This is a genomic window from Microcoleus sp. B3-A4 (genome assembly GCF_036705385.1).
Classification (GTDB): Bacteria; Cyanobacteriota; Cyanobacteriia; order Cyanobacteriales; family Microcoleaceae; genus Microcoleus.
Genome location: NZ_JAUBUI010000018.1, coordinates 38,687 through 88,372 on the forward strand (window position 1 = coordinate 38,687; position 49,686 = coordinate 88,372).

29 protein-coding genes are annotated in these 49,686 nt (G+C 47.4%); 17 read left to right on the forward strand and 12 right to left on the reverse strand.

From position 1 onward, the window contains the following. A partial coding sequence (locus tag QUB33_RS10495) for a two-partner secretion domain-containing protein (RefSeq protein ID WP_333350153.1) occupies positions 1-2,007 on the reverse strand: 2,007 nt, incomplete at its 3' end. 565 nt (positions 2,008-2,572) lie between these two features. Between QUB33_RS10495 and QUB33_RS10500 the strand changes: the two genes are divergently transcribed. The 4 genes from QUB33_RS10500 (at position 2,573) to QUB33_RS10515 (ending at position 12,384) form a co-directional block, all read left to right on the forward strand. Continuing rightward, complete coding sequence (locus QUB33_RS10500) at positions 2,573-8,311, forward strand: AAA family ATPase (RefSeq protein ID WP_333350110.1); 5,739 nt, start codon at positions 2,573-2,575, stop codon at positions 8,309-8,311. Between the two features lie 461 nt (positions 8,312-8,772). Continuing rightward, complete coding sequence (locus QUB33_RS10505; RefSeq protein WP_333350112.1) at positions 8,773-9,405, forward strand: alpha-ketoglutarate-dependent dioxygenase AlkB; 633 nt, start codon at positions 8,773-8,775, stop codon at positions 9,403-9,405. A gap of 613 nt (positions 9,406-10,018) precedes the next feature. Further along, on the forward strand, positions 10,019-10,912 hold the full coding sequence (locus tag QUB33_RS10510) for an isoaspartyl peptidase/L-asparaginase family protein (RefSeq protein WP_333350114.1): 894 nt from the start codon (positions 10,019-10,021) through the stop codon (positions 10,910-10,912). A gap of 143 nt (positions 10,913-11,055) precedes the next feature. Continuing rightward, the gene (locus QUB33_RS10515) at positions 11,056-12,384 is read left to right on the forward strand and encodes a carbamoylphosphate synthase large subunit (RefSeq protein WP_333350116.1); all 1,329 of its coding nucleotides are present in this window, start codon (positions 11,056-11,058) and stop codon (positions 12,382-12,384) included. Between the two features lie 47 nt (positions 12,385-12,431). Here the strand turns inward: QUB33_RS10515 and QUB33_RS10520 are convergent, their stop codons facing one another. Then, the gene (locus tag QUB33_RS10520) at positions 12,432-12,803 is read right to left on the reverse strand and encodes a universal stress protein (RefSeq protein WP_333350119.1); all 372 of its coding nucleotides are present in this window, start codon (positions 12,801-12,803) and stop codon (positions 12,432-12,434) included. A 390-nt stretch (positions 12,804-13,193) separates the two neighbouring features. Continuing rightward, positions 13,194-14,507, reverse strand: coding sequence for a histidinol dehydrogenase (gene hisD, locus QUB33_RS10525; protein WP_333350121.1), 1,314 nt, complete (start codon positions 14,505-14,507; stop codon positions 13,194-13,196). An 893-nt stretch (positions 14,508-15,400) separates the two neighbouring features. Here hisD and rpsT point away from each other — a divergent pair. Beyond that, complete coding sequence (gene rpsT / locus QUB33_RS10530; RefSeq protein WP_006632886.1) at positions 15,401-15,700, forward strand: 30S ribosomal protein S20; 300 nt, start codon at positions 15,401-15,403, stop codon at positions 15,698-15,700. A 225-nt stretch (positions 15,701-15,925) separates the two neighbouring features. Beyond that, positions 15,926-16,705 (forward strand): TatD family hydrolase, encoded by a 780-nt coding sequence (locus QUB33_RS10535; protein ID WP_333350123.1) that lies wholly within the window; start codon positions 15,926-15,928, stop codon positions 16,703-16,705. Between the two features lie 342 nt (positions 16,706-17,047). Here QUB33_RS10535 and QUB33_RS10540 read toward each other — a convergent pair whose 3' ends face one another. Continuing rightward, positions 17,048-17,191, reverse strand: coding sequence for a hypothetical protein (locus tag QUB33_RS10540; protein WP_333096137.1), 144 nt, complete (start codon positions 17,189-17,191; stop codon positions 17,048-17,050). 102 nt (positions 17,192-17,293) lie between these two features. On the opposite strand from QUB33_RS10540, the gene rpoB reads away from it, so the two are divergent. The 4 genes from rpoB to QUB33_RS10560 all read left to right on the forward strand — a co-directional run bounded on the left by rpoB (position 17,294) and on the right by QUB33_RS10560 (position 28,426). Beyond that, complete coding sequence (gene rpoB, locus QUB33_RS10545; protein WP_333041547.1) at positions 17,294-20,680, forward strand: DNA-directed RNA polymerase subunit beta; 3,387 nt, start codon at positions 17,294-17,296, stop codon at positions 20,678-20,680. Positions 20,681-20,821: 141 nt separating this feature from the next. Further along, a complete protein-coding gene (locus tag QUB33_RS10550; RefSeq protein ID WP_333350126.1) occupies positions 20,822-21,913 on the forward strand; it encodes an HNH endonuclease in 1,092 nt (363 codons plus the stop codon). Positions 21,914-21,997: 84 nt separating this feature from the next. Further along, positions 21,998-23,872 (forward strand): DNA-directed RNA polymerase subunit gamma, encoded by a 1,875-nt coding sequence (locus tag QUB33_RS10555; protein ID WP_333350128.1) that lies wholly within the window; start codon positions 21,998-22,000, stop codon positions 23,870-23,872. 423 nt (positions 23,873-24,295) lie between these two features. Next, entirely contained in the window at positions 24,296-28,426 is a 4,131-nt protein-coding gene (locus tag QUB33_RS10560) for a DNA-directed RNA polymerase subunit beta'' (protein ID WP_333350130.1), read from the forward strand. 310 nt (positions 28,427-28,736) lie between these two features. Here QUB33_RS10560 and QUB33_RS10565 read toward each other — a convergent pair whose 3' ends face one another. Continuing rightward, complete coding sequence (locus QUB33_RS10565) at positions 28,737-29,132, reverse strand: response regulator (RefSeq protein WP_006632892.1); 396 nt, start codon at positions 29,130-29,132, stop codon at positions 28,737-28,739. A 1,482-nt stretch (positions 29,133-30,614) separates the two neighbouring features. Between QUB33_RS10565 and QUB33_RS10570 the strand changes: the two genes are divergently transcribed. The 3 genes from QUB33_RS10570 (at position 30,615) to QUB33_RS10580 (ending at position 35,145) form a co-directional block, all read left to right on the forward strand. Then, a complete protein-coding gene (locus tag QUB33_RS10570; RefSeq protein ID WP_333350132.1) occupies positions 30,615-33,167 on the forward strand; it encodes a DNA topoisomerase (ATP-hydrolyzing) in 2,553 nt (850 codons plus the stop codon). A 266-nt stretch (positions 33,168-33,433) separates the two neighbouring features. Then, the gene (locus QUB33_RS10575) at positions 33,434-34,867 is read left to right on the forward strand and encodes an ATP-binding cassette domain-containing protein (RefSeq protein ID WP_333350135.1); all 1,434 of its coding nucleotides are present in this window, start codon (positions 33,434-33,436) and stop codon (positions 34,865-34,867) included. A 125-nt stretch (positions 34,868-34,992) separates the two neighbouring features. Then, positions 34,993-35,145 carry a high light inducible protein gene (locus QUB33_RS10580; protein ID WP_015179166.1) on the forward strand — a complete coding sequence of 51 codons (153 nt, stop codon included), beginning with the start codon at positions 34,993-34,995 and terminating at the stop codon, positions 35,143-35,145. 217 nt (positions 35,146-35,362) lie between these two features. On the opposite strand, the gene rpoD is transcribed toward QUB33_RS10580, so the two are convergent. The 5 genes from rpoD to trxB form a co-directional block, all read right to left on the reverse strand. Continuing rightward, positions 35,363-36,529, reverse strand: a complete 1,167-nt coding sequence (gene rpoD / locus QUB33_RS10585) for an RNA polymerase sigma factor RpoD (RefSeq protein WP_190735350.1) — start codon at positions 36,527-36,529, stop codon at positions 35,363-35,365. Between the two features lie 685 nt (positions 36,530-37,214). Then, complete coding sequence (locus QUB33_RS10590; protein ID WP_223300711.1) at positions 37,215-37,379, reverse strand: hypothetical protein; 165 nt, start codon at positions 37,377-37,379, stop codon at positions 37,215-37,217. Between the two features lie 255 nt (positions 37,380-37,634). After that, a complete protein-coding gene (locus tag QUB33_RS10595) occupies positions 37,635-37,796 on the reverse strand; it encodes a hypothetical protein (protein ID WP_333217588.1) in 162 nt (53 codons plus the stop codon). 581 nt (positions 37,797-38,377) lie between these two features. Next, positions 38,378-39,262: an ABC transporter permease gene (locus tag QUB33_RS10600; protein WP_190660478.1), complete on the reverse strand. Its 885-nt coding sequence runs from the start codon at positions 39,260-39,262 to the stop codon at positions 38,378-38,380. Positions 39,263-39,527: 265 nt separating this feature from the next. Next, entirely contained in the window at positions 39,528-40,898 is a 1,371-nt protein-coding gene (gene trxB / locus QUB33_RS10605) for a thioredoxin-disulfide reductase (protein WP_333350137.1), read from the reverse strand. Between the two features lie 583 nt (positions 40,899-41,481). On the opposite strand from trxB, the gene QUB33_RS10610 reads away from it, so the two are divergent. Next, complete coding sequence (locus QUB33_RS10610; protein WP_333350139.1) at positions 41,482-42,498, forward strand: methyltransferase domain-containing protein; 1,017 nt, start codon at positions 41,482-41,484, stop codon at positions 42,496-42,498. Positions 42,499-42,758: 260 nt separating this feature from the next. Beyond that, positions 42,759-42,998: a helix-turn-helix transcriptional regulator gene (locus QUB33_RS10615; RefSeq protein ID WP_333350141.1), complete on the forward strand. Its 240-nt coding sequence runs from the start codon at positions 42,759-42,761 to the stop codon at positions 42,996-42,998. 59 nt (positions 42,999-43,057) lie between these two features. Here the strand turns inward: QUB33_RS10615 and QUB33_RS10620 are convergent, their stop codons facing one another. Then, positions 43,058-44,170, reverse strand: a complete 1,113-nt coding sequence (locus QUB33_RS10620; RefSeq protein ID WP_333350143.1) for a diguanylate cyclase domain-containing protein — start codon at positions 44,168-44,170, stop codon at positions 43,058-43,060. Positions 44,171-44,549: 379 nt separating this feature from the next. Further along, on the reverse strand, positions 44,550-45,044 hold the full coding sequence (locus QUB33_RS10625) for a DUF427 domain-containing protein (RefSeq protein ID WP_333350145.1): 495 nt from the start codon (positions 45,042-45,044) through the stop codon (positions 44,550-44,552). A gap of 113 nt (positions 45,045-45,157) precedes the next feature. On the opposite strand from QUB33_RS10625, the gene QUB33_RS10630 reads away from it, so the two are divergent. Next, a complete protein-coding gene (locus QUB33_RS10630) occupies positions 45,158-46,426 on the forward strand; it encodes a GH25 family lysozyme (protein WP_333350147.1) in 1,269 nt (422 codons plus the stop codon). A 646-nt stretch (positions 46,427-47,072) separates the two neighbouring features. Beyond that, the gene (locus QUB33_RS10635; protein ID WP_333350149.1) at positions 47,073-49,031 is read left to right on the forward strand and encodes a cation:proton antiporter domain-containing protein; all 1,959 of its coding nucleotides are present in this window, start codon (positions 47,073-47,075) and stop codon (positions 49,029-49,031) included. Positions 49,032-49,686: the final 655 nt, after the last annotated feature.

The window sequence follows — 49,686 nt, forward strand, 5'->3', positions numbered from 1 at the left end:
TGTTGGTGTTGGAGATGTTGGTGTTGGTGTTGGAGATGTTGGTGTTGGTGTTGGAGTATTTGGTGTTGGTGTTGGAGATGGCACGGAAGTAACGATCGTAATATTGCCCTGAGTGTAAGTGCTAGGTGGCACAGGCACCGCAAACTGTGGCGAAATTGTCTCGGAACCTGATGTAATGGCTCCCGCCGTCCCATTCGTTGTCGCATCGCCGACAATAAAAGGTGTAGTAGTGCTCCCCGCGTGGCGAATAGTAATCGCGCTGCCACCCGTGCCATTAGCGCTGGAAATGCTCGCATTTACACCGTTACTATCTGTAAAAGTGCCGCTGACTGTGAACAAATTGCCGGCCGTGAGGTCAATACTGCCGCCAGTAGACTGAAGAGTGCCTGTAACGGCGATGTCGCTACCAGCTTTGAGAGTAATATTACCCCCAGAAGTGGCGATCGCATCCAACGCAATGTCCCCTGCTGACTCCAAAATCACAGGCCCGCCTACTGTCGAAATCGCTCCCACTCCGATGCTATTGCCCGAAGCAACACCCGGTGAAGCAAAAAATGTCTCCCCTTCGGTGACATTCGGCGGCAGATTCGCAGCATTCGCCAAAGTCGAAACGCCCGATCGCAAAATTAAAGCTGCACTACCTGAAAGCACCGCCGCATCTGGATCGGCAGAACCTGACAAAGTAGTATCTGGCCCATTGATGGTAATATCTCCCGCCGCGATCGCGCCTTTTGCTTCTACCTTAAGTGAGGTTCCAGTATAATCCCCAAATCTCACATCTCCATCCGAGCTAATAATCGGGTCGTACAAACTCAGAAAACTGCCGCCGTTGCCAGACAATGTGAGAATAGAAAAATTACCACGCGCAGCGAAGTGAGCATCACCGGAAACTGTGCCATTGCTCAATAATGTGATATCCCCGGAGGATTGGAATGCAGGGTTAGGGTAATTTAGCGCGAAGATATCAATATTTTGATTACCTTGTATAGTAAGATTGCCGCCTGCGATCGCCCTGAAAGGATAACTGCCATCCCGCACGCGCACCGTATCTCCTGCCAACAGATACAAGTTGTTCTGAGTAAGTAGCTGGCTTTCTACCAAAGTGAGATTACGTGCTGCCGAGAGTGTAGCATTCTGACTATTAACAGTAGAACTAGCGATCGCCACATCCCCGCTTTCCACCTTCAAACCCGCCGTCAAAACTACTTCTCCTGCACCGTTAACGGAGATACCAGTAGCAGAGTTCCCACCTGCGCCCGCAAGCAATTGCGGAAGTGACAAAGGCAGGGATAATTGCCCATTCTGTGCCAACAATTCCCCGCCAACAAGCCCTATTTCTAAGCTTAATAAATGCCCTTCTTGACTAAGACGAACAGCATTTTTACCGGGGACAGCAGCGACAATAATATTACCTTGGGGAGCCTTGAGGGAACCAGTGCTGACAACTGTGCCGCCAATTAAAGTTATACTTTGTCCCGGCAAAACAGCTAAATTACCTGCATTAATAATACTTCCCGATTGGCTGACATTAAAGTAAAAAGTGTTCGGAGTTCCTATCAGCGTACTGTAATCGTTCGCTCCAGCCACATTGAACAAACCGGAATCAAAACCGATGTTAGTAGCAGTAGTAGCTGTAAATGCAGCCGGAAGATTCAAGCTCGCATTAGGGCCAAAGATAATGCCAGAAGGATTTATTAAAAACAGGTTGGAATTGCCGCCACTTACTTGAATTAAACCATTAATAAGGGAAGGATTGCCGCCTACTACCCGACCCAGAATGTTGCGAATAGCGGGATTAGAGATAAAATTAGCAATCTGCCCTTCGGTAAGGCCAAACTGTTGAAAACTGTGGAAAAGATTCGCTCCATCTCTAGAAGTTTGGCCGCCTGTAATATTCAAGCGATCACCGTCGGGTGTGACAGTAGTGCCAGTGCGATCGGGTGCGGGAACAATGGGTTGTGCTTGTAGCACCGCTGTACTCAAAATACTGGCTGCGATCGCTAGCATTGCAGCACCATGTATAGAAAAGAAGGCTAGTTTCATTAGCTTTGAGCTGGCAGAGCACGTATCGGACAATTATAACTTTAAGGTATTGGCCCCTCAGTGCGGTCAACTGCGACACTGACTTAGCGATTAAGAACCTCGTCACCATCAGGGCGGTTGCTATACCTGAAACCCACATTCTGCACCCTCAACTGTCACGATCGGTTTTTACTTACTTTTATCCAGCAATAAAGCTATAATTTATTGTTTTATACCGTACAGTGACTGATAAAAAATGTTTTAAAGCCATAATTTATTACTTTAAAAATAGAGTTTTATGCGTAATTATGCTGTGTCACACCCCAGGGTGCGTAATGTGGGCGGAAAATCACAGCAAAAGTGCGATCGACTGTTGACGCACCATACAAACTAGGCAATCGCGATCGGGCTACTATAAAGTATTTGCAGGCTGCTACCCGCAAAACTAAACATTTGTTAACAAAGCTTATTTTTTCTTTTCTAACGCGCTATGCTCTAGACAAAACTGGTGTGTTTTGACTGCGCGTTAATTTTTACCCTAAAAATCAATATGCTCTCTATTCCAGGCGTTGCCGTCGTGACACTTCTCTATGAAAGCGCCAACTCTCTGGTTTACCGAGCCATTCGGGAAGCAGATAAAGGGCCAATTATCCTCAAACTGCTCAAAGAAAACTACCCCACACCTCAAGAATTGGTGCGCTACCGCACCGAATACCGCATCACCCAAGAGCTAAAAGAGCCAGGAGTGGTGCAGGTTTATGACTTGCAAAAATACCAAAACACCCTTGTGATGTTTTTGGAGGACTTTGGCGGCGAATCCTTGAAAATTTGGATGCAGCAGCGTCAGTTTAGTCTTGAAGAATTTTTGCTTCTCGCTATTGCTACCACTGAAATTTTAGGAAAAATTCACAGCGCCAACATCATCCACAAAGATATTAACCCCTCAAATATTGTTTACAACCCGGAAACGAAACAATTAAAAATTATTGACTTTGGCATTTCTACCCAGTTAACCCGAGAAACGCCAACCCTAAAAAACCCGAATATTTTAGAAGGCACATTAGCCTATATTTCACCCGAACAAACGGGGAGAATGAATCGCACTCTCGATTACCGGACTGACTTTTACTCCCTCGGTGTCACCTTCTACGAATTGCTGACAGGAAAACTACCTTTTGAGACCCAAGATGCTTTAGAACTGGTTCACTGCCACATTGCTAGACAGCCAGTTACCCCGCATGAAATCAAGCCCAAAATTCCCCTAATTCTCTCCCAAATTGTCAGCAAGCTGATGGCGAAGAATGCAGAAAACCGCTATCAAACGGCCGGGGGGCTAAAGCATGATTTAGAGAGTTGTCTAGTTCAATTACAAGCAACGGGTAACATTGAGCAGTTTGCTTTGGGAACGCGAGATATTACAGACCGTTTCCTAATTCGCGAAAAACTTTACGGCAGAGAAAGTGAAGTTGATAATCTATTAGCAGCCTTTGAACGAGTGAGTACAGGTAGCGCCGAAATGATCCTGGTGGCTGGCTTATCTGGGATTGGTAAAACCGCAGTAGTGAACGAAGTCCACAAGCCAATTGCTAGACAACGGGGCTATTTTATTAAAGGCAAATACGACCAATTCCAGCGCAATATTCCCTTCAGTGCATTTGTGCAAGCTTTTCGGGAATTGATGGGGCAATTATTATCAGAAAGTGATGCTCAGGTACAAACATGGAAAACCAAAATTCTGACAGCATTGGGCGAGAGTGGGCAAGTGCTAATTGAGGTAATTCCTGAATTAGAACGCATCATTGGCGCTCAAGATCCTGCACTAGAACTTTCGGGGACTGCGGCACAGAATCGCTTCAATCTGCTGATGCAGAAATTTGTGCAAGTATTTACCACTGCCGAACATCCATTAGTGATGTTTTTGGACGATTTGCAGTGGGCAGATTCGGCATCCCTAAAGTTGCTACAACTATTGATGGAGGATAGGGGGCATCTGTTAGTATTGGGTGCTTATCGGGATAATGAAGTTTCCCCTGTTCATCCGTTTATGTTGACAGTGGATGAGATTATTAAGTCTGGGGCGGTGGTGAATACTATTAACCTGCAACCCTTGAGTTTAGCAGATATGAATCAGTTGGTGGCAGATACGCTGATTTGTAATTTATCCTTGGCTCAACCTTTGACAGAGTTGGTTTATAAAAAAACCAAAGGTAATCCCTTTTTCTCGACTCAATTCCTCAAGTCGTTGTATGAAGATGGTCAAATTATTTTTAACTGGGATGTAGGGTATTGGCAGTGCGATATTGCTCAAGTTAGACTTACCCACGCCTCGGATGTGGTAGAGTTTATGGCAGCGCAATTGCAGAAGTTGCCCAGAGAAACTCAGGATGTCCTCAAACTTGCCGCGTGCATTGGGGCGCAATTTGATTTAGAGACGTTGGCAGTAGTCAGTGAAGAATTATCAGAACAAACGGCATCAGCATTGTGGATAGCCTTGCAAGAAGGACTCATTTTACAGATTACAGAAGGCTATAACTTAATTCAAACAGATAATCAATCCCTTACTGAGTCTATTACCAATCCCACTTATCGGTTTCTGCACGATCGCGTCCAACAAGCGTCTTATTCCCTGATTCCCGATAACCAAAAACAAGCCACTCATCTCAAAATCGGACAGTTACTGCTACAAAATTATTCGGAACTAGAAAGAGAAGAAAAACTGTTTGATATTGTCGGGCATTTGAATCTAGGGCTGAAGTTGATCGCTCAAGCAAGCGAACGGGAAGCCTTAGCTCTACTTAACTTAAAAGCCGGACAGAAAGCCAGAAATTCTACTGCTTACGCTGCTGCAACGGCCTATTTACAAACAGGGATTGAACTCTTGAGGCCCAACTGCTGGCAAAGTCAGTATCAATTGACCCTGAATCTCTATGTTGCTGCCGCAGAAACAGCCTATTTAAATGCCGATCTTGAACGCATGGAACATAAAACAGCATTGGTGTTGCAAAAAGCTAAGACGATTTTAGACAAAATTAAAATTTATGAAATTCAAATCGCTACTCATGCAGCCCAAAGTCAGATGTTGGAGGCGATCGCAGTGGGTAGAAATGCCCTGGGGCAATTGGGAGTTGAACTGCCTCCCGAACCTGATGAAGGCTTTATTAGCAAAGCTCTACAGACCCTTGCCAGTCAACTCCAGGGAAGAAGGGTAGAAGAATTGATTGACCTGCCAGTAATGACTAATCTCCAAACTCAGGCAGCTATGCAACTGTCTGGTATGTTATTTGCTCCCATTTTCATTAGAATGCCCGGTTTGCTGCCTCTACTTAGCTCTACTATGGTGAGTTTATCGCTCCAATTTGGGAATGCACCCGCATCGCCAGTAGGGTATGCAATTCACGGTATGGTGCTGTGTGCCTTTTTAAAAGAGGCGAAAACGGGTTATGACTTTGGTAAATTGGCACTCTCATTGCTAGATCGGTTCAATGTGCGGGAATTCAAACCCATAATTCTCCTGATGTTTGGGAGCTTTATTCAGCATCGCCAAGAACGTTTGAGGGCAACGATCCCGACGACAAAAGATGGCTTTACCGTTGGCATGGAAACGGGGGACTTTCTCTACGCTGGCTACAACATAATTAATTACTTTTTTGCCAAATTTTTTGGTGGGGTAGAACTAGATACTTGGGAAACTGAAATAGCAGGTTACAGCGCTGCCTTGGCTCAGGCGAAGCAATATTCTATCCAGGCTTTTGTGGATACAACGCGCCAGACAGCGAAGAACTTGAGGGAATCTGGTATTCTGTCGGATTGTTTGAGCGGTTCGGCCTACGATGAAAGGGTGATGATTCCTAAGCACCTTCTGAACAATGAACTCACTGCGATCGCTAATACCTATATCTACAAACTACTGCTTGCTTACTCCTTTAGCAATTACACGACGGCTCTAGACTATATTGCCCAATCCAAAAAGTATTTGATGGCAGTATCGGGAACGGTTCTTGTTCCCATTTTCCATTTCTATGCCGCCCTGACGAACTTGGCACTTTTCCCCACCCAGCCAGAAACCAAGCAAGCTGAAATTCTCGCCCTTGTGGAAACTCATCAAACGACTCTACAACAGTGGGCGCAAAATGCTCCGATGAATTATTTGCATAAATGGTATTTAGTTGAGGCAGAACGCTATCGAGTTTTGGGCAATAAAGCCGAAGCGATTGAAATGTACGATCGCGCCATTTCAGGAGCTAGAGAAAATAAATACATTAACGAAGAAGCCCTTGCTAACGAACTAGCCGCCAAGTTTTATCTAGAATGGGGCAAAGAAAAAATTGCTCAAACCTACATAATTGAGGCGTATTATTGTTATGTTCAATGGGGAGCTACTGCGAAGGTAACAGATTTAGAAACGCGATATCGCCCGTTATTAGAGGCAATTCAATCGGGCAGAAAAAATACGAAAACTACCGCAACAGTGACGACCACTGGTTCCGCTAATAACTTAGATATAACCACAGTAATGAAAGCTTCTCAGGCAATTTCTGGCGAAATTATGCTAAATAAGCTACTGTCTAGCTTGATGAAAATTTTGATGGAAAGTGCAGGGGCGCAAAGAGGTTATCTGATTTTATCAAGTCAGGGGAAGCTACTGGTTGAAGCTGAAGGAACCCTAAACTCCGAACAAGTCACCATATTTCAGTCAATCCCCGTTGAAACCTGTCAAGAACTTTCCTCCGCAATTGTCAACTATGTGGCTCGCACTCAAGAAAGCGTGGTACTGGATGATGCTGTCCGAGAGGGACAATTTACCAACGACCCTTACATCCAAAAAAATCAGCCTAAATCAATTTTATGTGTACCGCTGATTAATCAATCTCTAATCATTAGTATTGTTTACCTAGAAAACAATCTCACAGCCGGAGCTTTTACACCAGAAAGAGTCGAACTGTTAAAAGTGTTATCTGGACAGGCAGCGATCTCGATTCAAAATTCTAAACTCTATACAGAAATCCGCGAAAGTGAGAACAGGCTCACTCAATTCTTAGAAGCAATTCCAGTCGGGGTGTCAGTAGTGGATGCTTCTGGCAAACCTTACTACAGTAATCGCGCTGCTATTCAATTATTAGGTAAAGAAGTTATTGCTGAAGTCACCAGCGAGCAAATACCAGAGGTTTATCAAATGTATCAAGCTGGAAGAGATCGGGAATATCCCTCTGCCGAATTGCCGACTACGCGGGCGTTGAAGGGCGAAAGCGTTACTGCTGAGGATATGGAAATCCACCAAGGCAACAAGATTATTCCGATCGAGGCTTGGGGTACGCCAATCTATGATGAAAAGGATAATATTTCTTATGCAATTGTAGCCTTTCAAGATATCACGGAGCGCAAAAAAGCAGAAACTGAGCGAATAAGGTTTACCAATGAACTGTTCCAACTCAACCAAGCTTACGAGCGTTTCGTCCCCAATCAATTCCTCCATTTTCTAAATAAATCAAGCATTATTGATGTGGAATTGGGCGACCAAGTGCAGTTGGAAATGTCGGTGTTGTTTTCCGACATTCGCGATTTTACCACGCTTTCGGAAAGCATGACGCCGGAGGATAATTTCAAATTTATCAATTCCTATCTTTCTCGTATGGAACCAGTTATTAATGAAAATAAGGGGTTTATTGATAAATATATTGGCGATGCGATTATGGCGCTGTTTAGTGGGGAAGCTGATAATGCTGTGAAAGCCGGAATAGCCATGCTGCAGAGCCTTGTTGAATACAATCAAAATCGCGCCAATTGTGGTTATCCACCGATTCAGATTGGGATTGGCATTAATACTGGAAGTTTGATGCTGGGAACGGTGGGCGGTCAAAATCGCATGGATGGGACGGTAATCAGCGATGCGGTGAATTTAGCTTCTCGGGTGGAAAGTTTGACGAAAAATTATGGGGTGTCGCTATTAATCACCCAGTCAACTTACTCGCGTTTAGAAAATTTATCCCAGTACGCAATCCGCACCCTCGATACGGTAAAAGTCAAGGGAAAATCTGAATTAGTAACAGTTTATGAGGTGTTTGATGCTGATCCGCCTGAAACCAAAGCGGGCAAATTAGCTACGCTGGAATTGTTTGTAGAAGCGAGGGCAAATTACTTGGAAGGGAAGTTAGCTGAGGCGGCCCGGCTGTTTGCCGAGTGTTGGGGTCAGAATCAGGGCGATCGCGTCTCTAAAATTTATTGGGAACGCTGTCAGTCTATTTTAACAAATCGCACGAAAATCAAAGACAGGCCACACAATTTACCTTAATGATAAAAGCCCAAAACTCGATCGCTACATTGTTGGAGGGGGAGATCGTTTTCATTTGAGGGGGTGACAACCCCCTCAACCTCGGGTCGCTATAATCTCTGTTACATTCCTGCGATAGGTGAGAATATTCTCCTCGCAGGTATTCTAGTGCGTCATTAATTACCTAATCCTTTTTGGCTTCATCTCCTGGAATTTGGACATAAGCTTCATCAAGAACCGATTTAATTATTTCAAAGCAATTCATAGTACATAGCTAATTGACATCAACCAAATCTTAAATCACGATTCAGGATTGGGTTGGTGAATACATAAAAATTTATGTAGGTTACAAAAAGTAATTATCCTTCTCTTGTTAAAATGTTAAAATTAGCTTCACATGATTAATGGTAAAGCTGGGCAGTGTTTGTGCCAACAACTGTATATTTATAAATTTCAGTAAAAGGTAATCATCAAGCAGATTTATGTATACTCAACTTTCATTGTGGGAAGAGCCAAAAGCAGAAAGCCAGAAGCATGGTCAGCAATTATCTCTGCCTGATGCCGAAATAATCATGTACCGCGACTTCTTCAATAACAATGAGAGCAACCAGATTTTTGCGGAATTGTACGGCACTATTAATTGGAAGCAAGAGGTGACTCTGCTTTTTGGCAAGCAAGTCGCTATACCGCGACTTAGTGCATGGTACGGAGATGCAGGTAAATCTTACACTTACTCCAAAATAAAAATGGAGCCTAATCTATGGACACCTACACTCATAACAATCAAATCTAAAATAGAAGCAATAGCAGGTACATTGTTTAACAGCGTGTTGCTTAATCTATATCGCGATGGCAAAGATAGTGTAGCTTGGCACAGTGATGATGAATCAGAACTTGGTGAAAACCCAGCGATCGCTTCTGTAAGTTTTGGGGCTACTCGTCGTTTTATGCTCAGGCACAAATACCAAAAAGAAATGAAATTAGAAATTCAATTAACTCCTGGAAGCTTCGTGCTGATGAAAGGAGTAACCCAGCATTTTTGGCAACACCAAATCCCGAAAGCAGCCAAAGTTACTGAACCAAGAATCAACCTTACTTTCAGGAAAATAAGCTAAATGAATTCATGGTAATTTGTAATTTGCATATGCGTTTATCTGCCTTTACTTGTGGTTTTAATAAAAAAAGATTGCAACTTTTGTTAACAGTAAAAGTAGTGATTTTCGCACAGCAATAACAGTACCGCCGAATTAGCACTCGCAGGGGAGTGCCGCTGCTACGGCTGAATTTGGGTCAAACGGCTAGTTTGTTGCGGCTGCGGGAGTTTTTGGCGGGGGAGCATAAATGCTCAGAGTGATGTGAAGGTCGATCGCACTTATTTTCTCTCAAAGTCTCATTCTTCAGGTTTACCCATTTTGCCTGTTAATGTGTAGTGCCTCGCCTTAAATTTTACCCCCTCTTTACTCCCTAAATCTTTCAAATTCCTTAACTAACTCGAAGCAAAATTGCCTCACCCTATTGACATAACTTTGGTCAGATATCTATTAATAATTCGTAAATAGCTAGGTCTGAAGGAACACCAAGCTCGACAAAAATATTTATCTCTGAAGATAGAAGAACCCATAATTAAACACCGCTAATGTATAAAACTATGAGGAAGAAAAAACTACTTAAAAATTGATTAATGTAAGAAGTTTTTAAGTAGATATTAAGATTAAAAAAAGGAAATTTATGGTACTAAGCATTATTGTTCACGGTGGAGCAAAAACCATCACAGAAGAGAAGGTTGCAGCCAACAATGCAGGCTGTACCGCAGCAGCAGAAGCTGGTTGGGCAGTGCTGGCAAGCGGGGGAACAGCAGCAGAAGCTGTTGAGGCAGCTATCCGGGTTCTGGAAACTGACCAGACATTCAACGCCGGCTTTGGAGCGGTTCTCAACAACCAGGGAGAGGTAGAGCTAGACGCAGCGATCATGGAAGGCGGTTCGTTAGCTTGGGGAGCGCTCGCAAATGTTCAAGGCGTGCGCCATCCCATCTCTGTGGCGCGAAAGATTATGGATAAAAAACCCATGTTCTTAGTAGCGGATCACGCAGAACATTTTGCAGCAGAAAATGGAGCCGAGATGTCTGCAAAAGAAGACTTAATCGCTGACGAGCAACAGGAAGAGTGGGAGGAGGAAAAAGAAGTTATTGACCGCCCCAATACCGTTGGTTGTGTAGCTTTGGATAGTAGTGGCACCTTAGTGGCCGGTACCTCAACAGGCGGCACTATGAATAAGCCCGCCGGTCGCGTCGGCGACAGCGCCATTATCGGCTCAGGCTTGTTTGCTGACAGTCAACAGGGCGCTTGCTCGACCACAGGCGATGGCGAGTCGATTATGCCAGTAGTTCTGGCTAAGACGGCGATCGACATTCTAGCGTCCGGCAAGCACCCAGACGAAGCAGCGAAGATGGCAATTGAGACTCTGGCATCTAAGGTGGCAGGAGAAGCTGGGTGCATCCTCATTGACCCTCAAGGGCGGGTTGGCTGGGCGCATAATTCAACGGACATGGCTTGTGCTTATAGAACCTCAGAAATGGACAAGGTGGCTGTGTTCACTAAGAAAAAACAACTCGTCCATCATTGAAATTATTGAGGTTGCATTCTCCCTAGTTGGAGAGTGTTAAAATTCCGCAACTAATATCTTGTTTCGTAGGTTATTAAGTAGCTGGATCTCAATAAACATTTTTTCAATTTGTAGGGCGGGCATTGCCCACCCTACTTTTAATTATGTCGAGCTACTTAGTGGCCGGGAAAACTGTTCAATTCAAACTCGACTTGGATGTTTCTATGAACTCAACATACGACTTTCCTTACTTTCAAGGCAACTCTCTTTCTGATTTGTTTGCTCCAGACATCACAGATGGACGTTATGCGTTCATCCTCAATTACCCTGCAACTGCCAGTTGGGCTGCTTACCCCAACCGAAAAAAATACTTTATTCAAGACGGCAGCAGTGAAGCCACCAAAACTTCTTTCGACAAGATTGGTCAGAAGGAACCTTGGAAAAATCTGGCTGTGTTAGGCGATGCCATCCCAGGGATTGTGATTAATTCGCCGCCAAACTCGCTGATTAACTATTGGCGCGAGCATTTTGGCTTCAGCTACAGCAGTATGGAGATGATAGACTGCTCAACTTATCTCGAAGATCTCAGCGTAAGCGATCACTTTGACAAACTCCTGACTCTATTTCCCTTCGACAATCTCAAACCCGAAAAACACGCCGTCCATCCCGATATCCACTACCACTTGCTCAGCAAAGCAACGCTAGCAGAATTAGGCGTGCAATGTCCGAAATACCAAAGCTACAATCTGCACGAAGTCAATCTCGAAAGCATTCAGTTACCAGAGCAATTCCCCTACTTGATTAAAACATCCCACGGACTTTCTGGAGAAGGCACTTATATTATCAAAAGCGCCAGCGATCTGAACTACTGCTTGCAGGAAGTGAGGAAATATGTGGATATTAAGTTGGTGGATACGATTATTGTCTCGGAATTCGTCAAGAATGAAGTGCAGAACTATTGCGTGCAGTTTTATGTAAGCAAAACGGGAAATATCACGCTTATCGGCACTACCAGCCAACTTGTGACCCCAGAGGGTAGCTATTTAGGGGGACTGATTCACTACCGCGAAACCGACATGAGTAGGTTTTTTGAGATGATTGCCGCTATTGGTAAATATGCTCACCAACAGGGTTATTTCGGCGTTATTGGCTTCGACGTGCTGGAAGACTCGGAGGGAGAGTTGTATGCGATCGATGCCAATTTCCGAGTTAATGGCTCGACTCCGCTTTGTGTGCAGCGCCATACCTTACTGGGGCTGGGAAAGGAGGTGGCTAAGTATTCGAGTGACTGGCGAATGGATGGGACTTTGGAATCGATTCTTGTCACCCTGAAAGCAGAACTCGATTGCAAGGACTTGATAATCTTGTCAGCTTTAGAGAAGGTTAAATACGGGAAAATCTACACGGAAATTTACGGAATAGTTGCTGGTGAGGATATGAAGGATATGCAGCACATCGAGCAGAATTTGCACAGTAAGGGATTGCAGCAATAGGGTTAATATTTACTCTACCGATTGCAGCGGTTATGCGGTTTTCCCCGTCATCTCGCGCGCACCACCAACACCGAACAAGGAGCCTCAGCCACAACGTCCGCACTCACCGAACCCTCCAAAATCCGCTTTAAACCAGTCAAACCCCGACAGCCGATCGCAATTAAATCCGCCTTATAAATATTAGCCAAACGGACAATTTCTTCGGCGGGTTGTCCCGAAACAATCTCCAATTCGCTTTGGCAAGGCAACTTTTCCTGATAAGATTGCAGTAACTTCTCCACCTCTCGGTAAGCAATCTCATCTCCCTGAGCGTGAGGTCGATCGACAACCGCGTCAAAATCCGACGTACCAGAACTCACAACATGAACTAGAATCACCTTTGCCGTCGGTTCTAGCTGAAATTGTCCTACAACTTGCAATACCTAAGTCGCTAACTCTGAATTGTCGATCGCTACCAAAACAGTATTCAATACCATGCACCTTTAAATTTCAGATACTAGACTTTAAATTTTTCGTTGATTGTCGCCTACTTTCCACAATTTCGCACTCCCCACCAACATCATCATTACCTACGCAGAAACCCGGTTTCTTAACATAATTGCGTCATTTCAGCAAGATACTTGAAGAAACCCGGTTTCTTAACCCCAGAGTGCGTCAGCAGATAGGTGGAAATAAACTTTGCCGCTTGTCACAGAAAGTAAAGCTAGGAATAATCGCCAGCGAATTGCTTCGTTTCACTGGCTTTTGACTAATTATGTATTTTGCCGCTCATCTACTTAAATCTCGATCGCCCATCTCACATCGACCATCTAAAATTTATCCTTTCCCTCATTTTCAGTCCGCAGCCGCACCGAATCAGCGTGAGAAGGAAGCCCCTCTGCTTCCGCCAAAACATTAATCGCCCTACTCACCTTCTTAAGTGCAGCAGGCGAATATTGAATCAAACTCGAATGCTTCATAAAAGTTTCGACACCCAGCGGCGACGCATAGCGCGGAGCCCCAGAAGTTGGCAAAGTGTGATTCGGGCCAGCCAAATAATCACCTACAGCTTCCGGCGTCGAGCAGCCCAAGAAAATCGCCCCAGCGTGGCGAATTTGATCGAGCAAAGCCCAAGGATCTGCAACTTGCAATTCCAAGTGTTCCGGGGCAAACTCGTTAGAGAGTTCCGCCGCCGCTTTAAGCGAGTCAACTACTACGACTAAACCATAGTTGGCGATCGCCTTTTCTGTTAAAGTTCGGCGCGGGTGATTTGCCAACTGTCTGTCTACCTCAGCCACCACCTTCCTAGCCAGCACCGAATCCGCCGTCAGCAAAATTGCCGACGCCATCGAATCGTGCTCAGCTTGAGCCAACATATCCGCAGCCACGTGTACAGGATTCGCCGAACCATCCGCAATAATCAACACTTCCGACGGGCCAGCCAGAGAATCGATCCCCACAGTCCCGTAAACCAGTTTTTTAGCCAGGGTGACGTAAATATTCCCCGGCCCAGTAATTAAATCCACCTTCGGAATAGTTTCCGTACCGTAGGCTAAAGCCGCGATCGCCTGCGCCCCGCCTACCCGATAAATCTCATCAACTCCCGCTTCCTGAGCCGCTACCAGCACCGCAGGATTCATTTTCTTCTCCTGTCCGGGGGGAGTACACATCACCAGTCTCGGCACCTTGGCGACCTTCGCAGGAACCGCATTCATGATCACCGAGCTTGGATAGGACGCCTGACCGCCAGGAATGTAGATTCCCGCTCGATCGACCGGGGTGTAGCGTTTGCCCAAAACAATCTCGTCATCACCAAACTGCACCCAAGACTTCGGGACGCGCTGTCGGTGAAACGCTTCTATCTGTTTGCAAGCCAGCCGGATTGCATTTAATAATTCTTTCGACACCTGCTGATAAGCAGCATCCAATTCGGCGCCGCTCACCCGTAAATCTTCCACATTTAGGGTCATGCGGTCAAATTCAGCAGTGTAGTGCAGCACAGCCTGATCGCCTCTGCGCCTTACAGCTTGCAGCACCTCGCGCACGGTGGCTTCTTTGTGAACAACAAGTTCGTCATGGGTGCGATCGCAGATCCGTCGCAGTTCAGCTTGTGCCTCAACCCACTGAGTAATGATTCGCAGCATGGAGATTAGGAATGCCGTCTATAACTTCACTAACATTTGCTTGACAATTGGGGATTTTTGTGGGGTTCTCCTAAAGAAGTAGGCCACCACCAGTCCACAAGCTTAAACCGCGAGAGTCGCGGCATTTTCAAAGGCTTCAGTGCAGCGTTTAAATCTCGGTGGAGGATTTTGCAACACTGAGGACAAGTCACAACCTTCTCTCTTGAATTGCCCGCCAGAGAACTGGTTGCGGAGGGAGAGGGTGGGAACGCAGAGGGGGAGAGTATCCGACCCCGATAATACCCGAGAGGGAGAGTGTTCGAGCGGGAGAATTTTGATTCTGCCTTCTACCTTCTACCTTCTGATCCGGCTGTCTTCTACCTTCTACCTTCTACCTTCAGCTTTTTACCTTCTACCTTCGGTAAGTGCTTCTTGCCGAAGCCCAAATAACCCGTATTCTTTGTTATAGCTTAACTTGGATTTTTCCGAGAATTGGATTTTAAGCAAAATAGGTGCTATATTAGTTTTTCCAACACCTGATAATTTTTTTATAAAAAAACGCCAATTTATTGTATACTTGAAAATTGCGCGCAAGAAACCGTGACTTTAACTCGTGACGGTGGAAACACCGCAAAACGCCTCCGTAACACCCGTGTCATACCTTTGGGTATTGTCAGGGGGAAAAAACAGGCAGTTAAATGAGTCAATAAAAAATTATTGCGCGGGCGTCGCCAAAAAGTAGCCACAGACTCAGCTCAATCTGAGCGAATCGAGAGTGGCTGTCTCACTCCGCCCTTAAAAATCAAGCTTTTTGCGGATCGATCCCGAAAAGGTTGTCCTTCAAAATCCCCGTGTCTTGAGACTGTCTTGAGACTAGGGTGTATCAATGAATACCTACTTCCAGCAACTGAACTATGGCAAATATTAAGTCCGCCGTCAAACGAGTCAAAATCGCCGAACGTAACCGCTTGTACAACAAATCTTACAAGTCAGCGGTCAAAACTTTGATGAAGAAGTATTTCGCTGCCGTAGACAAGTACGCCGCAGCTCCGAGCCCGGAATTAATGCAAGAAGTACAGCAGCGAATGTCTGAGGCCTACAGCAAAATTGACAAAGCTGTCAAAAAAGGTGTACTCCACCGCAACAACGGCGCTCGCAAAAAGTCCCGCTTGGCAAGAACCCTCAAGCCGCACGAAGTATCGGTAGCATCTTAAGGAAGCAGAAAGTTCGGCAACGAAGCAGTGTACAAGATTGAAGGGATGGATGTTGAGGGAAGAAGTCAAGCGTGAAGCAGTCAAGCGTGAAGCAGGAAGAAGGAAGAAAGAAGACGGAAGATTTTTCCCACACACTCTCTCCCACTCCCACTCCCAGACTCTCTCACTCCCTCCTCGCCCTATCCCACTAGGACTCTCCCGTATCACCTCTAATCTGCTTCCCCCATGCAGCTCATCGACACTCACGTTCATATCAACTTTGAGACCTACAAATCTGAGTTAGAAGCCATTCGAGAACGCTGGCGCGAAGCTGGTGTAGTTCGGCTGGTTCATTCTTGTGTAGAGCCAGAAGAGTTTGCCGGCATTCAAGCAATCGCCAATCAGTTTGCAGAAGTCTCGTTTGCGGTTGGACTCCACCCCCTAGATGCGGACAAGTGGAAAGACGAGACTGCGAGCCAGATTAGGGAATTAGCAAGTTCGGACTCTAGGGTAGTGGCGATCGGCGAAACCGGACTGGACTTTTATAAAGCTGACGATCGAGAACACCAGTTTAAAGTGTTTGAGGCACAGCTTGAAATCGCCCAGGAACTTGACAAACCAGTCATTATCCACTGTCGCGACGCCGCCGCCCCAATGGCCGAAATGCTGAGGAACTTTTGGCAAACACGCGGGCCAGTGCGCGGGGTCATGCACTGCTGGGGAGGCACACCCGAAGAAACCAAGTGGTTTTTAGACCTAGGTTTCTACATCAGTTTTAGCGGAACAGTCACCTTTAAAAAAGCCTTGCAAATACAAGAATCAGCTTGTATGGTAAATAGCGATCGCATCCTAGTCGAGACAGATTGCCCTTTTCTCGCCCCCGTACCTCAGCGGGGAAAACGCAACGAACCAGCCTACGTCTACTACGTAGCCGAGCAAGTTGCTAAATTGAGAGGAGTTTCTCTCTTAACTTTGTCCCAGCAGACAACCGAAAATGCCTGTCAGCTATTCGGCTTTTCAGTTTAGTTATAGCAGAACAGAGAAACGAGGAAAACAGGTCGATTTAGGAGCCAGCGCTCAGGACAATCCCATTTCTATCCAGCCAGAAAAACCGGATTCATCCTTTATTGGAGATTCTTTTGGCGTTGCCTGTTGCGATCGGATTTGCGTCCTATAATAAAAAGAACCGACCGATCGGGCGTTGGCTTAGTATCCGCGACTGCGATGTCGCCCACGAACTACCAACACAACGCGAGTACGCTAACCTTCGGGATCGGTCAAAACTTCACGCAATACCTCAAACTTACACATCAGAAGAAACTTGGAACCTCAGCCATTTGGCAATAGCTGTCAAGTCAATTTTAGGAGTCAAAAGTGTAGGGAATTCACCCCGAGATACCACGATATCAGAGCTAAAAGCATCTCGATCGAAACTAAAATCCGCACAAAAATACTGCGAGCCACCAGCAATAATAACCGTTGCAGCAGTTGGAAGGCGATCGAAAACATCATATAAATTCTCTCACACAATCCATCAAAAAAACGCAACAAGGTAAAAAAGCCCAGCCTTGGCGCCATGTAAAAAGCTAGAGCCACTGCGGAAAAAGGATACCCATGACCACTAAAGATTACACAGAATTCGCCTTCACCTTGCCCGACCTGATCGAAATCCAGCGGGCAAGTTTCCGCTGGTTCCTAGAAGCCGGACTGATCGAAGAACTCGACAGCTTCTCCCCGATTACCGACTACACGGGCAAGCTGGAACTCCACTTCATGGGCAAAGACTTCAAACTCAAGCGCCCGAAATACGACGTGGACGAAGCCAAGCGCAGGGACAGCACCTACTCGGTGCAAATGTACGTCCCCACCCGCCTGATTAACAAAGAAACAGGGGAAATCAAAGAACAAGAAGTCTTCATCGGCGATTTGCCCTTGATGACCGAGCGCGGCACTTTCATTATCAACGGCGCCGAACGGGTGATTGTCAACCAAATCGTGCGATCGCCAGGCGTGTACTACAAATCGGAAACCGACAAAAACGGTCGCCGTTCTTACAACGCCAGTCTGATCCCCAACCGCGGCGCTTGGCTGAAATTTGAAACAGACAAAAACGATTTAGTCTGGGTCAGAATCGACAAAACGCGCAAACTATCGGCTCAGGTTTTACTCAAAGCATTGGGACTCACAGACGGCGAAATCTACGACTCCCTGCGGCACCCGGAATACTTCCAAAAGACGATCGAGAAAGAAGGACAATTCGGCGAAGAAGAAGCTTTGATGGAGCTCTACCGCAAACTCCGTCCAGGTGAACCCCCCACCGTAGCGGGGGGCGAACAGCTCCTCAACTCGCGCTTTTTCGACCCCAAACGCTACGATTTGGGCCGAGTCGGCCGCTACAAACTCAACAAAAAATTGCGCTTGACAGTCCCGGATACCATGCGGGTGCTGACATCGCAAGATATCTTGACGGCGATCGACTACTTAATTAACCTCGAATTCGACATCGGCTCCACCGACGACATTGACCACTTAGGCAACCGTCGCGTCCGCAGTGTCGGAGAACTGCTGCAAAACCAAGTCCGAGTCGGCCTCAACCGCTTAGAACGGATTATCCGCGAAAGAATGACCGTCTCGGATGCCGACTCCCTCAGCCCCGCTTCTCTGGTCAACCCCAAACCGCTGGTAGCAGCAATCAAGGAATTCTTCGGTTCCTCCCAGCTATCGCAGTTCATGGATCAAACCAACCCTCTGGCAGAACTGACTCACAAACGTCGGCTTTCCGCCTTGGGCCCTGGAGGTCTGACTCGGGAACGCGCCGGGTTTGCAGTGCGGGACATTCACCCGTCCCACTACGGCCGGATTTGCCCGATCGAAACACCAGAAGGCCCCAACGCCGGTCTGATCGGTTCCTTGGCAACCCACGCCCGCGTCAACCCCTACGGCTTCATCGAAACTCCTTTTTATCCAGTAGAAAAAGGACGGGTGCTGCGCGACAAAGCCCCTGTTTACATGACAGCCGACGAAGAAGACGATTTGCGCGTCGCCCCCGGAGACATCAGCCTCGACGAAAACAACAACCTCTTGGGCGAAACCGTAGCCGTCCGCTACCGCCAAGAATTTACTACCACCACTCCGATGCAGGTGGACTACATGGCGATTTCGCCCGTGCAAATCGTCTCCGTCGCGACATCGTTGATTCCGTTCTTGGAACACGACGACGCCAACCGAGCTCTGATGGGATCGAATATGCAGCGGCAAGCTGTGCCGCTACTGAAACCAGAACGGCCCCTCGTCGGTACGGGCTTGGAAGCTCAGGCCGCCCGAGATTCCGGGATGGTTGTGGTTTCCCGGATCGACGGCGAGGTGATTTACATCGACGCTACCCGGATTATTGTCAAACCCCTGGCTGTAGATGCCGAATCGAATTCCAGCGAAGAACATTTCCTGATTAAGGAATACGACGATCTCAAAGTCAAACAGCCCTCGGTTTGGAAGCAAAAATATGCTGGCTGCATCGAACACGAACTGCAAAAATATCAGCGTTCTAACCAGGATACTTGCTTAAATCAGCGTCCGCTGATTTATGAGGGCGATCGAGTCGTAGCAGGTCAAGTGCTCGCCGACGGTTCCTCCACCGAAGGGGCAGAACTCGCTCTGGGCCACAACATCCTCGTAGCTTATATGCCTTGGGAAGGCTACAACTACGAAGACGCGATGCTAATTAGCGAGCGTTTGGTGTACGAAGATGTCTACACTTCGATCCACATTGAAAAATACGAAATCGAAGCCCGCCAAACCAAACTCGGTCCCGAAGAAATCACCCGCGAAATTCCTAACGTCGGCGAAGACGCACTGCGCCAGCTAGACGAACAAGGAATTATCCGCAAAGGAGCCTGGGTAGAAGCCAGCGACATCCTAGTCGGCAAAGTCACCCCCAAAGGCGAATCCGACCAACCGCCGGAAGAAAAACTGCTGAGGGCAATCTTCGGCGAAAAAGCCCGCGACGTGCGCGACAATTCCCTCCGCGTCCCTAACGGCGAAAAAGGTCGCGTGGTGGACGTGCGGGTGTTTACTCGGGAACAGGGCGACGAACTGCCCCCCGGCGCCAACATGGTCGTCCGCGTCTACGTAGCTCAAAAGCGGAAGATTCAAGTCGGCGACAAAATGGCCGGCCGCCACGGGAATAAGGGTATTGTGTCCCGGATTCTGCCGATGGAGGATATGCCTTATTTGCCCGACGGGACTCCCGTTGACATAGTGCTCAATCCCTTGGGCGTACCGTCGCGGATGAACGTGGGTCAGATTTTTGAGTGCTTGCTGGGATGGGCGGGCGAAAATCTGTCGATGCGGTTCAAGATGGTGCCTTTTGATGAAATGCACGGCGCTGAAAAGTCGCGCGAAACCGTACACGGCAAGCTACAGGAGGCACGCGAAAAAACCGGCAAGCCTTGGGTGTTTAATGAAAAGCACCCCGGCAAGACTATTGTCTACGATGGCCGAACTGGGGAACCGTTCGATCGCCCGATCACAGTCGGCATCGCCTATATGCTGAAGCTGGTTCACTTGGTAGACGATAAGATCCACGCCCGTAGCACAGGCCCTTACTCGCTGGTAACGCAGCAGCCTTTGGGCGGCAAAGCGCAGCAGGGGGGTCAGCGGTTCGGAGAAATGGAAGTCTGGGCTCTGGAAGCGTTCGGCGCAGCTTATACTTTGCAAGAGTTGCTGACTGTGAAGTCGGACGATATGCAGGGGCGGAATGAAGCGCTGAATGCGATCGTCAAAGGCAAAGCTATTCCGCGCCCCGGTACGCCGGAATCTTTCAAGGTGCTGATGCGGGAGTTGCAGTCTTTGTGCTTGGATATTGCCGTGCACAAGGTGAATACGTCCGACGAGGGCAGCGAGCACGTTGAGGTGGATTTGATGGCAGATGCTGGGGGCAAGCGATCGCCCTCCCGGCCTACTTACGAATCGCTTTCTCGTGACGAACTTGACGAGGATTAGGCATTAAAGATTAAAGATTAAAGATTTTTTGATTGCATTCAATTCTTTAATCTTTAATCGATAATCTCAAATTAAAATGCCTCAGCAGTGGTACGAACACTGGTGAGGCGAATCAACGCTCTTAAGAGGAGAGACGCTGACGTGACTATTGTAACAGTTGTCCCAGGAATTCAAGGAGAAGTTGACCGGGCGACAGGCTGTATTAACTGGCAAGGGAGCAAGCTGAAAAATGGTTACGGGCGCAAGTGGATCGAGGGGAAAACGGTATTAGTCCACCGATTAGTGCTCGAATCAAAGATACCAGGATTTCTAGATTCCGGTTATTTTGCTTGCCATATCTGCGACAATCCAAGCTGCATAAACCCAGCACATCTCGTAGCTGGAACTGCGGCTGAGAATACGCAGCAGATGATGGGGCGCGATCGCAAAACTCCCAGACGCAAAAGTATTCCGGGTATTGGCCAACTCTCGATCGAACAACTGCGGGAAATTCAGCGTAAATATTTAGCTGGAACCATCAAAAGCCACCTAATAAAAGAGTATGGCGTACAGTATGACACTATTACTAAGATACTTCAGGCAAAAATTCCCCATAACTTCACTACAGTTCCCCCCGGTTTTGTAGGAGAAATTCAAGACAGCGGCTGCATAATTTTTCAAGGGGCAAAGGATGGTCAAGGTGGTTATGGCAGGTACTTTAAAAATGGGAAATCCCAATCAGTTACTCGTGCTGTTTTAGCAGACAAATTACGATGTGAAGTTCCCACTTCAATGGATGCTTGTCATACCTGCGATAATCCCAGTTGTATTAATCCAGAACACCTTTGGGGTGGAACTCGCACTCAAAATTTATTAGATGCTTCTAAGAAAGGACGCACTCAAGGCAAAAGTCATCCCCTTTCCAATGCCAAATTAGACTGGGAAAAGGTGCGAGAAATTAGGCAAAAACTAGCAGAAGGAGAGAGAGTGAAGGATATAGCTCAAGAATACAGTGTTGGTCGCAAAACCATACACGATATTAAGTATCACGTCACTTGGAAGGAAGCAGGCGAAGAGGTTCCAGTTCCTCGCATGGGCGGATATCTCGATCGCAAATTGACTTTCGAGCAAGCTCTTGAGGTACGAAAAAGAATTAGAGGTAGAGAATCAATCTCTAAAATCGCTGATGACTTTGGAGTATCGTCAAGTGTCATCTCTGATATTAAAAATCACGTCACATATAGAGGAGTATAACATTGATTTAAGCCGTGAAACAAGCAACCAAAAAAGATAAACAACCACAAATAATCGACTGTAAATTATTAATTGGAGTCAAGAATGGCTAAAATAGAACAACGCTTTGATTACGTAAAGATTGGGTTAGCTTCACCAGAAAGAATTCGACAGTGGGGAGAGAGAACTTTACCCAACGGTCAGATTACTGGAGAGGTGACAAAACCGGAGACCATAAATTATCGCACGTTAAAACCTGAAATGGATGGCTTGTTTTGCGAGCGCATTTTTGGGCCTGCAAAAGATTGGGAATGTCATTGTGGCAAGTACAAACGAGTTCGCCATAGAGGCATTGTTTGCGAAAGATGTGGTGTTGAAGTCACTGAATCTCGCGTCCGCCGTCACCGGATGGGATTTATCAAATTAGCAGCTCCAGTAGCTCACGTTTGGTATCTCAAAGGCATCCCGAGTTACATGGCAATTTTGTTAGATATGCCGCTGCGAGATGTCGAACAAATCGTGTATTTCAATGCCTACGTTGTCCTCAATGCAGGTAATGCAGAGAAGCTGCAATACAAGCAATTGCTCACGGAAGATGCTTGGCTGGAAATAGAAGACGAACTTTACAGCGAAGATTCCACACTCACAGGTGTAGAAGTGGGGATTGGTGCTGAAGCTTTGCAAGTTTTGCTGCAAAATATTCCGCTAGAAACTGAAGCGGAAAAGCTGCGGGAAGATATTGCTAATGCTAAAGGTCAAAAACGGGCGAAGTTAATTAAACGTTTGCGGGTAATTGACAACTTCATCGCTACGGGATCTCAACCCGATTGGATGGTGCTCAATGTGATTCCGGTGATTCCCCCCGACTTGCGACCGATGGTACAGCTAGACGGCGGGCGTTTTGCAACGAGCGACCTCAACGATCTTTATCGGAGAGTCATCAACCGCAATAACCGCTTGGCCAGACTCCAAGAAATTCTGGCACCGGAGATTATCATCCGCAACGAAAAGCGGATGCTGCAAGAAGCTGTGGATGCGCTGATTGACAACGGTCGCCGGGGTCGGACAGTGGTTGGCGCAAACAACCGCCCGCTGAAGTCGCTGTCGGACATCATTGAAGGGAAACAAGGTCGCTTCCGGCAAAACTTGCTGGGGAAACGGGTTGACTACTCCGGGCGTTCGGTGATTGTGGTGGGGCCGAAACTGAAAATTCATCAGTGCGGTTTGCCGAGGGAAATGGCGATCGAACTTTTCCAGCCTTTCGTCATCCACCGCCTGATCCGCCAAGGATTGGTCAACAACATCAAAGCTGCCAAAAAACTGATCCAGCGCAACGATCCGAGTGTTTGGGACGTGCTTCAGGAGGTGATTGAAGGACACCCGGTAATGCTAAACCGGGCGCCGACCCTCCACCGTTTGGGGATTCAAGCCTTTGAGCCGATTTTGGTGGACGGGAGGGCAATTCAGCTTCACCCGCTAGTCTGTCCGGCTTTTAACGCTGACTTTGACGGCGACCAAATGGCCGTGCACGTGCCTTTGTCTCTGGAATCTCAGGCCGAAGCGCGCTTGCTGATGCTGGCTTCTAACAACATTATGTCGCCGGCAACCGGAAGACCGATCGTTACTCCTTCTCAAGATATGGTGCTCGGTTGCTATTACTTGACAGCCGAAAATCCTGACGCTCAAAAAGGCGCCGGTCACTATTTCTCCAACCTTACCGACGCGGTTGTAGCTTACGAACAAGGAGTCGTTGACTTGCACTCATACGTGTGGGTGAGGTTTCAAGGCGCTATCGAAAACACTGAACCGGAGGGCGAACCGCTGAAGGTGGAACGCTCTACCGACGGTATAGTGACGAAAGAATACAAGTTCCGCCGGGTTCGGGAAGACGGAGAGGGCAAGGTGATCAATCAGTTCATTCGCACTACTCCGGGCAGGATTATCTATCACCAAACCATCGAATCGGTAATTAACAATTAGAAATTGGGAATGGGTAACAGGTAATGGGTAATAACTGGTCAATAATTGCTAAAAAATAAGAGCGATCGAAGACGGAAAAATTACCCATTACTACTTACCACTACTTCGGAGACGCGGTTCCTAATCGAAGTCGAAGGGCAGTAAAAGTTACTAATTACCAAGTAAGTAGGTAGGTGCAAGTAAACTTTATTATGGGAAGGGCAGGTGAGTGCATTCATCTCCTAGCTTAGCTCTCTTCCTTATACGCTAAACTCACCCTACAAAATGCTTGTTGTTTTTTCCCGCTACTCTACTTACCAATTACCAATTACCAATACTTTGGCTACGCGGTTCCTAAATCATTCGGATTCGCTCAGCGGAACCGAAGTCGAACGGCAGTAAAAGTTACCAATTACCAATTACCAATTACCACTACTCCGAAAAATGACAGAAAATAAGGAAATAGTTTTTCGCAATAGAGTTGTTGACAAAGGTCAGCTCAAAAAATTAATCTCTTGGTCTTTCATGCACTACGGAACGGCCCGTACAGCGCAAATGGCCGATAAACTCAAAGACTTGGGTTTCCGCTTTGCGACACGAGCGGGAGTTTCGATTAGCGTAGACGATTTGCAAGTGCCCCCGTCAAAACGATCGCTCCTAGATGCAGCCGAAGAAGAAATCCGCATCACAGAACAAAAATATACCAGAGGCGAAATCACCGAAGTCGAACGCTTCCAAAAAGTAATCGATACCTGGAACAGCACATCAGAAGACCTCAAAGACGAAGTAGTCAAAAACTTCCGAGCCACAGACCCCCTAAACTCGGTCTACATGATGGCATTCTCCGGGGCGCGGGGAAACATTTCTCAAGTGCGGCAGCTAGTCGGAATGCGCGGATTGATGGCTGACCCCCAAGGAGAAATCATCGACTTGCCAATTAAAACCAACTTCCGCGAAGGACTCACCGTTACCGAATACATTATTTCCTCCTACGGAGCGCGCAAAGGCTTGGTAGATACAGCCTTGCGGACGGCAGACTCTGGCTATTTGACTCGCCGGTTGGTGGATGTGTCCCAAGACGTAATTGTGCGGGAAGTAGACTGCGGCACCCAGCGGGGAATTCGAGTGCGGCCGATGACGGACGGAGCAACAGTGCTGATTCCCCTGAAGGACAGGCTGCTGGGGCGCGTTTTCGCCCGAGATGTGGTCCACCCCAAAACCGGGGAACTCGTGGCTTACGGCAACGAAAAAGCCGTCCGAAATCAGCCAATTACCGAGGAGTTGGCGGGGGAAATTGGTAAATCTGGAGTGGCAGAGGTGTATTTACGATCGCCCCTGACTTGCGAATCTACCCGATCGGTTTGTCAGCACTGCTATGGCTGGAGTCTCGCCCACTTGAAAATGGTGGACATGGGAGAAGCCATCGGCATTATTGCAGCTCAGTCGATCGGGGAACCGGGAACCCAGCTCACCATGCGTACCTTCCACACCGGCGGCGTATTCACCGGAGAAGTCGCTAAACAAGAACGCGCACCCTTCCCGGGCGTAGTGAAATTCAAGAACTTGCGTACTCGCTCGTTCCGCACCAGACACGGCGAAGAAGCACTGGTAGCCGAAAACAACGGCAAACTTGTATTTGAGGGCGACGGATTTGAAGAAGGGAAATCTGGCGCAAAAAATCAAAAGCTGAAAATCGAATTGGCGATCGTCCAGGGTTCTACTCTGATGGTCAAAGACGGACAGCGCGCCATTCCCGGTCAAGTTTTGGCAGAAGTGCCGATCGTCGGTCGCGCCGCCCGCAAAACTACGGAAAAAGTGACTACAGACGTGGCTTCCGACTTAGCCGGAGAAGCCAAATTTGCTGATTTGGTGCCAGAAGAAAAAACCGACCGCCAAGGGAACACAACCCGCACAGCAAGCAAAGGCGGACTGATTTGGATTCTCTCAGGAGAAGTCTACAACTTGCCCCCCGGCGCCGAACCAGCAGTGAAAAATGGCGATCGAATTCCGGCCGAAAGCGTAATTGCCGAAACCAAACTCATCTCTGAACACGGTGGCGTAGTCCGCATCGCTGACCCGAGAGAAATCGAAATTATCACCGCCCAAGTCCTGCTCGACCAAGCAGTCGTGCGGGCAGAAAGCGCAGGCGGCCGCGACCACTACACCATCGAAACATCTTCTAAGCAGCGGTTTTCCTTGAAGACGGCTCCTGGGAGCAAAGTGATTAACGGGGAAGTCGTCGCCGAACTGCTCGACGACAGCTACCGCACAGCTACAGGGGGCATTGTCAAGTACGGGGGGGTGGAAGTCCACAAGCGCGGCAAAGCTAAACTTGGCTACGAAGTCGTGAAGGGGGGGACTCTGCTCTGGATACCGGAAGAGTGCCACGAGGTAAATAAAGATATTTCATTGCTGCTGGTGGAAGATGGCCAGTACGTTGAGGCCGGTACTGAGGTGGTTAAGGATATTTTCTGCCAAACCAGCGGGGCAGTGGAAATCACTCAGAAAAATGACATCCTCCGGGAAATTGTGATCAAACCGGGCACACTCCATGTAGTTGACCGCCCGCCACTAACATTTGGGGAAGGTCAAATCGTCAACGCCGGTGAAGAAATTTTCCCAGGCTTGGTTGCCGAAGAGTTGGGCTATGCGGAGTATATCGAAACTCCCGAGGGCCCGGCTTTGCTGCTGCGGCCTGTGGTGGAGTTTCCGGTGCCGGATAAGCCACCTGTGCCTTCTCAGACGGCGCTGAATGAGTCGATCTCTTTGAAAGCGGTGCAGCGACTTCCTTATAAGGATGGGGAGCGCGTCAAATCTGTCGAGGGATTGGAACTGCTGCGGACTCAGCTTATTTTGGAAATTGGTTCGGGAGCTCCGCAACTGGCGGCGGATATCGAGCTGCTGCCGGATGAGGAGGATGCTACGGCTTTTGGGGCGGACGGTTCGGGACCGGCTTGGGGTTCGCCTGAAGACGTTAGTGCGTCGCAAGAGTTGGCGATGACTGTGGCCGATGGGGGCGATCGAGCTTCCAAGACTTTCCGCTTGCAGCTAGTCATTTTGGAATCGCTGGTGATTCGGCGGGATGTGTCTGCCGATCCGACTCAGGGCAGCACTCACACGCGGCTGTTGGTCGAAGATGGGCAGTCGATCGCACCCGGGGCAGTAGTCGCCCGCACAGAGATTCTCTGCAAAGAAGCGGGTATCGTTCGCGGCATCCGTGAGGGGCATGGCGAACCAGTGCGCCGACTGTTGGTGATGCGAGATGCGGATTCTATTTCGATCTCTGTGGCGGGTACGCCGGATGTGAGTCCGGGTCAACTGCTGGTGGCTGGTACCGAAATAGCTCCGGGGGTTGTTCTCGAAGAGTCCGGCCAAGTTGTGAAGGTTGTACCTGCGTCGGAGACAGAATCGGCGAAACTCTTGCTCAGGGTGGCTCGTCCTTACCGGGTTTCGGCAGGTGCGGTGCTGCACGTAGACGACGGTGACTTGGTGCAGCGGGGTGACAATTTGGTGATTCTGGTGTTTGAGCGGGCAAAGACTGGGGATATCATTCAAGGTTTGCCACGGATTGAGGAACTTCTTGAAGGGCGGAAGCCGAAGGAAGCTTGTATTTTAGCCAAGCGGCCGGGGACGGCTCGCGTGGTTACGGATGACGATGTTGTGGAACTTGCGGTGATTGAGGATGATGGCCGGATTGAGGAGTATCCTTTGTTGCCTGGTCAAAACCCGATCGTTTCCGACGGACAGCGCGTAGGCGTCGCCGAAGCTTTGACCGACGGGCCTGCTAACCCTCACGAAATTCTGGAGGTGTTCTTCCACGTGCTCAAGGAGCGGCAGTCTACTTTTGAGGCTGCTTTGGAGAGTTTCCAACAGGTGCAGACGTTTTTGGTGAATGAGGTGCAGTCGGTTTATCAGTCTCAGGGCGTGGATATTTCTGATAAGCACATCGAGGTCATCGTCCGCCAGATGACCAACAAAGTCAGGATGGAAGATGGCGGCGATACTACTATGCTCCCGGGCGAGTTGGTAGAATTGCGGCAGGTTGAGCAGGTAAATGAGGCGATGTCAATTACTGGTGGAGCGCCGGCGGATTATACTCCGGTGTTGCTGGGGATTACTAAGGCTTCGCTGAATACTGATAGCTTTATTTCCGCTGCTTCGTTCCAGGAGACTACGCGGGTGTTGACTGAGGCTGCGATCGAAGGTAAGTCTGACTGGCTGCGGGGACTGAAGGAAAATGTGATTATCGGCCGCCTGATTCCTGCGGGTACTGGGTTCAATGCCTATGAGGATGCTGGGGTCCAGGATGCGGGTTTTGATGGTGCTGTGTTTGATGACGACATCCACGATTTACAGGAGGATGTGGTACTTGATGACCGTACGGCGCGTCGCGCGTATACCATCGAGAGCGGTTTTGAGATCGGGCGCGGGTCTGATCTTGAGGCTGATGAGGATTTTGAGGAAGTTGAGGTTGATGAGGACGAGTTTGTCGCTGAGACTGATGATGATGCCTTAGGACCTGATGGTGACGATGATGATGATATCGGTTTTGACTTCGACGAGGACGAAGACTAATCATAGTTTTGAGCTTGCATGAAGGAGTGAACAGCGTTGTGTTCGCTGAGGATAAGTTGCTTCCTCGCCACAACGCACACTCCGATTTCATGAGTTAAAAAAGCTCAAATTTTTCCTCACAAATTCCAAGTCCGAACTCATAGTATTGTGCTATGGGACATCGAAAGGAAGAAGGAAGAAGGAAGATTTAGAGTTCAAGAAAACCTTGTAATTCTAGAGTTTTAATTGTTTGTTGGTTCACACAAACAATTCTTTCTTCCTGCTTCCTTTTTCCTTCTTCCTTCTTATTCCTTCTGCATATATGGTTCACTCAATCAGGCAGCAAAGCCTTGATTTGATTAACAAACTCTTGATGGTCTACCACAGGTTTAGAGATGTAACCGTCGGCACCGCTTTGATCTAGAAATGTTTCTTTATCACCAGCCATCGCGTGAGCAGTTACCAAAATAATCGGCAGCGAGGCCGTTTGCGGGTCAGCTTTAAGCAGTTGAGTAATCTTAATGCCGTCAACAGATTTGCCCTGGTACACGCTGCGCGAAAGAGACACATCCATTAAAATCAAATCAGCTTCGCCGTTGGCAGCAATCTGCATCACCTCTTCAACATTTTCCGTGTGCTTCACGGCTAAGCCCCCCCGCTTAGTCAGAATTTTGGAAAAAACCCGAGCATTAACCAAATCGTCCTCTACAATCAGAACGGTTTTCATAAATAAATATGGGAAGTATAGAAACTTTGTGACTTTAGTCCAAAGAGGAACACGACACGGGGACTACATTCCCCGTCAAAAATGCAGAGTTTTTAGCGCCATCAGCCGGGAACCCTGCAAAACCCGTATGTATATCCTTGAGCCACTAGCTGTGAGACGGTGTACAGATGCCTAGAAGCATCCAGTACCATCATTTAGACTACTACACACAGACAGTTTAGTTCTTTTTTATAACTCGACCTGACACTGGTGAGAGTCTCAAGATTCTCAGGTAGCAGGTTTCTAGTACAATCCAGGACGCATGGACGACGCCTCGCAACCGGGTTTTCGAGCGTTTCGGCGGGCTATAACGAACTATTGCTATGAAAAAACCCGGTTTCTGACTACCCGTGCGTCCTGGACTATAGTATCCTCTATTTCGGTCAAGCCTCCGGCTTCTACCATTTTAGATTTTAGATTTTAGATTTTAGATTTTAGATGGGAACTGATTGACTGGATATGGGTTTGGATCGCGGATCTACAGTTGCATTATTTTTTAAACTGGTATTAGATTCGGGAATGTGTGATAATTATTTTCCTTCTTCCTCATTAGAATCAAGCCATGTTTATTCACATACTCCCGTCGCCACAGCATTCGGAGTAGCAAATCTAGCGGGGCTTGTTGGAGATGCCTAATTCTCAGTTTTAACCCCTCAAAACGGCTTAAAATATCGACGCTTCCGTTCCTCAAGGGGATGTCAGACTAGGAGATATCGCCAGGAGAGCTTTTGACTGATAAATTCATCAATATCGGTATTTTTGACACTCTCAGCGAGTCACGGCCACGCTCTATGATTGAATAAAGCCAAAACTTGGACTTCACTCATAGTCCTGTCGCCTCTACACAATCAGAACAAGTACCAGTACCAGAGGTATTCAACTTCCGCTTACTTTTCTTTTTTAATAGTTTCGGAGTCCCTCACGCTTGCCAAAATACGGTAAGCTCGATCTTCTACCATTGCTGCTCGATCCCGGCTACGGCTGTACCGAGACCAGCTCAATCTGAGGTTTCTCCTGAATAGAATATTTCTTCGTGTAGATGGTTATTCCTAATTGCAATTAAATTCTATCATAGATTGACGGGGACTCAAGTTCCTCGTGACGCTTTCCTAGGAAGAGCTACAGCCTCACTACGTTCTGAGTTTCTGGCATTCCGTGTTCTCCTGTGAATCCACCTTCTCACGGCAGAAGGTAAATAGACAGGTAGGCGCAAATGAAGGCAACATAGAGGTTAGGGTAAGAGTGGAGAGTAAGAGGCAAGTGTTGCCCGTCTTCGGGACTCTGATTCTGCTTTCACAAGTTAAGTTTATTTTTATTCTTCAACTGGGCGGTTGGGTCGAACTTTCGGTTCGCCTGCAGCAAAGGCTTTTCAATCGAGACAGGCAACCTCGGCATTATTGACAGAGGCTGTTTTCACTCAGGAATTAACGGACACAAGGACTCATGGCTAAACAACTCAACCTACTTTCCGGGCAAGTAATTTCTACGCCTCTGCACGCCGAGATGCAGCAATCGTACCTCGAATATGCCATGAGTGTGATCGTCGGGCGAGCTTTGCCTGATGTCCGCGACGGTTTAAAACCAGTTCACCGTCGAATTTTATATGCGATGCACGAACTCGGTCTGACGCCAGACCGACCTTACCGTAAGTGCGCCCGGGTAGTTGGAGATGTTTTGGGAAAATATCACCCCCACGGCGACCAATCAGTTTACGACGCTCTGGTACGCATGGTTCAGGAGTTTTCAAGCCGCTATCCTTTACTGGCGGGTCACGGCAATTTCGGTTCGGTTGACAACGATCCGGCGGCTGCTATGCGCTATACGGAAACGAGGCTAGCGCCGATCGCCCACGAAGCTATGCTAACCCAAGTCGGCGAGGCAACTGTTGATTTTACTGGTAACTTTGACAATTCGCAGCAGGAACCGACGGCGCTGCCTGCTCAGTTGCCGTTTCTGTTACTCAACGGCTGTACGGGCATTGCTGTGGGGATGGCAACTAATATCCCGCCGCACAATTTGGGGGAGGTGGTAGACGGTTTAATTGCTTTGATTGAAAACCCTGAACTATCGGACGAGAAGTTGATAGAACTGATTCCGGGCCCGGATTTTCCAACCGGAGGGGAAATCGTCTCTACAGAGGGCATTGTTGACGCCTACACTAAGGGTCGAGGCAGCATTGCGGTCAGGGGTGTGGCAGGGGTGGAAGAGGTGCCAGGTAATCGCAAGGTGCGTACTAAAACGGCGATCGTGGTGACGGAGTTTCCGTTTCAGGTAAATAAGGCGGCTTGGATTGAAAAGGTGGCGGAGTTGGTCAATGCTGGCCGCCTCGACGGTATTTCTGATTTGCGTGACGAGAGCGATCGCGAAGGCATTCGAGTGGTGATTGAACTCAAGCGGGAATTTACCCCTGAAGCGGTTCTCGCCCGCCTTTACCAACAAACTGACCTGCAAACAAATTTTGGGGCGATTTTGCTAGCAATTGTCAACGGTCAACCCCGACAGTTGACGCTGAGACAATTGTTGCAGGAATTTCTGGATTTCCGGGAAGTGACTCTTACCCGCCGCTACAATTACGAGTTGCAAGCAGCAGAACGCCGCTGTCATATTGTCCAAGGCTTAATGTTGGCTTTGACAAATCTCGACACAGCGATCGACATTCTCAGAAATTCTCCTGACGGCTCTACTGCTAAGCAAACTTTACAAGTTCGCCTCAATTTGAGCGAAAGCCAAGCTGATGCGATTTTGGCGATGCCTATGCGTAGGCTGACTGGTTTGGAAAGGCAAAATTTGCAGTCTGAGTTTGATGAGTTGATGGCTAATATTCAAGAATTGCAGCGGTTGTTGAGCGACAGGCGTGAACTTTTGAAGGCTTTAAAGAAGGAATTTCGATCGCTCAAACGCAAGTACGCTGACCCCCGCCGCACTAAATTCGCCAATGGAACTGCACGCGCAGCAAACACCGAATCACAATTTGCTGGTAAGAAAAATTCTGGGGTGAAGCAGTTGTCGCCGGCAACAATTCAGCCTAACTTATTGCCCGTTCTAGAGGCAGAGGAAACTATAGTTGAATTTTCGCACAAGCAGTACGTGCGGCGCTTGCCGCCTGGGGAAAAGCCACGCTCGAAAAGTCGCGAAAAATCGGTTTCAGCTTTAGAAAAAAATGAAGATTTTATTGTGACGGCAAATCTGACGAAAACAGATCGCACTTTGGTCGTCTTAACTCCTAACGGCAAAGCTTACCCGCTGAAAGTGGCCGATATTCCTAGTAGTAGCGCCAAAGACCGGGGAACGCCGATCGTTAGTTTGTTGTCGCCGAGTGCTACTAAAGAAAGTGCCGGTCGCGCTTTGTCGGAAATCACAGTTGCACACTTTATTTTGCCGGAAAATTCGGAAGCGGCGGATTTAGTAACTCTGACTCAGCAAGGGAAAATTAAGCGCTTGCCGATGCAGGAATTTGCTGATTTGACTAATCGCGGCGTTACTGTTGTTAAACTCAAGGAGGACGACCGGCTGCGCTGTGCGAGTCTGGCTAAAGTCGGCGAGCAAGTGGCGATCGCAACTTCAGGAGGTCGAGTCCTCCGGTTTGAGATTGATGATGAACAACTGCCGCCAATGGGCCGCGCGGCCCAGGGCTCTCAAGTAACCAGGTTGCGGAAGCAGGAAGAGTTGGTGGGTTGCATCACTCTCGACCCGAACGACAGTCTGGTGCTATTTTCCGAGTTGGGTTGGGCAAAACGAATGCCTGCAGGTTCTGTCAGACTTACTAACCGGGGCGAAATTGGCACTCAAGCTTTTCGTTTCTCAGAGCCTAAAGATGCTTTAGTTGGCTTGCTGCAGGCGGTTCCGGGTACGGATGTCAAACTTTTTACTAATTCAGGCCGCATGCTGCGATCGGCTATTGATGCTATAGCTTTTTGGGGGAAAGATGCTGCGGGCGATCGAGTTTTTGACCTCAATCCAGGTGAAAAAATTATCAAAGTTATCAGCAGTCAATAGTCATTGGGCATGGGGCATGGGGCATGGGGCATGGGGCATGGGGCATGGGGCATGGGGCATGGGGCATGGGGCATGGGGCATTGGGCATTAGGAATTAATCTGATTTCTGACCTCTGACTTGTGAATTCAACATCCATCCGTTAAATCATTGAAATCCCGTATACTGCTCGTTGCCGAACTTCCTCCTTCCTTGAATACCCCAATTACCAATGCCCCATGCCCCATAGCCCATGCCCAATCTAAAATCTAAAACCTAAAATTGTTTAATGGCGCAAGTTGTATTAGAAAATATCTACAAAAGTTTTCCGCTCCGCCAAGGAGAACAGGAAAAAGAAGCAAACACCGTCGCAGAAAGTGTCTCGCCTATAGCCGATCGCCCTTCGTCTAACAGCGTTTTGCGGCGCATTAACCTAACTGTCGAAGACGGGGAATTCATGGTGTTGGTGGGGCCTTCGGGCTGCGGAAAAAGCACTTTGCTGCGCTCGATCGCCGGTTTGGAAGTTTTGACGGCCGGCAATATTTGGGTTGGCGATCGGCTGGTTAACGATTTGCCTCCTAAAGACCGAGATATCGCTATGGTATTTCAAAATTATGCTCTCTATCCTCACTTAACAGTTTACGATAATCTCGCCTTTGGATTGCGGCGCTCGGAAAGGGAGAAAGAAGAAGGAAGAAGGAAGAAGGAAGAAGGAAGAAGGAAGAAGGAAGAAGGAAAAGGGAAGAAAGTAGAAGAGAGAAGGGGGGAAATACAAGGAGAAGAAGGAAGCATCCAGAATATAGAAAAAATTAGGAATAAGGTAGAAGAGGTTATTAATGATTTAGCTTCTAATTATTTTAAAAATCCTCTAAATTATCCTGTGTTTGAAGATTTTTTAGGAGGAGCTACTCGCAAGTTTCCTCCGGGTTTGCGCTATTTGTCGGAACGGGAAAAGGCTGTAGGAAAACGAGTGCGAGAGGTAGCTGAATTATTGCAAATAGAATCTCTTTTAAATCGCTTGCCAAAACAACTTTCGGGAGGGCAAAAGCAGCGGGTAGCTTTGGGTAGGGCGATGGCTAGGAATCCTGAAGTTTTTTTGATGGACGAACCGCTATCGAATCTTGATGCGAAATTGAGGGCGGAAACTCGATCGCAAATTGTGCAGTTGCAGCGACAGTTGCGAACTACAACTATTTATGTGACTCACGACCAAACTGAGGCGATGACAATGGGCGATCGAATTGCTATTATGAATAGAGGCCAGCTTCAGCAAGTAGCTCAACCTCTAGAGCTTTACAACAAGCCGGCTAATCTGTTTGTTGCTGAGTTTATCGGTTCTCCGCCGATGAATTTTTTGTTGGTGGAATTTAGCGCCCCGTTGTTGATTTCTCACCCGCAATTTCGCTTTACTTTACCCGATATTTGGGCAAAAAGTCTACAACAATATGACGGGCGAGGGCTAATTTTGGGAATTCGGCCGGAACATCTGAGTATTAACCCTCCGGCTACCAAAAATCTTTCGGTACAAGTGGAAATTGTAGAAGCTTTGGGACACGAAACTTATTTGGGGGTTTGTTTGACGGACGATCCGGCGGTGCGAATGCAAGTGCGGGTTCCTCCTGAGCGATCGATCCGAGTTGGCGAGGAGCTTTGGCTGGCCATCGCCCATGACAAAATTCACTTGTTTGACCCCGATACCGAGTTGGCTATTTTTCCTCGTTAGGTAAAATTATCAAGGTCGATCGACCGTTGTGACCGATATCGTTACTCACAAGCTTGCATTTTTATCAAGTAATGTTATATTTATTTACATAAGCCTTACACAAGTTAACGAAAGGAGTTCGCACTATGCAAGAACAAAAACGCAACGCTTGGAACTGGGGCTTCAGCGAGGGAGCCGAAAATTGGAACGGTCGTCTGGCGATGATTGGTTTCTCTGCCGCTGTCATCATCGAATTGGTTTCCGGTCAAGGCCTGCTTCACTTTTGGGGCGTGATGTAATTTTCTTCTAGTTAAGACTTTTGTGACACTGCAAAGATTGGGAGTTCCGTAACGGACTCCCTAAATTTTGGCAGCGCAATTTTGGCGGCAAATAGCCACTTGCTCCGGGCAGTTAGCTGCCCAAAACTTAACCGCTATAGCTCAAACCGGGGCGGGGGGTCTCCCCCCCAAAAAAAAGAGTGCGAATCACTCTTTTGGGTGATGCTAGCAAATTACTCTAGCGGATATATTCTTTTAAGATGCTGTTGCGGTTGGGATGGCGCAACTTTCGCAGGGCTTTAGCCTCGATTTGGCGAATCCGCTCACGAGTGACGTTAAAGATTTGACCAATTTCCTCCAAGGTCTTCATCCGTCCATCATCTAAGCCGTAACGCAGCCGCAGTACATCCCGTTCTCGGGGGCTGAGAGTATCCAAAACGCTTTCCAAGTCTTCTCTGAGCAAGTTTTTGGAGACTTGATCTTCTGGTGTTTCCCCGTCTGATTCAATAAAATCTCCCAGACGTGAGTCTTCCTCTTTGCCGATCGGAGTTTCTAAAGAGATGGGCAACTGTGCGGACTTAGCAATGAACCGCAACTTCTCGATCGTCATCTCCATGCGGGTAGCAATTTCTTCTTCCGTAGGCTTGCGACCCATTTCCTGAGACAGGAGTTTGGTAGTTTTCTTGATCCGCGAGATGGTTTCGTAAAGGTGAACCGGTAGGCGGATAGTGCGCGATTGGTCGGCGATGGCACGGGTAATGGCTTGACGTATCCACCAAGTTGCATAGGTAGAAAACTTGTAGCCTTTTTCGTGATCGAATTTTTCAGCAGCCCGGATCAGACCCAAAGAGCCTTCCTGAATCAAATCTTGGAAAGACAAACCGCGATTCATGTATTTTTTGGCGATCGACACCACCAAACGCAGGTTTGATTGCACCATTTTTTCCTTTGCCCGACGGCCGACGTGGAGTCGGTGACGGAATGCAGGAAGTGCCATATCTACAGCATTAGCCCATTCGCTGTCTTTGGGTTCGCGGTTATACTCTTCGAGCAGTTGTTCTCGAACTCGCTCTAATTCCAGCAAATCTGCAATCTTGCGCGCTAGTTCAATCTCTTCGTCAGCTCGCAGCAGTCGAATCCGACCGATTTCTTGCAGGTAAAGACGAATAGAGTCTTCAGTATAATGCTTTTTCTTTGCCTGTGCCCGACGGCGGGCTTTGGCGCCTTTGCCAGATTTAGGGTCTTCCTCAGATTGAGAGTCTAAGAATTCTTCTCGATCGTCTTCTTCGTCGATAAAGAGTTCTAACTCGCTCTCAGGTAGAACGCTTTCGGCGCCCCGAAGCAACTCGATTGTTTCCATTTCCGGTGTAATTGTGGTTTCGAGTACGGTGTTAGCCTGGATCATGCCGTCTTCCTCATGCTCCTGAATTAAAGAATAAATAACAGTGGAATAGTGTCTGTTTGTAGTTTAGACAAGTTAGCCAGTATTGACATTCCCGCAGGAAAAAATAGTGGGATTTTCGGTCTGCTAGCTGAATCTGTTACCGAAACTGCACCAGTTTTATGAGTCAAAGTTCGAGTTCGGGTTTGAAGCAGGCAGCGCATTCAATCGATCGCAGATTTTAACATCGCGGCCTTAAATTGAGCTGGCGGCTTTTTCTTTCGGAGCGAGTTACCACATCATCTGCAATACCTTGCCCAGAGAAGCAAACCATGAACTACGATCGATCTCACTTCCAAAAATACTGGCTTTTTTACTCGGTACTTCGAGTTTTTACCCGTACAAGTTTTCCGGCACGGAACCCTCTAACTTTTGTATTCGAGGTGTCGAACTTTTGATTCGCCTTGCTTTACTCGGGTTGTCGGACATGACAGTTGCGCGGCAAATTTTCGCCACCTTGGATGTTGGTCTGCTGCCTCAAATGCAACAGCAGAGGGTTGAAGCACCAAACCGGGAGAATCGGATCTTGCAAAGACCTTCCCGATTGTAGCCTTTCTCACAAAAAATGGAAGTTGTTTTCCATTGTTGGTCAAGAACTAGGAAAACTCTGTCAGCTTAGCTTGACAATACTAACTTATGTCCGGCTCTGCTAAATCCTGAGAACGGCCCGCAAAAACTTTGGCACGATCGAACGGCGCTGTTTTCTGCGTATATCTGGGTGAACGGCTGCGGCGTAGTTGGCCAGACAGTTAGCAGACAATTTTTGAGTTGCCCAAATTGGAACCAATACAATCCGTGTAGATACACCCATCATTACCCTGTTTCCCTGAATTGAATCATACGCAATCTGCGATTGAATAAAGCTCGTAGCTTTAGTTTTAAGCCGGCAACTCTGGATTAGAGACCGACTCTGACCCCCAATGAAGCGTTGCGGGTTGAGTAATGCAACAGGGGCTTTCATTGTTAAGTTAGCTCAAATCTCAGAAATTGGGTTTAATTTTGATGTTAAATCACATTAAGTTCTTAACGTCACATTCTTATTTAAGCAGTTCTACACGAGTTTGTCGCGTCAGTGGCCAAAACCACCAGGATAAATTCTACTGAGAGTTAACGCGCCGCGCAACTCTCGGCTGCGGATTTCTCTATTTTTTTTTGCTTTCGGTTCGCACTTGCGCGATCGCACATACTCACAAACAACACAATTTGCCATCTCCCGGAAGTATAACTTCATGATTCCTTTAAATATATCGTGACAGTATGAAGATCCGATAAAGCCCCTCAATCAATTTTAGGTAGCATTCCCGAATTGTCTTGATAATTTCAAGCAGACGAAACAAAAGCCACAGCGGGCGTTGCTGCAACAGTCGGCCGACGATAACTCTGCCAGGGAAGAAAAATTTACCCAGTTAGCGATGTGCTTGTTATTGTTAGAGAAGGCATAAGCTGCTGGATGCACTTAAAGCAGTGGAACGGTAGGACGTTGGTGCGATGCTCAAAATTTTGTTATTATTTACAGCGTGTCATCAGAAAGCACAGAGCCTTGCTTTATCCTCTACTCGGGTTTAAATTGTGTGGCTTGACCTTTAGGGGATGAAGCTATCAAGAAAAATTTCAGATCCGTGTCTATATAGACAACCCAACGAAGGTTTATTAGAAAGAATTCACCTTCTTGAGAGAAAGATTTAGTAATTAATCTGGCCGATATTACGATCTCTTTATAGCGCCTGTTTGTAGTCAGGACTTCAGTTTTTTGTATATTTGTGAATAAGCACTAAAGTCCTGACTGCGAACTTAATGTAACCGCGAGACAAATTACTGCTGATTCCGCAGGCGAGGGTTCACAAACTCGTTTAATCCTTCCCCCACCAAAGACAGTCCCACCACCATTAAAGTCATCGCCAAACCGGGAAACAAAGCCGTCCACCAAATGCCAGTAGGTAGCGCATCTAAAGCTAAACGCAAGTCGTGTCCCCATTCGGGAGTTGCTTCGGGAAGCCCTAATCCGAGAAATCCCAAACCTCCTAATGTTAATATTGCATCGGCAGCGTTGAGCGCAAACAGCACAGGTACGCTCTGAATCACATTCAGAAACAGGTAGCGCGAAAGCACTGTCCAAGTGTCAGCACCCATTGCTCGCGCGGCTTCGACAAATAATTCTGTTTTGACGCTGACGGTGTGATTCCTGACGACGCGGTAGTATTGAGGGATGTAGGAAATGCTCAGGGCGATCGCAGCATTCAAAACTCCTTTTCCCACTACAAATGCTAGCGTCAAAGAAAGCAGCAGCCCCGGCAAAGTATAAATTGTATCCATTAAAAATAACAACACTCGATCGAGCTTACCGCCCAAATAACCGCTAACCAAACCCAGCGGCACACCGATAAACAAACTCAAAGCAGTGGCTAAAATCACCACTTGCCAAGCCGCGCGAGAAGCAAACAGCGTGCGGGAAAACACATCGTAGCCGCTGCGGCTAGTACCAAACCAATAATTCGCCGACGGCGGTTCGTGGATGGGGTTAATCAAAGCCTCGGTAGGATTTTGCAGCCATCCCCAAGCTTGCATAGCTGGAGACAAGATGGCTACCAATACAAACACGGCAGTTATTGTCAAACCTGCCCACATCATTTTCATTGACAGGCTTGAGGGCGAGGCACTGTTGAGAAATCGCGGTAGTCGGAGGCGGCTTTGAGCCATAATGACGATCGACCTATATAAGACTTTTCGATTTTAGTAGCACTCAGGCGAAAAAACCCGGAACAGTCAAAAATCCTCTTTCTCATTCGCCCAACACTCGCGACAAACCGGGTTTTTTCGCGCGGTGCGGCTAAAAAAAAATTGGTTTATCCCCTGCACGGGACTAGCGGGCAGGGGAGAAACCGGGTTTTTGGCAGGCGGGACGCAAGTCGAGTTTAGGTTAAATCTCTCTTGGCAAACCTCAAATCTAAAATCGATCGAACTCCTACAAATTACTGGCAATTAACTCGCGGTACTGGCTTTTCGGCTTGACTCCTTTGAGCTCCGCCACCAAATCTTTGTCTTTGAAATACTGAATCGTCGGCGTACCAATCACGCCAGCATTTTCAGCAATTTCTGGATCTTCTTCGATGTCAATTTCCACGTAGTGGATTTTGCCCTCGAACTCATCTACTACTTTGCTCAAAATCGGCTTGAGGCTGTGGCAAGGGCCGCAACTCGGAGAGGCATATTTAACCACAATCAGTCGATCGCTATCGTGGAACAACTTCCGCAAAGCATAACCTCCTTCGTGGCGCGTGTCTTGGATATCAAAGTTCGCGCTGGTTTTGCGTACTTTTTGAGCTTCCGGCGCTGCGACGGGTTGCTCGGATTCCTCGGTTTGGCGGAATTCCTGAGCTAAACCATTGGACGACAGCCACCTTTCTGCCAGCATCGCCCCCATACAACCGCTACCGGCGGCGGTGATGGCTTGGCGAAACTCGTGGTCTTGTACGTCGCCGACGGCGTAAACTCCCTCAACGCTGGTTTCTACCGAACCGTGTTTGGTAACGATATAGCCTACTTCGTCGAGTTCTAACTGACCTTGGAACAGTTGAGTGTTGGGAGTGTGACCGATCGCATAAAACAATCCCTTCACCAGCAAATCGCTCTCGGCGCCGGTCTCGATATTTCTAAGCCTCACCCCGTCCATTTTGCCGCCCGCTTCGCCCAAAATATCCAGTGCTTCGGTGTTCCAGTGCACGGTAATTTTGGGATTGCTCAGCACTCGGTCTTGCATGGCTTTGCTGGCGCGCATTTGATCGCGCCGCACCAGCATATGTACGTGAGAGCCGTATTTTGTCAAATAAATAGATTCTTCCGCTGCGGTGTCGCCTGCGCCGATTACAGCTAAGTCTACTCCTTTAAAAATTGGGGTAGCGCCGTCGCAAATCGCACAGGCAGAAATGCCGTGACTCCAAAATACGTGTTCGCTAGGCAGCCCCAGCCGTTTCGCCGTCGCGCCTGTAGCGATTACTATCGTGTGGGTTTTGATTTCTCTATCTTCCGATCGCACTGTAAACGGGCGCTGGGTCAAATCCACCGAAATTACATCTTCTGTGTATAATTCGGCACCCCAGCGCACTGCTTGAGCTTTCATCCGATCCATGAGTTCCGGCCCGGTGATGCCTTCGGGAAAGCCGGGGAAGTTTTCTACTTCTGTGGTGGTCATCAGTTGACCGCCGGGGACGCCTCCGGCTTGGTAGCCTTCAAAGACTACGGGTTTCAGGTTTGCCCTCCCGGCGTAGATTGCTGCGGTGTAGCCCGCGGGCCCTGAGCCGATAATTACTAGGTTTTCTACGGTTTCGCTGGTCATAGCTATTTACTTAAACTCATAACGACTTCGTTTTACTCATTTTAGCAGGGTTCGATCGAGTTTGGTTTGATGCCATTGTGCGATCGACCATCTGTCTCTATTTTTGAGGGTCGATCGGTCTTCGGGGCAATTCCAACTACTTTAATAAGCAAAAACAATCTAAAAGTCGATTTAGTTTTAAATGTTCGATCTATTTTGACTCCTAAAATCTTAAGAAAGTCTAAAAACGACCAAAATTATTGACTTCATTCTCAATTATTTTACCTATTTACTTGCTTTGAGGCTTGTGGTACGATTTTCACAATCCAGGCGCATTATGACTAATTGAAGTTTTTGATGCTGAAAGCTTTTAAACTCGTCAAACTAACGAACTCTGCAAATGTAATAAGTACAATCGTTTATGCAAAATCTGCATTTTAGGGTTTAAGAATTGTAACGGAGATTTGGGTAAGTTTGACAAAGTACATGATTTGTGGTATAGAAAGTGCGATCGGGGGAAATTCGATCAAGCTTTTTAACCGCAGATGTGGGCGGATTAACGGGGATGAACGCGGATAAAATAGCATTGTGTATTTGTATCTGAATGGATAAAATCAAGATATTGTTTGTGTGCAGTCAGAATAAGTGGAGAAGTTTGACTGCCGAGAAAATATGCGAGAAGGTTAGTGGCTACAGCGTGCGATCGGCAGGAACGGAAAAAGGTGCAAGAATTAGAGTAACTGAGGGTCTTGTCGGTTGGGCAGATTGGATATTTGTGATGGAGAAGAAGCATGGCGATCGACTTCGCAGCAAATTTCCCGAAAGTCTCGAAGGCAAGAAAGTTATTTGCCTGCAAATCCCGGACAACTACGAATATATGGAACCGGAGTTAGTCGAGCTTTTGCAGGCGAAACTGAACCCCTATATGGAAATGCCAGATAACGAGATAAATTTTATGCAGCGAGTTTTGGAACCGGAAGTGATGGATTCCTTGGAAGAGGCGATCGAATACGATTCGATGGACTTTACTGAGGTTAATGCTGCTTTTGCTCAGAGTGCTGCGGCCTTGGGACCGGTTTTTGGAAACGTTTTGGATGCGGGGACGGGTACGGCGAGAATTCCGATCGCCCTTTGTCAACTCCGGCCAGCATGGAAATTGACTTGCATCGATTTGTCGGCAAATATGCTGAAAGTCGGGGCGGAAAATGTGGAAAAGGCGGGCGCGCGATCGCAAATTCATCTCGAATTAATTGATGCTAAGGCAATGCCTTACCCTGACAACTATTTTGACATGGTGATTTCTAACAGCATTATCCACCATTTGCCCGATCCGCTGCCTTTTTTTCAGGAAGTCAAGCGGGTGTTGAAGCCGCAGGGAGCAATTTTTTTGCGGGATTTGCTGCGACCGGAAACACCGGAAATCAGGGATAATTTAGTCAAGCTTTATGCGGGAGATTGCAACGCGCATCAGAAACAGTTATTCAGCGATTCGTTGCAAGCAGCATTTACGCTGGATGAAGTTGAGGAGATGATCCAAAATGCCGGGTTGGATGGGTTGAGGATTTATGAATCTTCAGACAGACACTGGACGGCAGAACGTGCTTGGTGCGAGTCTTTGTAGGCACGGGGCGATCGCCCGATAAAATTTTATACGCAGTATTGCACACGTTCAAGCTAAATACTTGCTCAAATCCGACCAACTGCGGAACCGACCCACGACGCTTCTATTGTCAATTCGGAAGCAGGCGAACAATAATCTAGGAATTCAGACGCTGTTTGTCAGGCATCATCGATTCATGCTTCTTTCCAAAATTGTCTAATCAATTTATTGTTTAGTCAAGATGCTTAAGCACCTTATATAAAAAATGTGCGATCGAGGTTATGCCCAAAAAGCCCGTTCCGCGACCTGAAGATGAAGAGTCGCATTTGAAGAAGCTCAGGGAAGAACTGGAGATGAGTCAGGAAGATTTGGCGCGAGAGCTTGGCGTTTCGTCGCAAACAATCAGTCGTTGGGAGTTGGGGAAGAACGTACCCACGTTGACCGTCAAGCAGATGAAAGCTTTGGAGAAATTGCTGGTCAGCATCGGCAGGTCGATCGGCGACTTGCCAGACAATCTGTGATGGAAACGACTAAACAAGCCCCGGATCAATCCGTGGGGTCGCTTTTTCCCATCTAAAATCTAAAATCCATCGGCATCTAAAATTACTCGATCACGCCCTTTGTCTTTAGCTTGATAAAGCGCGCGGTCTGCCGCTGCAAGTAGATTTTCCTGAGAAGTTGCGGGCTGAGGAAACGTGCTCGCTACCCCCAAACTCAGCGTCACGAAAGAACACACCGCTGAATTAAGGTGTTCGATTTCTAGTTCTTTTACCCAAACTCGAATTTGCTCTGCAATCCAAACAGCTATTTCAGACGAAGTGCGGGGTAAAATTACCGCAAATTCTTCACCTCCGTAACGAGCTACCAGAGTCTCCCCCGAAACTGCGCCTGCTGAGTAATTTACCGCTGCCCAAATAGCTTGGGCTACCTGCTGCAAGCAAGCATCTCCCGCCTGATGTCCGTAAGTATCGTTGTATGTCTTAAAAAAGTCAACATCGCATAAAATCAAAGATAGTTCTGCTGCTGCTTCTCCCAATTCTTGCCATTTTTTTTGTAAGAATTCGTTAAAACAGTGGCGGTTGGCAATCTGAGTTAAGCCATCTAAGTTGGCAAGGCGATACAATTCGGAATTAGCCGCTTTTAATTGAGAATTAGCTGCTTCTAACTCGGATTGCGTGAGCGATAAATTGTAATAAAGTTCGCTCATAGACCAAGTAGCTTCTTGGTGAATTTGGGATAAAGCTACCCACAGTTGATGCACATCTAAAAGTCGGTAAACTTGAGGTTCTAACTGTACAACAATCGGCTCGTAAAGCAATTCCGGTGGTCGCTGCACGGAGCGCTGAGCTGCCATGACAATTAAGGCTACTCCTGGTAAAATCAAAATATCGGTTTGAGATATTTGATACAAGGCTATAATCGGTCTGCAAGCAAATATATCTACTCCGTAAGGGCGGCTCATGCGTTCCATAAATCGCCGGCGCGATATCATCCCTAAAAATTCCCCATTTACGGTCAAGATCACTCCCGGAAGCAGCGGGTGAGATTGAAACAACCGAGCTACTTCTTTGGCGAGATAGGAGGACTCAACCTGAAAATTGAATAGAGCCAGATCCTTAAGAGTAGACTCTAAAGATAAATTTTTGGGTGATTTTTCTGGCGAGTTAGACGGCTCAATAAATTCAACAGACACAGCGCATATCCGAATAAACAATAAACCAGCAACAAAGCTAGTGTCAGCTATTAAATTATATAATTATTTATTTATTACCAGTGACCGTATTTTTTACTAGACTATTTATTTAAGCTGCGTTAGTTTCTGCCGTGCCTGCATTGCATTGATTCGTCCTCACTTAATTATAGATTTATTGAATTATTACTCTATTTTTGACTCTGGTTTTTTGCGCCGTAAAAAAAACAGTTTCTGCACGAGTCCTCAACTCATTCGCGGCGCACAAAAACTAAAAAAACCAGGTTTTTAAACCGGGGTCGAGGCTGTAACGAGGTTTCGCGTAAAAAAAACGCGGTGTCTGCCCCCGTCCTCAACTCAAAACTCAAAACTCAAAACTCCCTCACCACCCCCAAGTTCCTGGCCCTCCCTTAAACGGGCCGACAATATCTTTGGTAATCCAGCCGCCGTAAAAATCCCCTGGTTGAGATTGCACTAATTCCCCGTCCACATAACAGGCATCCATCTTGCTCGGATAAAAAGCCACATAATCTTTAATAGCTGCAAAAACCTGATTGGGATTGGGATAAAACCAAGCCGCATTTACTACTTCTTTCGACTCTACCGTCACAGTGTAATAACCGGCTTGTCCCTTCCACTCGCACCAAGAACCCCGTAAAGTTTTGTGCAAATATTCCATTTTGATGTCATCGGGGCAGATATAGTAGGCAGGAGGGTGACTTGTCTCCAATACCCGCTGAGGACAGCGCGTGTCGGCGATCGTCACTCCATTAAAAATTATCTGTACGTGTTTGGTCGATTCCTCAAGCCGAGGGGGACGCGGGTAATCCCAAACAGACTCTTCACCAGGGCCGGGCTCTATTCGATCGAAGTTCATTTGCACTATCTCCCCTGCAAAAACAACACTTAGCGACTTAGCATTACAATTTAATGTACCCTTAATCGAGTCGCTGCTTCAGAGCAAACCAGCTTTTCTCAACTCTTCGTAATATGAGTATTCGCGGTATAGATGTTTCCGACTACCAGCCCAATATCAATTGGCAAGCAGTTGCCCGGGATGGTATTGCCTTCAGTTTTGTCAAATCGACCGAGGGTGCAACGTTCGTTGCCCAAAGTTTCGCTCGCAATTGGGCTGCTATGAAAGCGGCGGGGATTCAACGCGGTGCTTACCACTTTTTTCGACCTGCAAGCAGCATTCAAGGACAAATAGATTTGTTCTTGAAAACTGTAAAACTCGAAGCGGGGGATTTGCCGCCAGTCTTGGATGTGGAAACTACAGGCGGTTTGAGTGTGGAGCAATTGTGCGATCGAGCAGCAATTTGGTTAGAAGCAGTCGAAAAAGCCACCTTGATGCGGCCGATTATCTACACGTACCCCGGTTTCTGGGACAACCTGGGGACAAAACGGTTTGCGGATTACCCGCTGTGGATTGCTCACTATACCACTGCTGAAGAACCTTGGGTTCCCGGCGGCTGGAAAACTTGGACTTTTTGGCAGTACAGCGACACCGGCAGCGTCTCCGGCGTCTCGGGCAATGTAGACACCAATATTTATGAAAGCGTCCGAGAAGGCGCCGTAAGTTATAAAGTTGCAGACATCCAGAGGGAATTAAGAATTAAAGGTTTCTATCAAGGCGCGATGGACGGTAAATTTGGAGCCACCACCACAGCGGCGCTCATCTCGTTTCAGAAATCTCAAAGTCTCAATCCAGACGGCATTGCAAGTCTCAAAACCTGGGCCGCTTTGATGCGAAAATCTCCCAAAGTAGTTGTCCCCCCTCCAGCCCCGACACCCGTGCCGCAGCCGACTCCCGCTCCCATATCAGGCGTGCGGCTGACTCAGGTATTCTCGTCTTATAAAGCTAGCGCTAGCCAAGATACTGCCTTAATTTGGCTGCAAAGTCAGGTTCCTACCTCTGTTTTAGGGGAATTTGCTCAAAAATGGCGGGCAACTCCCTTACCTCAAGACAGTAATTTGCGATTGATAGATGTGGGCAAATTTTATCGCGGTTTAGCACAACAAGACCAAGCTTTAGATTGGCTGCAAAAACAAATTTCTCCGGCTATTATTACCGAGTTTGCACAAAAATGGCGCTCTCAATCTATTGTCACTAATTCTCCGATTCGGCTGATAGATGCGTGCAAATTTTATCGGGCCGCACCCCAGCAAAACCAGGCTTTAGATTGGCTGGAAGGGCGAATTTCGCCGGCAATTCTATCGGACTTTTTTCGCAGGTGGCAGGATGCCAATCGATTATAGATTATAGATCTAAGATTTTATATTTTAGATTTACTCTACAGATGAATCTTGGGGTTTGAGATTGATTTGAGATGGGAAATCTACTCTAAAGAGGGAGGATATCATATTTGTAAAAACACTTCTTTTGGCTCGTTCCTTCTTCCTCTTTTCTTCTGCCTCCTGTCTCCAATTTCTAGCTTGGCTGAAAAAGTGAGATGCTCGATCTAAAGATGAGTCTGGGGGCGATCGATTTGAGATGTGAGCTTTTTGATTGGAGATTGGCTCCACAGATGAATCTGGGGTTGAAAGGCTCTATAATGGAAAAGCTGGCAAATCTTGCTATTTGAGAGTTGAGATTGACTCCCCATCAAAATTAGTCAACTCCTCTTCCTCTGTTCCTCTTCCTCTGTGCCCGCCTCCTCATCGGACTCTCGAACATATCTCGAACATAACAGACAATCTATCGCTTAGTTACAGCTTACTGCCATCTTTGACTCCAAGAGAATTATCTGATAAAGTTAGAGCCAATATCAAGGTTTTTTAATCTTATTAGCAAAAATCCAGGGCCGTGCCGAGTTGGTAAGCTGCGCCAAAAATAGCGCCTGCACTCCAATTACCCGCGATCGAACATTTAAAACTCAGCGGGCAGCCTGTAACAATTATATCTATGGAAATCCCCTTTAACATCACCATGTTGATGGTCATGACCGTCATCTGTGGCATCAGCGCTCAAGTTCTCGCCGCCTATCTGAAAGTTCCGGCGATCGTCTTTTTGCTGTTGTTTGGAATTTTAGCAGGTCCAGACTGCTTGGGAGTGCTGCACCCGAATCTGCTGGGCAGCGGTTTGGAAGTTATGGTATCGCTTTGCGTAGCGTTAATTCTGTTTGAAGGCGGCTTGAATTTGGAATTGCGAGATTTAGGAAAACTTTCCGGCAGCATCCGCAATTTAGTTACCGTAGGCACTTTAATTACGCTAATTGGCGGCGGAATGGCCGCACACTGGTTGGGGGAATTTCCCTGGCCGATCGCATTTTTGTATGCTTCTCTAGTAGTCGTCACAGGCCCGACAGTAATCGGCCCTTTGCTCAAACAAGTATCCGTTGACAAACAAGTCGCCGCCTTGCTAGAAGCAGAAGGCGTTTTAATCGATCCTGTCGGGGCAATTCTGGCAGTATTGGTGCTGAATATTATTTTGAACGGCAATCCTGATTTGCTGGTTTTGTTCCGAGATTTAATCGTGCGGCTTTTCGTTGGCGCAGTCGTCGGAGTTGCGGGAGGTTGGCTGCTGGGATTCATTCTCAAGCGATCGCAATTTCTCTCCGAAGACCTCAAAAACTTAGTAGTTTTAGCCGGTTTGTGGGGATTTTTCGGCTTAGCAGAAGAAATCCGCAGCGAATCGGGACTGATGGCAACAGTCCTCTCCGGCATCGTCCTCCGAGCCGCTGCTGTGCCGGAAGAAAGGCTGCTGAGGAGGTTTAAAGGTCAACTGACAGTCCTGGCTATTTCGATGCTGTTCGTGCTGCTGGCAGCCGATTTATCCCTCGCTAGTGTGGTCGCCCTCGGTTGGGGAAGTTTGTTTACAGTTTTAGCTTTAATGTGGGTAGTGCGGCCAATCAACGTTTGGCTGTGTACTTGGAACAGCGGACTGAATTGGCGGCAGAAATTATTTGTTTGTTGGGTAGCGCCGAGGGGAATTGTCTCAGCGTCGATCGCATCTTTATTTGCAATTTTGCTCACCCAGCGCGGAATCAACGGCGGCGACTCGATTAAAGCCTTAGTTTTCCTAACAATTATTATGACAGTTTTCGTCCAGGGACTAACAGCCGGAGCGATCGCTCAACTGTTGGGCATCACCTCAAAATCCGCAACCGGTGCTGCAATTGTAGGGTCAAATCCTTTGAGCAGATTAATTGCTCGCTTGTTTCAAGAACGCGGAGAATCTGTAGCAATTATTGACACCGACCCGGAAGCTTGTGCACAAGCAGAACGAGAAGGTTTGCGGGTGTTTTTGAGCAGTGCTCTCGACCACAGCGTGTTAGAAGAAGCGGGACTGGAATCGATGGGAACTTTTTTGGCAATGACTAACAACGGCGAGGTAAACTTAGTGTTAGCTCAGCGAGCGGCCGAAGAGTTTGCACCGCCGAGGGTTTTGGCAATATTCCCCAAAGATCCGCAAGCAAATACGCCGGCAAATCAGACTAAAATCAATCAAGCTTTTGTCTCCGATTTGTCGCTGAAGGATTGGAACGAATATTTGAGCGACGGCGAAGTGAAATTGGGTGAAACTGAGTTAAAAAGTGAGGGATTGCAGTTTCAGATTGCTCACTTACAAGCTTTGGTTCAAGCCGGGGAGTTAGCGCCGCTGCTACTCGAAAGGCAAGGATACTTGCAAGTAGTGTCGGCGACCCAGATTTGGCAAGCAGGCGATCGAATTATTTATTTGCTGTACGATCCGACACCGAAATTGTTGAAAAGATTGTCGGGTTCGTCTCAGTCTCGTTTGACTTTGGAAAAGCATCAGGTAGTAGAGGAAGTGCCGATTCCTTCTCCGGTTTTAGAGCCGGTTTTGGAGGAAACGGAAATAGCAAAGGATGCTGAAATTTTGCAGCCGCCAGTTGCGCGATAGGAGCAGTATCCTCGATCGATCGCTCTAATTTGGTTCAAGCGATCGCGGCTTTGCTTTCATCGGTCGACATAAAAATATTGCTCAAATTTTCTGCTGACATCAGGTAAATTGACCAGACTATAGCCGTGTTCAATTTATACTAATTCTCCAAACTCTTGCAACTATCATGAGTGTTCAGTTTCCTCAACCCTGTTTGTAAGATTTGGAGTTTAGACTAAACGGTGCTTCACGCACCCAAGCCGCTCAATCATGTAAGACAGACAAATGAGCTGCGTTGAGTGCGAATTCCGTTTCCTTGGTTCGTCTACCGTTTGACGGACAGGGTAAAATAGCTTGCCAAAAAAACTGCCTGCGATTGATTCAACAGGCAGCACCTTGACAGAAAATTGAGAATTCACCCTGGGGGGGTGACAACCCCGTTAGAAGCTAGACAAGGTAAGGCGTTGACCTACTTGTGGTAAAAAAAGATAGGCCCGTTCAAAGTACCGACGACCTATCACAAATTATGTTACCTATATTTTATCAGACGCATCTCCAGCAACACTTAACTCGTACTCAGTTTTTAGTATTAAGTATCCTGCTCAATCTACTGCAATCGGAAAGACAAGTTAAGTTGGAGCAATTAGCGCGAGTGTTTCCCTACCCGATTACCGCC

Excerpts from the sequence above, each read along its gene's own strand:
- QUB33_RS10615 (WP_333350141.1), top strand. The coding sequence starts at position 42,759 with ATGCCCAAAAAGCCCGTTCCGCGACCTGAAGATGAAGAGTCGCATTTG.
- rpoB (WP_333041547.1), top strand. The coding sequence starts at position 17,294 with ATGACCACTAAAGATTACACAGAATTCGCCTTCACCTTGCCCGACCTG.
- QUB33_RS10515 (WP_333350116.1), top strand. The coding sequence starts at position 11,056 with ATGTCGAGCTACTTAGTGGCCGGGAAAACTGTTCAATTCAAACTCGAC.
- QUB33_RS10565 (WP_006632892.1), bottom strand. The coding sequence starts at position 29,132 with ATGAAAACCGTTCTGATTGTAGAGGACGATTTGGTTAATGCTCGGGTT.
- rpsT (WP_006632886.1), top strand. The coding sequence starts at position 15,401 with ATGGCAAATATTAAGTCCGCCGTCAAACGAGTCAAAATCGCCGAACGT.
- trxB (WP_333350137.1), bottom strand. The coding sequence starts at position 40,898 with ATGACCAGCGAAACCGTAGAAAACCTAGTAATTATCGGCTCAGGGCCC.
- QUB33_RS10595 (WP_333217588.1), bottom strand. The coding sequence starts at position 37,796 with ATGAAGTTATACTTCCGGGAGATGGCAAATTGTGTTGTTTGTGAGTAT.
- hisD (WP_333350121.1), bottom strand. The coding sequence starts at position 14,507 with ATGCTGCGAATCATTACTCAGTGGGTTGAGGCACAAGCTGAACTGCGA.
- QUB33_RS10600 (WP_190660478.1), bottom strand. The coding sequence starts at position 39,262 with ATGGCTCAAAGCCGCCTCCGACTACCGCGATTTCTCAACAGTGCCTCG.
- QUB33_RS10625 (WP_333350145.1), bottom strand. The coding sequence starts at position 45,044 with ATGAACTTCGATCGAATAGAGCCCGGCCCTGGTGAAGAGTCTGTTTGG.
- QUB33_RS10570 (WP_333350132.1), top strand. The coding sequence starts at position 30,615 with ATGGCTAAACAACTCAACCTACTTTCCGGGCAAGTAATTTCTACGCCT.
- QUB33_RS10535 (WP_333350123.1), top strand. The coding sequence starts at position 15,926 with ATGCAGCTCATCGACACTCACGTTCATATCAACTTTGAGACCTACAAA.
- QUB33_RS10540 (WP_333096137.1), bottom strand. The coding sequence starts at position 17,191 with ATGATGTTTTCGATCGCCTTCCAACTGCTGCAACGGTTATTATTGCTG.
- QUB33_RS10510 (WP_333350114.1), top strand. The coding sequence starts at position 10,019 with ATGGTACTAAGCATTATTGTTCACGGTGGAGCAAAAACCATCACAGAA.
- QUB33_RS10610 (WP_333350139.1), top strand. The coding sequence starts at position 41,482 with ATGGATAAAATCAAGATATTGTTTGTGTGCAGTCAGAATAAGTGGAGA.
- QUB33_RS10500 (WP_333350110.1), top strand. The coding sequence starts at position 2,573 with ATGCTCTCTATTCCAGGCGTTGCCGTCGTGACACTTCTCTATGAAAGC.
- QUB33_RS10505 (WP_333350112.1), top strand. The coding sequence starts at position 8,773 with ATGTATACTCAACTTTCATTGTGGGAAGAGCCAAAAGCAGAAAGCCAG.
- QUB33_RS10560 (WP_333350130.1), top strand. The coding sequence starts at position 24,296 with ATGACAGAAAATAAGGAAATAGTTTTTCGCAATAGAGTTGTTGACAAA.
- QUB33_RS10635 (WP_333350149.1), top strand. The coding sequence starts at position 47,073 with ATGGAAATCCCCTTTAACATCACCATGTTGATGGTCATGACCGTCATC.
- QUB33_RS10580 (WP_015179166.1), top strand. The coding sequence starts at position 34,993 with ATGCAAGAACAAAAACGCAACGCTTGGAACTGGGGCTTCAGCGAGGGA.
- QUB33_RS10630 (WP_333350147.1), top strand. The coding sequence starts at position 45,158 with ATGAGTATTCGCGGTATAGATGTTTCCGACTACCAGCCCAATATCAAT.
- QUB33_RS10575 (WP_333350135.1), top strand. The coding sequence starts at position 33,434 with ATGGCGCAAGTTGTATTAGAAAATATCTACAAAAGTTTTCCGCTCCGC.
- QUB33_RS10555 (WP_333350128.1), top strand. The coding sequence starts at position 21,998 with ATGGCTAAAATAGAACAACGCTTTGATTACGTAAAGATTGGGTTAGCT.
- QUB33_RS10590 (WP_223300711.1), bottom strand. The coding sequence starts at position 37,379 with ATGATGGGTGTATCTACACGGATTGTATTGGTTCCAATTTGGGCAACT.
- rpoD (WP_190735350.1), bottom strand. The coding sequence starts at position 36,529 with ATGATCCAGGCTAACACCGTACTCGAAACCACAATTACACCGGAAATG.